The sequence below is a fragment of the Allobacillus sp. SKP2-8 genome, from assembly GCF_007559355.1.
GTDB classification, from domain to species: Bacteria; Bacillota; Bacilli; order Bacillales; family Alkalibacillaceae; genus Allobacillus; species Allobacillus halotolerans.
In genome coordinates, this window is sequence record NZ_VMHF01000010.1 from 1 (window position 1) to 57,671 (window position 57,671).

A 57,671-nucleotide genomic window follows, 5' to 3' on the forward strand; every position below is an offset into this window, starting at 1 on the left:
CGAAGAAAATTGCAGAAACGTCCTATAGGAGGGCTCTATACCCCCGAACGGTCGAAGAAAATTGTAGAAACGTCCTATAGAAAGGCTCTATACCCCTGAACGGTCGAAGAAAATTGCAGACATCCCTATTCAAACAATAGCTTGAATGATAAAAGGAAAAGATTTATACTATAATCAAACGAACATTAGAATGAGATAAAACATACAATATTTTAGCAACTAGTCACATAGAGGGAGGGTTTTTAATGGCTCAAAAAGATACATGTGAAGTTTTTTGTTATAACGAGGAAAAGGTTGAGCAAGTTCAACAAGATTTAAAAGAAGTAGATATTAAAGGCACAGCGATGATGTTAAAAGCAATTGCTGATGAAAAACGAGCTAAAATCGTTTATGCACTTTGCCAAGAGGAAGAGCTATGCGTTTGTGATTTGGCCAATATTATCGGTGCAACTGTAGCGACTACATCGCATCATTTACGGACACTTTATAAGCAAGGTGTTGTTCGCTATCGTAAAGAACACAAACTAGCGTTTTATTCGTTGGACGATGAGCATATTAAACAAATCATGCTCGTAGCAATAGAGCATCAGAAGGAAGTGATGATCAGTGGCTGAGCAATTGAAGGAACATGAAGATAAATCCACATACCGAGTACAAGGTTTTTCGTGTGCGAACTGCGCAGGAAAATTTGAAAACAACGTCAAAAAACTACCAAATGTTGAAGACGCAAAAGTAAACTTCGGCGCTTCTAAGATCTATGTTTATGGCGAAGCGACTATTGAAGAATTAGAAAAAGCGGGTTCATTTGAAAACCTAAAAGTTTCTCCAGATAAACCGCCTAAGCAGTCATCAACAGAAGAAGAGACGAAAGAAGAAAAAGTACCATTTTATAAAAAATATAGTACGGTTCTTTTTTCTGCATTGTTTATGGCGTTCGGGTTTTTATCAATGTACGTCAACGGCAGCGATAACATAGTTACTGCACTGCTCTTTATCGCTTCCATGTTAGTCGGTGGTGTGTCATTACTGAAAACCGGTTTACAAAACTTAGCTCGCTTTGAATTCGATATGCGAACGTTAATGACGATCGCTGTCATCGGTGGTGTCATCATTGGTGAATGGGCGGAAGTGTCCGTCGTCGTTATCTTATTTGCAATCAGTGAAGAATTGGAACGCTTCTCCATGGACCGGGCAAGAAAGTCGATTCAGTCATTGATGGACATTGCGCCGAATAAGGCAATTGTTAAACGGTTCGGTCAGGAAACGACTGTCCATGTCGATGAAATTGTTGTCGGAGATACGATGATTGTAAAACCGGGCCAAAAGATTGCCATGGATGGTGTCATTCTTTCCGGTTCGTCATCCATTAACCAAGCAGCCATTACAGGTGAATCCGTTCCGGTAGAAAAAACAGAAGCTGATGAAGTTTTCGCAGGTACTTTGAATGAGGAAGGGCACCTGGAAGTTAAAGTCACCAAGCTTGTTGATGATACGACTTTGGCAAAAATCATTCATCTCGTTGAAGAAGCACAAGCAGAACGGGCGCCCTCTCAAGCGTTTGTCGATCGTTTTGCGAAGTACTATACACCGATTATCATGGTCATCGCTGCATTGGTTGCCGTCTTGCCGCCGTTATTTTTTGGAGCAAGTTGGGACGCATGGGTCTATCAAGGCTTGGCCGTACTTGTTGTCGGTTGCCCGTGTGCGCTCGTCATCTCAACACCGATTTCCATCGTTTCAGCGATTGGGAATGCCGCAAAACAAGGTGTCCTTGTCAAAGGTGGCATCTACCTAGAAGAGATCGGTGGCTTGAAAGCGATGGCGTTTGATAAGACCGGAACATTGACGAAAGGTGTTCCAGTCGTCACAAACATTGAGCTAATTGACCAAGAAGCGGATGAGAAAGAAGTACTCAAAAAAGTTTCAGCACTTGAAAACCGCTCACAACACCCATTAGCTTCTGCGATTTTGAAAACAGCGGATGAGAAGTTGATTGATTATCAAACGACTGACATTAATGACTTTACATCCATTACCGGAAAAGGTATTCAAGGAGAAATTGACGGAAGTACGTACTATGTCGGTAGTCCAAATCTATTCAACGAGTTAACGATGAATAAATTAGATCCAACGGTAAAAGAAAAAGTGCAAGCACTTCAAAATGAAGGTAAAACCGTCTTGATTGCCGGAACAAAAGAAAAAGTTCAATTAATCTTAGCTGTAGCCGATGAAGTTCGAGAAGCGAGCCAAAGCGTAATCGAAAAACTTCACCGTGCAGGAATTGAAAAAACCGTTATGTTAACAGGTGATAATGCCAATACAGGTCAAGCGATCGGTAAACAAGTCGGTGTAACCGATGTCCGTGCAGAACTGTTGCCTCAAGATAAGTTGGAAGTCATTCGAAGCTTGAGAGATAGCCATAAACAAGTGGCTATGATTGGAGACGGTGTCAACGATGCTCCAGCATTAGCAGCATCAACAGTCGGGATTGCTATGGGAGGCGCAGGAACGGATACTGCACTTGAAACAGCGGATGTTGCGTTAATGGGAGATGACTTAGAAAAACTTCCATTTCTCGTTCGACTAAGTCGCAAAACATTGAACACCATTAAAGGAAACATTACCTTTGCGATCGCCATCAAAGTTGCAGCCCTGCTCCTCGTCATTCCAGGATGGTTAACCTTATGGATTGCTATTCTATCTGACATGGGTGCCACTGTACTGGTTGCATTGAACAGTATGCGCTTGATGCGCGTGAAAGAAAAAGAATAGAAATGCTCTATACCCTCGAGTGGTAGAGAAAAACAGCTGGAAAGTCTTATAGAAGCACTCTATACCCTCGAACGGTAGAGAAAAACTACTGGAAAGTCCTATAGAAGCGCTCTATACCCTCGAACGGTAGAGAAAAACTACTGGAAAGTCCTATAGAAGCGCTCTATACCCTCGAGCGGCTGAGAAAAACAACCAGAAAGTCTTATAGAAGCGCTCTATACCCCCGAGCGGCTGAGAAAAAGTGCCGGAAAGTCTTATAGAAGCGCTCTATACCCTCGAACGGTACAGAAAAACTACTGGAAAGTCCTATAGAAGCGCTCTATACCCCCGAGCGGCTGAGAAAAAGTGCCGGAAAGTCTTATAGAAGCGCTCTATACCCTCGAACGGTAGAGAAAAACTACTGGAAAGTCCTATAGAAGCGCTCTATACCCTCGAATGGCAGAGAAAAAATACTAGAATGTCTTATACAGCACAGAGTACGTCAAAAAAGGCGGCTCTGTGCTTATTTTTTCACTAAAAATACCCCCTATAGGTTTATGTTTTGTCATATGGGGAAATCAATTTATAAACAACTAGGAGGGGTAGAATGAATCCTTACGTAAGATTTGGTTTGATGATTGCAACTTCAACGTTTGTCATGTATTGGTTAATGTACTTAAACGTATTCCAAATCAATCATATATTTTTCAGTGAAATGCGTGTTTATATGGCATTAATCATGGGATCGAGTATGACGGTCATCATGATGCTATTTATGTGGAAGATGCACAAAAAGAAAATATTGAACGTTGTCATTATCGGTGTAGGTGTTCTTGTATTCGGTGTTTCCTTATGGCTCGTTCGTAGTCAGATGATTGTAGATGATACCGATTATATGGAAGCTATGATTCCACATCATTCCATTGCGATATTGACGAGTGAGCGGGCAGAGATTGAAGATCCACGCGTGAAAAAGCTAGCGGCAGAAATTTCACAAACGCAAAAAGAAGAGATTGCATTGATGGAGTCGTTGATCAAAGATATTGAAAAGCATGGTGTCGAAGGAGATAGCGACCAGGAAGAATCATCAGATAAAGATGACGAAGACGAAGACGAAACGAATAATAATTCCTAAAAATAAACTGAAACGTAATGTTTGTTATTTTACCTATGGGGGTATATAATAAAATAAAACTGTCGAATTCCGTGCTCGACCCGTCGAAAAAGCGGATGAAGACATCGAAATCAGTGTCCGACCCGTCGAAAAAGCAGGAGAAGCCGTCGAAAAAGCGGGAGAAGACATCGAATTCGGCGTTCGACCCGTCGAAAAAGCAGATGAAGACATCGAAATCGGCACACGAACCGCCGAAAAACAGGAGAAGACAAGCGTTAAATGTAAGGGTAAGGGGGGGAAACGAGATGGGAATTGTTGAATGGATTATTATTGCGATTGTAATCGCATTTTTGATTAACCGATTTATGCCAGTCAAAGGGATTTCAAATATTGATGTAAACGAAGCAAAGAAAAAAATAAAAGATAAAAAGGTCCAATTCATCGATGTGAGAACGCCGGGAGAATACAAAGCAAATCATGCAAAACCGTTTAAAAATTATCCGCTTTTCAGTTTGAAAAATGATTTATCTTCATTAGACCGAGAAAAAGAAGTTGTCGTCATTTGCCAAAGTGGAATGAGAAGTACAAAAGCGGCAAAGCTATTGAAGAAAAATGGATTTTCTCACGTCTATAATGTTCAAGGCGGAATGAGCAGATGGTAAATCAATAAAAGGAGCTGATCAAAATGTTTCATTATACAGTCGAAACGACAAAGTCAGTTGAAGAAGCAGCAAAAACATTAGAAGAGAGCTTGAAAGAAAAGCAGTTTGGTGTGTTATGGCAGTTTGATGTAAAAGGAACACTAGAGAGTAAAGGCCTCGATTATGAATATCCATTTTTAGTGTTGGAAGTTTGTAATCCAAAGGCAGCACAACAAGTATTGACGACTAATCAAATGGTTGGCTATATGCTTCCTTGTAAGATGGTCGTTTATCAAGATGATAAAGACGGTAAAACGAAAATCGGAATGCCGAAACCAACAGAATTAATGAAAATGGTCGGCGATGATACTATATATGAAACAGCAAAAGATATTGAAAACCAACTAATTGAAGCAATTGAACAAAGTAAATAAAATGAATGATAAGAAAATCACGCTCTATTCCACAACGACATGCCCGGTTTGTGCAATGGTCAGAGATTTGCTGTCGGGGTTATCCGTTGAATACGAAGAAATTTATGTTGATTTGCGTCCGATAACTCGGATGAAATTAGTGAAACAAACGCGTCGATTGACTGTCCCCCAATTAAGTATAGGTGGCGAATGGGTTTCTGGATTCGATCCGATTCGGACGTTGGAAATATTGGGTGTGCGATCAATAAATGATTCAAGATCTGACTGAAAACCGGTGATTCTTAAAAAAGAATTGCCGGTTTTTTAATGGTCTGGGCATAGCCCCCTAATTTTGTTATATTTAAATCACTGTTAATCATGGGGGTGAACGCTTGAACGCATTAAAAAATGTTAATTATATATTGGTCATTCTTGTGATTGTTCTTTTATTTTTCGTACTTGATTTTTTTGCGATCAATATTGGGTTTTATCTAAATACATTTATATTGATGATTTTACGTTTTGCGACAACAATGATCCTTCCTTGGATTGCATTGTATTGGTTGATACGTCTTGTGAAAGCAATTGAGAAACGAAATGATGAATCCAAAGAAGGGTGAGTAAAATGAAAAAAGCAAATCGTCCAATTGAAAGTCCAGACCTACCTCAACAACTGGAAACAACTGAGTTGAATACGCTTGAAGATGCTTCAGAGATTGAAATGGTGCAGATTGACATTATTGCACCAGGAATCGAAGCAGAGCATGTTCGATTTCAAGAATCATATATAAAAGGTGTTCATTTTGATGCAGCAAAACTTCCTCACTCATCTTGGGTTGATGTGATCTTTGAAAACTGTGACTTATCAAATGTGAAGTTGACAAACACGCAAATGAACCGAGTTGAATTCAGGAATTGCAAATTGGTCGGTACAGACTTTGATCGAGCTGACTTACGTGATGTCCGAATGATCGATTGCCAAGCTCCTTACACCTTATTTAATTTAACAAATATGCAAGATGTAGCATTCTCTGACTGCTTACTGAAAAGTGCCAACTTTATAGAATCAGAGTTTTTCAATGTACAATTCGGCTCATCTACGATTGATGACGTGCAATTTACAGGGACTTCATTGAAAGATGTAGACCTCAGCAACTGTGAACTAAGACAAATACATATTCAAAAGGAAGACATAGAAGGAGCAATCGTCTCTGCAGACCAAGCAATCTCATTAATTGAGTTATTTGGTGTGACGGTGAAGGATTAATCTTAAAATTAAAAAGGTAAAGCACTCAATCCAAGTGCTTTACCTTCTATTTTGATAATTACTTATAAATGTAAACTTATAGAAAGTTAGAAACAAGTTGTTCTAACTGTTTTTCGATATCGCTAAATTCATTATTTAAATCCAACGTTTTTATTCCAAAACGATTCCCACTCAAATAAAATTCGTTATCTGGTGTTATTTCTTCCCCAGTCTTTGCGTATAAAAGCATGCCACTTACTCTTCCCGTGTTATTTATGTCCATGTTTTTTACGTAGGTAAATATTTGATAAAGATTATGAGAATGATACTTATCATTACCGTAAAAATTTCTACTCATAGTGTTTTGGTAGTATTTTGTATCAATGATTAATGTTTTATTTCGGAAAGATAATGTGATATCAGTTTTCATTACAGGTAAAAATTCTATTGAGTTGCTACCCGTGTTCCATTGAATGTGCTTCGCTGATGGATTCAACTCAGGATAATGTTTTTGATAATATCCCAAAACAAATTTTTCAAACAAGCTATGCATTTTTTGGTCATCTATAAATTTAGCCAACCGTTGATTACCCTCTTGGTCAGTCATTAACATTCCTTCTATAATCAGATAGCAAATATTTATTAATAGTCTATAAGAGGAATTATTACGATGATATTTAACTTGAGACCAAGGGATATTTCGGTAGTTTATTTCGTCAACATTAGAAAGGTAAAATAATGTTTTCTTTAATTCTTTTTTTCTTTGGGTAGATACCTCTTTATCTCTTAATAAAAGTATTGAGGTAGTTTTTAAGATTCGATTTAAAAGAATGTTCTCAGTGTACTCATCAAATTCACAATTTAACTGTTTATTAAATATAGAGTTTTCTTTTATAGAAAGAGAGACATTTATTTTACCTTTGGGAGAATGAAGAGCTTCTACTTTATTGGTATAGTCTCTGCTTAATCCTTTTTTTATTTGATTGCCGATTCCTTTTGCTAAAATTGCTGCGAAGAGATCGGCTGCATTCTCAAACTCTTCAGTTTGGATTTTTTCATACTCTTCTTTTCTTAAAGACTTAAAAGCATATGCGAGCATATAATAAATATTCTTTACCTTAATCATTTAATGCACCACGTAATTGATTAGACCAATAGTTCACTTTTTCTGGTTCATCAAACCAATATTCATCTAATAGAGGAATTAACTCATGTTCTACGGTCGAATCTAAAGAATCACTAGAATAATTAGTTGAAAGTAAATAACTATGACCTATCTTGAATCCACTACCTAATGATTCATCTTGCGCAATAGCGCTATTTAGGGACTTCACCACTTCAATCAACGAGTTCAATTTATGATTATTTGCTTGTTCGACTATTTTCTTGAATCCATTAGATTCAAATGCAGGTTCTAATCGATAGAATGCAAATCTTCTTCTAAGTGCATAATCAATCATTGCTAAACTTCGGTCCGCAGTATTCATCATTCCGATAATATACAAGTTTTCTGGGACGGAAAATAATTCATTCTCGTAAAGAAGGAGAAGTTCCTCACCACGCTTATCATTCTCAATTAACATCATTAATTCACCAAATATTTTACTGAGGTTTCCACGGTTAATTTCATCAATTATAAAGAAATATTTACGTTCACTGTCAGTCTCTGCTTTTTTACACAAATTATAAAACGCACCCTTTGTTAATTCGAAACCTGTTTCTGTAGGTCGATAACCCATTATAAAGTCTTCATAACTATAACTTTGATGGAACTGAATCATTGATAATCTACTGTCGTCTTTTTCATTCATCATAGAATATGCCAATCGTTTTGCTGCGAAAGTTTTCCCAACACCTGGTGCACCTTGTAAAATAATATTTTTCTTTTCTTCAAGAAGTTTTACAAGCCTATCATAATTTTTTTCGTCTATAAAAACCTCATTAAGAAAATCATCTTTTGTATAAGGCGGATGATCTGTTGCTACTTCGTCTGAATCTCTATCATCTTCATTTATAAACAAATCTTCCAACTTTTGAACATAGTCAATGTAAGGGCTGATATTGGTTAGAGCCTTATTAACTGCTTGTCCTGGATGGTCCCAAACACCGTTATTTAACCATTCTATTTTCCGAATATGCTTAAAATCTTCACGGTCTGAGTCAAAAAAGTATTCCGATTTAACGATTCCACGGCCAATAACTTTAGATCTTCCTTTTTTAGCAAATACTATATCACCCGGTTCCATTTCGTTAGCGAATTGCCAAGTTGCATGGGCAGCATTTGTATAAGTAAATTCTGAACCGTATAGGCTTTTCATAGTTTTTTTCATATCTTCTTTAGATGAAAAATTCTTTAAGTCACCTAGTTTATCCCAACCAATACCTAGAATACCTTTGGAATAAAACTCTTCCCACTTTGAAGCGGCTTTACCAGGGGAATAAATCCAATATTTTCGTTTTGTCTTATTCGCGTAAGTATTCTTATAAGGTGCATTTTCACGTAGTAAGTCTGATGCATTTTGTTGCTCATTTTGAGAATCATTCCAAGCTTTCAAAGATAGTTCCGGAAAGCTTTTAAATGGTGAGTCTTCTTTATTAAATTCATCTTTTAAATAGGAGACTAGGTTTAGATATTGATTTGCATCCGGTACTTTTCGTAATCTCGAGATATTTCTAATCGAGTCACCAAAAATTTCGTTATCTAATAAAAATTGGCGATTTTTCCCATCAAGATTTAGATATGAATTAGGGCGAATCCAATATAAGCCCATAGTAATATTCCATTTAATTCTTAATTGATCTTTTACTTGGTCATACTTGAAAACAAATTTATTTAACTTTGATTCAGATTGATCTTCGGAAAATTGAATAGCAATTTCAAACAAATCCCATAGATTTGAAATATCATTGTTGCCGCGTTCTTTTTTATAAGCAAAAAACCATGACCTAAGATTATTTAATACAGGTATGCCATCAAAATTCTCAGGAGCAGGAGAACTTACGCCAATTTGTGAACCAATTTCATTTGCAATCTTGTAACGATTATTATCCGTTATTCCTTTGTTAAAACTCCCGAAAACAGTAAACGGGCACATATCGTCTATAGGTTCTCCTTTATCGGTAAAAGGATATTTTAAATTCAACTTATCATAAGAGTTTCTAAGTATTCTTAGTAACTCTTGTCTATTATTTTTATAATTTAATAGACGGTCAGCGAACTCCATGTAAAAAGTAATCCAAGGTAATTTGTTACTAGACATATTAACACCTCAATTATTAATTATTAGAAAAATCAGTTCTAACTGCATTATAATTCGTTTACTTCTAAATTTTAAGTATTGAAGATAACGATTTAAATTTTCAACACAATCCTGTCGAAATTCCTAACCGAATCTCAGAATAAAGAAGATATCCAAGGAGCAATCGTTTCTGCAGATCAAGCGATCTCATTGATTGAGTTATTTGGTGTGACGGTGAAGGATTAACTATTGAAAGTATGCTAAACGTTCAAGTCGTCGCTCCGAGTGTTCAAAGTTGGTCTCTGAGCGTTCAAAAAACTCGGCTAACTGTTCAAAGCTGCTCTCTAACTGTTCAAAACATACCGCTAACCGTTCAAAGCAGCGCCTTGACTGTTCAAACCATGCTCTTTACTGTTCAAAATTCCTTTCAGACCGTTCAAACAAGCGCTCTAACACTCAAAATCGAGGCGTATAACATTCATCCTACCAATACCGATTACCTAACATTTAATAATAAATTAATATTAATGTTCGGTTTTTATCCAAATTATCTAAGCTTAACAAAGATAATGTAAGCGTTTCACTCATTTTTTATAAAAAAATCTCGGAAATTACTTGTCAGCACACAGAATAATGTTATACTAAAACCAAACAATTTCATAAGCGTTTTTCATATAATCGCGGGGATATGGCCTGCAAGTTTCTACCGGTTTACCGTAAATAAACCGACTATGAAAAGCACGTACGGTAGCATCTTTTTATTAAGATGCGAGTTACTTTTCGACTTTTTAAGCTCGAAGTACATGCTTTTACATAGGCGTGTAGTTCGAGCTTTTTTAATGTTCGAAAACGTACTGTGTGTTCCAATTTCGTTTTTTCTAGAGATTGGATTATATGAAAAACGTCCAACAACCACTTGAGGGAGGACGTTAATCAATGGAAAGTGTTCAAAACGAAGTGAAAATTACCGAAACGGAACCTAGAAAGAAGGAAAAAGAGCCATCTCCCAACAATGAGAAAATATCAGTCAGTAAATCAGTTTTTGTTGGATTCCAGCACGTGTTAGCGATGGATTTATTTATCCCGCCAATCATCTTAGCTGGACTGCTGTCATTGACAGTTGGGGACACAGCATTGTTGATTCAAATGACGTTTATTGCGTGTGGTCTGGCAACATTAATTCAAGCTGGTTTTGCTATGAAACTTCCTGTGATGCAAGGCCCGTCATTCGTTCCGTTAACTGCACTCGCGGCCATCGGTACGACATCCGGATTAGGTGCAATGATTGGTAGTTTAATTCCAGGGGCAATTCTCATTACATTAATCGGTCGACTGAAGCTATTCAGTAAAGTCGTGAAAAAATTCATTCCACCTATTGTTGCTGGAACGGTTATTGTTGTCGTCGGAATTTCCTTAATGCCAAGTGCAATTAGTTCCGTGTATAATGCTCCAGGAAATGCCAATGTAAATATTATGATTGCCTTTATTTCTGCATCGATTCTGATCGGTTGTATGTATCTTGGTGAGAAAGCGACTGAACGTTTTCGTTTCGTGAAGCTGGCGTCCGTCATTATGGCGCTCGGAATCGGTACAATTATCGCGTCCTTTTATGGTCTCGTCGATTTTTCAACCGTAAAAGATAGTTCATGGTTTGCACTTCCAAGTATTTTTGCCTTTGGTATGCCAACGTTCGAATTAGATGCCGTTTTAATTATGTTGGCCATTTATATGATTATCGTAATTGAAACAACCGGTACGTGGTTCACAGTCGGTGAAGTAACGGATCAGAAACTGGATGACAAGCGATTGAATGGAGGCGCAGTTGGAGAAGGGTTAGGTTGTTTTGCCGGATCATTTTTTGGCGGGACACCTGTGACTGGATATTCCTCTAACGCAGGAATCATTGCCGTGACAGGTATAAAAAGTCGCCGTCCAATTATTGCAGGTGGAGCGATTTTAGTCATTCTTGGTATGATGCCTAAACTAACGAGTATTATTGCAAGTGTTCCTGGTGTTGTCATTAGCGGTGTGTTCGCTGTTCTTTGTGTTGTCATTATGATGAATGGCCTGAAAGTCATTAAAAACGAACCATTTACGGAAAGAAATATGATTGTGATTGGTGTACCGATTATGTTGGCGTTATTCGCAGCTCTAATTCCACAAGACGTGATGAACGGTTTGCCAAATCTGGCTACGTATTTTGTTGCTTCAGGAACAGCGGTCGGTGCCATTGGTGCATTAGTGTTGAATATATTACTACCAGAAAAGTTGGAAGATAAAAAGACAGTTACTGCAAAAGGAGAGATGGAATATGCAACAAGATAGATTATGGAATGATTGGCATCCCGTTTGTAAAGCTGAGGAACTCGGTGACGATCCAAAACAGGTGCACGTATTAGGTGAACGCGTCGTCATTTTCCGGAATGAAAAAGGAGTTCATGCATTCAAGGATTTATGTATTCACCGTGGAGCAGCGCTATCATTAGGAAAAGTCGTCGATGGAAAACTTGTCTGTGCTTATCATGCTTGGGAATACGATGAACAAGGAGCTTGTACAAAAATTCCAGCACTACCTTGCGAACGACCGATTCCGAAAAAAGCTCGTGCTGTAGTTTATCATTGTGAAGAATATATGGGATTGATTTGGGTCTGCCTCGGTGATGAACCAGAAGAACTCATCAACTATCCGGAAGGTGAAGCGGATGGTTACCGAACAATTATTTGTGGACCGTATGAAGTGAATGCCAATGCACCACGAATTATTGAAAACTTTATCGACGTTGCTCATCTTATGTTTGTACACGAAGGCATGTTAGGCGATGCAAATCATGCAGAAGTCGTTGATTACAGTGTAGATTTCGTGGATGGACATTTAACGACGAGTAAAATACCAGTCTATCAACCAAATGCGGACGGTCGCTCAAAAGGTGGCTACACCGACTATGTCTATCAAGTATTACGTCCAACAGTCGCACGATTTACAAAAACGACGGAAGGATCCGATGAAGAGTTTACGATTTTAACCGCAGTCAACCAAGAAGACAATGAAAAAAGTCGTGTATTCATGTTATTGACTCGAAACTATGAACTCGATCAACCAGATGAGCCTTACCGTGAATTTCAAGATACAATCTTCTATCAAGATCTTGATATCGTCGAAAGCCAAAAACCAGAATTGCTTCCATTGGATTTGCAAGCAGAAATGCACTTGAAATCAGACGCACTGACCATTGCTTACCGTCGTTGGTTGTCTGACTTGGGGATTGAGACAGGGACACTTCCATTGGATGAAGAAAAACAAAACCGATTGAAGAAAAAGGCTTCTGTAAAATAGTGGAAAGAAGCTTCCATTCACCTGAATCTGAATGGAAGCTTCTTTAATATTTATTCGACTGGTGCAAAATCTTCAAGAGAATCAATATCCATATAAGATGGAACAGCTAAACCTAGCTTACCACCTTCGATATTTTTGCCGACTTCGACAAATTGACCTTCATACTCTTCAGCCAATGCGCCATGTGTCGTCGGTAACCATGGAGCAAGCGTTACATCGACGTCACCTGATGCAATAGATTCGAATAAAATAGCCGGATCCAGTGATGTGAATTCGACATCGTAGCCATGTTGTTCTAAAACTAGCTTAGCTACGTTCCCTGTGAAAAGCACTTCGTCCCAGAGTGTCGCTCCGACCGTAACTTTTTCACCATTCCCTTTTTCAATTCCTTCTGTCCACTCTGCAACCGTTTCTTCGTTTTCTTCGACCCATTTTTCAGCAAGAACATCCATTTCTAATTCTTCTTCTTGTGAGCGTAAAAGGGTCTCTTCAATTTTATCAATGTCCCAATAGAAGTTCTTGATCACTTCTAGGGCAGCTGGATGGTCCCCTTCAAATCCTAATCTTGTCAGTGTAGCTGCGTAAATCTCTTCACCAAAAATTTCTTTAGGATCTTCTAAGTATTTGATATCCCATTTAGCAAACTTATAGTGTGGAGACCATGCTGTGATCATAATGGGTTCCTCATTCTGAATCGCCGTATCCAACGCGGTTAGCATCGCTCCTGTTGAGGATGTTTGTTGTTCCCATCCTGCTAGACTTTCGTACTCTTCGATCGCTTGGTTATTCAGCTCAGTTTGGCCAGCACCTGGCTCAAGGCCTGTAATCGTATAATCCATTTCTTCACTATATTTAGCACCGATATCCTCACTACCTTCCTCAGTGGAAGCATTCGTTTCATCTTCTCCACATGCAGCCATGAAAAGGACGAAGGATAGCACGGCGAAAATCATTAGTGATTTCATGTTGCTTTGTGACATTTCTTTCTCCCCTTTACTATTTCTTATTGGTAAACGGTTGTATTTTTAAAACAACACACAATTTAAAATTGTAGAACTCTTTGGCGGTTAACTCAAACAGCGAATAAAGCGATTACTATACAAATATAACGCCTAGCGCGTAAAAAGTGTTCCTCAGAACAAAAGAACGATAACTTACTTTATATAACTCGCTTAAATTATGTCAACTGATTATTTGGGGGATACCCTCAAGTGAAATGAAAGAAATCAATGAAAAGTAGTTTATAGTAGCGGTAATGATCGAAAATGTGCTAGACCTAGACATCTTATTTGAAAAAAGGAAGAAAAACTCCGTGAGCGCAATAGTACCTTTATTTTCTTAGCTATGTTAGATGTCATTGCTGATTTTTGTATCGTTGATTCGAACGAAAGGTGTAACACCTGCAAAGAGAAGCCGCCGAATAAACGTATGTAGCCGTTGAAAAAAGGAATGAAGCCGCCGAATAAACGTGAGCAGCCGCTGAAAAAAGGAATGAAGCCGCCGAATAAACGTGAGCAGCCGCTGAAAAAAGAAACTAAGCCGCCGAATAATCGGTCGAAGTCAAAAGGCGGTCGCAAATAGGCATAAGATATAGCTTGGAAAGCCGTTAATTGACCGATCATCTGAAAAAAGAACCTAATGCTTCAATATCTAATCCCGCCCCCTGAATAAATAAATCCAACACTCCAACATATGAGCCCACCAGTAAAATAAATGCTACCAACTCAAGCGTATATACGCCCAGGTCTCGAAAATATGGTTCCGACAACTGTTACGCACAAATAATTATCGAAGCATACCAGTCATCAATTTAATTGTTGTCAGCTGAAGCCGATTTCCGAGAAAAATGGACTAGCTTTCTATTAGAAGATACAATATATGTAACATCCCTAAAGTAGGTGATTTGCTTGTACAAACGTGTCAAAGAAGCTACATATTTAACTGCGGAAAAGGCGTGGAGTTACCGTGCGATTCTCCGTTATTTTTATATACAGCATGAAAAGATGAGGGAATTTCTCTTTCCTGAAGAAATTATGGATTATTTAAAGACTGATGAAGCTTTTTCGGATTATACGATGGAATCGCTGCATCAAGATCTGGATGCACTTGTCAAATGGGGTAATTTAAATGCCCGGCAAGAACATGGAAAATCACGTACGATTGAGGAGTTCAAAAAGAAACGTTTTCGCTACCAATGTACACCTTATACGGTCGAGTTCGAACGGATGTTAGTGAATTTGGAAGGATCAGGCGAGACATTTGGTGGTTCACTCGAACGGACTCAATTCGAACGTCTCTATCAATCCTTGCAAAAAATTGAATCAATCGCCAGCGGTAAAGTAAAAGAGTCGAACGAAGAATGTGCCCAATTGTGGAAAGACCTCACGACGTATTTTCGTCAAATTAACCAAAACACATCCGACTATATGGCGTACCTGAACAGTGAGGAAGTCGAGGAGCAAATGCAGTCGGAAGCATTTTTGGTTTATAAGGATCAGTTTACGATGTATTTGCGCGAATTCATCATTGCTCTGCAAGGAACGGCTTTGCAGATCCAAGATATTTTGACGAAATTATCGACCGACCAACTAAATAGCTTCTTCCATCAAGTCATCGAACATGAAAAGCGCATTTTCCGATTCGAAGAGCAGTCCACAGAACAATCGGAAAATGATCTGTCAGATACCTGGAAGAACATTCGCGCTTGGTTTCTCGGAAATGAGCATGGTGAAAGTGAATATAACATGCTTCAGGAACGGACGAGCGAATCGATCAGAAGAATTACCCGCGTTGTGCAGCGATTGGGCGAGCGTCACCAACACTTCCGAAGTCGCAGGAAAGATTATTTGCACTTGGCAAAGTGGTTCGATCGGCTGGATGACCTAGATGAAGCACACCAGTTATCCTCGGTTGTATTTGGCGTTTTTCATACAAGACATTTTTATATCGATGATCAGGCGACGGATGATATCTATGCGAGTGTCTGGGATGAGCCACCGATGGAGCACATCACAAAGCCCGCCGTCAGACATTACCGGGAACGAACAAAAGCGGGCGCGGTCACAAGCAATAAGGATAAAAAAGAAGCGATGATGCAAAAACATTTAGAACAACGACAACACGAACAACAATTGATCGAAAAATATATCCATTCCAATCAAATCATCGTGAAAGACTTGCCAATGGTAGAAACCCACGTCCGGAAAATTCTCCTTTCTTGGCTCGGAAAAGCAATGGCGAAGAAAAACCGCGTGATAAAAACGGAATTTGGTACACAGGTTCGCGTTGACGTTGGATCTAATCGTGTGATTTTACAATCGGAAGACGGCATATTGGAAATGCCTGAAGTGACATTTCAATTCCTGGAAGGAGCTTAAATGTAATGGATCAGAATCATTTTGATGAACAAACCCAAGAAGCATTAGGACAGCTATTCGAACAGTTCTGGATCCTACGGTCGAAAGAACCAAAGGCGTATCAGCGAATCCGGGAACGGGAAAAAGCGTTGAAGCGGTATGTGTCCGATAAATTTGGTTTCGATTTGATCGTCCACCAACATTTCATTAAATTGGAAAAACTACCAGTGGAAGCAAAAAAATGGATGGGCATTCAGGAGTTTTCTTCCCCGCTTGATTACTCGATTTTTTGTTGTGGATTAGCTTTTTGTGAAAGACGGTCGATTGATGAGCAATTCCTTCTATCCGATATGACAGAGGATATCCAGGATTTATACCCAGGAGAATTCCCACTCGATTGGACCAATTACCAGCACCGAAAATCACTCGTCAGAGCACTCAATAAAATGGTCGAATTAAGCTTGATCAAAACCGTCGATGGGGATATTGAGCTGTTCAAAAATCATGAAGATCACGAAGTATTATACGAGGTCACGGTCTATTCCCGTTATTTCATGCGGACATATCCGGATGAGCTTTTTCATTATGAGACGAAAGAAGAAATTTTGACCAGCGAGTGGAATCGGCATCATACCGATGAGCGTCGGAAGCGGGTCTATCGCAAACTGATGTTTTCACCCGTCGTCTACCGTGAGAGTGAAGAGGATTCGGATTTTGCCTATATACGAAACTACCGGAATCGATTGCAAGATGATTTGGAGTTTCACACACCCTTTACATTGGAAGTATTCAAAAATGCCGCATTTCTCGTATTAAATGAACGAAAACAAAAGTACACGTTATTCCCCGACCAAAAAACCATTATGAGCATTGCGCTGCATTTTCAAGCTTATGTCCGTGAAAACGTGACGGAAACATCCATTAATTCCTTTGGTGAATACAAGCTAACAAATGCGGAATATATCCAGCTGGTTGAAAAGGTCAAAGAAAAATACGGACACGGATGGAGTAAAAAATACCGGGAGATGGATCCAAAAGCTATCGCGCAAGATTTATGGCAAGTCTATAAAGAGTGGGAAATGATGGACCGAGAAAAAGATACGGATTTGTTGATCATGAAACCAGCGATGGCACGGTTAACGGGTTCGTATCCAGCAGACTTTGAGATGGAGGTGGAATGAAAATGAGCTCGAAATGGCAAATGAACCGAGCGGGCGTCTTGAATTTTTGGTACTACGATGACGAAGTTTTTGACTTCTCAGATGGAAAGTTACTATTAAGAGGAAGTAATGGTTCCGGTAAGTCCGTCACGATGCAAAGCTTTATTCCGGTATTATTGGATGGGAAGAAATCACCTGACCGCCTTGATCCATTTGGTTCCAGATCCAGACGAATGGAAGATTATTTATTAGGTGAAAAAGAAGTCGTTAACCGTGATGAGCGGACAGGTTATTTATATTTGGAATTCAAACGCACGGATATCGAACAGTACATAACAATCGGGATCGGGCTTCAGGCAAAAAGGAATAAACCGATGAAATTTTGGGGATTCGTCGTTACTGATAATCGCCGTGTCGGGCAGGACATCGATTTATTTAAATATGAACAAAATGCCGGTGAGAAGCAAAAGATTCCTTTATCTCGAATCGAATTGGAAAATTTGATCGCAGACGGCGGGCATGTTGTCCAAACCCAGACCGAATATATGGAACTCGTCAATAAGTACGTTTTTGGTTTTGAAACGATGGAAGCTTATGAAGATCTCATCAAATTACTGATCCAATTGAGAAGTCCAAAGCTATCCAAAGATTTTCGCCCGACCGTCATTTACGATATTTTGGAAGCTGCCTTACCGCCACTGACGGATGAAGACCTCCGTTACCTATCGGATACCATCGAACAGATGGATCAAACGAAACAACAAATCGAGCAACTGAAACGGGAAATGGACGCCATCCAGAAATTGAATCACGTTTACACAACGTATAACAAACGTGTGCTGGCTGAACAAGCGGATGGGATGGTCGCCGCCAATCAGCGGCTTCAACAGAATCAAATGCGTTATGATGAACTGACGGAGGAAAAAACAACCATCGATCAACAGATTGACGAGCTGACGCAATCCATCCGCGAACTTGAAATCGAACAGGAGACGTACCGGCAAAAAGAAGAGCGACTTTCTGCTCATGACGTCTGGAATATCGAAAAAGAGCGGCTGAATGAGCAAGAACGGTTGGAAAAAGAATCAGAAAATCTGCGGAAAAAGACCCAGCAATTGGAGCAGCGGGAGTCCAAGGAACATCAATTGCGTAATGAAAATCGTACATTGGAAGAAACCATCGGCGAAAAAGAAACCGAAGCAGAAGAAATGCTAGCTGAATTGGAACAAGATGCTTTAGATATTTCTTTCGATGAACAACACCAGATCAACGTGCAAGACTACGAGCGAAACCAACAGGCCGAATTCAATTTTTCGGTGTGGATCAAAGAAGCAAGAGACCATTTATCCTTTCTGGAAAAAGTCACAGACGAGTTACGCCGGTTTGAACAGTTGAAAGAAAAGATTCAAGAACGGAATAAAGAATTGGCGGATGAAGAAAAGAAATTGGACGATGTGAAAGAACAAGAGCGCCAGTGGTTTGAACTTTTCGAAGAGGACAAGTCAAAGAAATTAGCGGAAATCCATCAATGGGTTAATGACATCTCTTTGATTTCTGTTTCGGAAGAGGTGCTTCAACAGGTTTCACGTGCTGTACAGTCACTATACGAACCGACATCCTACGAACAAGTCAAAGACCCATTCAGGCAAGCCGTGTATCAAATGGAACAAAGGAAGCGGGAAGAACTCTCAAAGCTTGAATTCCAAAACAAGCAATTAACCGAGGAAATCCGTGAAAAAGAAAGTGAATTACACGAGTGGAAACTGAAAAAAGATCCGGATCCAGAAACAGATCAAATCACAAAAGAAGCAAGAAAACAGCTCACCGACCAAGGGATTCCTCACGTCCCCTTTTATACGGCTGTCGAATTTCAGGATCATGTTGAAATGGATACGCGGAAACGTCTGGAAGCGGCCTTGACGGATAGCGGTGTGCTGGATGCATTACTGATCGATGAAAGCATTAAGATTCGCCATGACCGCGTGCTGACCTCTTCACCACAGCTCATGGCGCACACACTAGCAGATTATTTGAAACCTGATTTAGAGGAATCGAGTTTGATTTCCAACCGTCAAGTCGATGAAGTGTTGCGAAGTATTGTCGTCGGTGAAGAAGCTGAAGCGGGTGTGCATTCACTGGATGAACGGGGAGGCTATCAAATCGGACTCGTGAAGGGTCATGCGGTTCCGATCGATGAAGTCCGTTTTATCGGACGGAATGCACGAAAACGATACCGCCAAGAACAAATCGACCAACTGCAACAGGAGATCAAGCAACGAATCGAGCAAAAAGCAAGACTCGACAAGCACATCGAGGAAATTCATTCGGACATTGCACAAGCCCATGAACAATTGACCCAGTTTCCGAATGATGACGATTTACACCATAATTTTAACCAAATCGCCAAACTACGCATGCAAATGGAACACCATCAATCAAGAATGAGCGATTTATCCGATCAACTGAAGGAAATTCATCAGGAATATTCCAAAGTAAAGCTCCTCGTTGATGAAAAAACGCGTACGATGAACATCGAACGAACCATGCCCGCATATCAAGAAGCCATTCGATATGCGAAAACGTATTTGGATAATTTAAATCATTTGGAGAAAGTTCACCTCAAAAAAATTCATCACCTGAGTCGAAAACAATACATCAGTGAGCAATTGGAAGAATTAATCGATGAGGTGGATGAACTAAAAGGCGAGATGAACAAAATTGATGACCGGATCAAAATGAGCGAAAAGAACCTGCAAGAAATCGAAAACCAATTGGCTCAAGCAGGTGTACAAGATATCCGCAATCAAATTGTGGAAGTGCAACAAAAATTAAAGGACATTGCAGAACAATCGACCGAATGCCAAACGACCAAGCCGAGAAAAGAAGAAGCGTTAAAATATTTAGAGGAAAAAATCAACACGGAAAAACATCAATTGCACTTTTCACAGAAAATGTTCAAAGCCTGGACTGTTACATTCGAAAAAGAATTGAACTTAGGCTTTGTCGAAGAACCAGCTGATGAAGTGGATGTTGCTTTAGCGAAGGAAATCAAAAAGCAATATGGACATTTGCTGAAAGAAAAAGATGGCAGCCATCTATTAGGTAGATTGACGGACGAATACTATAAACAACAAACAGATCTCATGGAATACCGGATGACGAGCTATGACCAGTATACAGAACCATTTGATTGGATGAAGTCGGTCAGCGATGAACAAGAGCTCCTATTCATTAATCACTGGAAGCGAGTGGCGACAAGACGGATTATTGAACTTGATTACCAAGGTAAACTCGTCAACACGTATGCGGTGCAATCACTGATTGAAGAAGACTACGCCAGACAAGAAAATCGATTGAATGAACAAGACAAACAACTCTATGAAGAAATTTTATTCAATTCCGTCGGTCAAAAATTGCGTGCCCGGATTCGCCGAGCCGAGCAGTGGGTCAAACAAATGAAGCAATTGATGGAAAACCGTAACACATCATCAGGCCTGACGTTTTCGATCAAATGGAAGCCAAGAACGGCAGAAACCGAAGAAGAATTGGATACGGTCGATTTGGTCGATCTGTTGAGGCAAGACCCACGATTGCTGAAAGATAGCGATTTAGAGAAAATCACGGTCCATTTCCGATCAAAAATTGATAAAGCAAAAGAAGAAGTCGAGAACAGTTCAGAAATGCAAACATTACTTCAAGTATTAAAAGAAGTTCTTGATTACCGAAAATGGTTTTCATTTGTTCTCTATTTCCAACGCGAAGGCGAAAACCGCCGCGAACTGACCAATCATCAGTTTTATAAATTCAGTGGTGGCGAAAAGGCGATGGCGATGTATATCCCGTTATTTACGGCCAGTTACTCCAGGTATTTGGAGGCCGCCGATCATGCGCCTTATATCATTTCGTTAGATGAGGCATTTGCCGGAGTCGATGAAAACAACATCCGAGAAATGTTCGAAATCGTTGAGACGCTTGGATTTGATTATATGATGAACTCGCAGGTATTATGGGGCGATTATGATACGATCAGTAAGTTATCCGTTTGTGAATTGGTCCGACCGAAAAATGCCGACTATGTCACCGTCATTCGTTACCAATGGGAGGGTGAAAAAATGGCACTACAAGTTGATGACGAGCAGATGAAGGTGGAAATATGATGGACGAAGCGATTGATTATTTTACCGGTGAACCGGGTTTCGCACGTCTATTTGTACGGTTCAAGGAAAAATATGAATCACTGGGCCGAATCGGTGGGACAGTGACGATTTCAGACTTCAGTGAACGTGAACTAGAGTCGGTTGCAAGATTCCTTGGCCGGACGATCAATGAGTTAAGACAAGCTGGTAAGGTTTCCCTGATTCAGTTCGAACGACAACTAGAACGAACAAGGTTTCACACGATTGATCTGTTTGATTTATTGGAAGCTTTTTTTGAGAAACCATTGCTGTCAAAAAAAGAGCAAAAACAAAGTCGGCTAGCTGAAACGGAAGCTGTGTTGTACCAGCTTCAGGAAGAATGGAAGGAACTATCCTTTTGGTTTGACTACCTTCGCCAGAAAAATGCTGATTCTTACTGGATCCATAAGTTCATTGAAGAAACGCCAAATGTTTTCCAACTCACGGTACATTGGTTAGGGAAAGCCTTTCACGAATTACCATCGAAGTACGAAAGGCTTCCGATTTTTAGCAATCGAATCACCCGGGATCCACATGCTTTTGATTTAAACACGACCGTTGGGAAACTGTGGCTCCATCTGTTGGCTGTCCATTCTGCAAAAGATTCAGAATCGGTCAACGTACCAACCGATAGCGAATCGATGAATGATTTATTATTATCGTACAATATTTTGCGCGATGATATAACGAACGCAGTGACCGTCGCAAATCTCATCGCGGAAACAAACGAAGGAATCCACCCCGTTTGGAAAGCGGCAGCTGAGACAAACAGCGTGTTAAACATTCCATTACGCGAAATGGTTCAAATGGATAGAGCGTATCCAAAAGTAGGGAATCAAGTTTGGGTGATCGAAAACTCAGGTGTCTATTCGAGTATTCTGGATGAATGCCCGAATGCTCCAATCATCTGTACGCAAGGCCAATTTAAACTGACAGCCTTGCTGCTAATGGATCTACTGGTCGATGCAAACTGCGAACTCGTATACTCCGGCGATTTGGATCCAGAGGGGGTTGGCATGGCAGCCAGATTGCTCGAACGGTACCCGAATCATTTAACGTTGTGGAAAATGGACGTTGACCAATATAGTGAAAATCAATCAGAGGTCTCACTTACAACCGAGCGACTCAACAAGCTGAATTCCATAACCGCACCAGCATTGCAGCCATTGATTGAGCGAATGAAACAGGACCAAAAAGCCAGCTATCAAGAAGCATTTATTGAAGAAATGATCGATGAGTTGAATGCCGTTTTGCCGGTTTAAGCGGGTGAATTGTCTTGTTGAAGGACTAATCAATTCAAAATCAACAAAATCATGAATGAGGTGAATCAATTGGTACCTATTTCAATGAAAGAATACTTAAGAAAAGTAGAAGGATCAAAAGCAAAAAAAGCAGAGGTAAAAGCTAGTATTCAAGCAGCTGTTAAGGACAAAAAGAAAGGTGTAACATGCATTATATGCGACCAACCCATTTGGGCGATTGGAGCAGGTACGATGGATCAAAACATGTGTTTTACTTGTATGACAGGTGAAGCAGATAGTCCGGAAGATTATGAAATAGATACAGTTTGTCCATAGGAAGTGTTTAAAATAAACTAAAAATAGATTCTTTTGCCAAAAGTTTTCCTTAATTAGTGATAAAATAAATTTATCAAGAAAAACCTTTTACAAAAAATAACTTATAATAAAATACATCACAAAAATTATTAAGAGGTGGTTTCACATGACTGCTGATGAGGTTATGAGAGAAATTGAAAGCATGGAGAACGCTGAGCGTATAAAATTGCTGAACAAACTATTTGATCAATACTTCGATAATAGACCTCCTAAAGAACAAATTATCAAAGAAAAAGATGAGTCTTTTTGGGGAAAAGATGATGAATAGGAAAGGAAAACGAGGAGAATTATGGATTGTCGAAGTCAATGGAAAAAGAAGACCAGTGGTAATTGTGACCAACGATCAGGTAGTAGCTGAGTTAGACCACGTAATTGCAACGGTAACAAGTAAATCTCCTAGAAATAACTATGATGTCGTCATAAAATATTGGGAAAAAGCTGGATTAGCTAAACCTTCTGTTGTAAGGTGCACCAAACTAAACACACTTCACTTCGAAGAGCTGTTATTTAAAATTGGAAAGTTAGAGAATAGTGATTTAGAAAATGTTTTATCCACTATTAGAAATTATTTTTAATAACTGTAAAGTAGCTCGTATTCCATTTATGGGTTGCGGGCTTATTTTTTTAACCTACAGATAAATAAAGGTAATTTTCCCTCTATTGTCGTATAAGTTAGGTATATATAATAAATTGTTTAGAAAACGACAAAGAGGGTGCGAGATGAAAATACTCATACGAGTTTCAGAGATTCTGTTAGGAATTATCTTTTTAGGAGCCGGCTTGAACGGATATGTTGTTTTGTTTGGATATGAAGAGATCATTCCAACCAGCCCTGCTGCCATGGAGTTTTTCAACGAACCGTATTTGCTGGCAATGGAGAAAGGTGTCGAAATCATCGCTGGATTCATGCTTCTCATTCGTAGGTTTGTCCCATTGGCGATCATTCTATTAGCAAGCCTTGTTGCAAACATACTGGCTTTTCATATTTTCGTTGATTCGGAGTTATTACCACTCGCCATTGTCGTTACTTTATTAGAAGGTGTTTTAGTATGGGGTTATTGGGAGCACTTCAGGGGACTGTTCGCTAGCAAGCCTACAATAAGATGATTCTACAAAACTTGAAAACCGTCCAACCGGGTTACTAGCTCAGCAGGACGGTTTTATAATCCCTACTCAAGTACCAATACCCAAACTATTATGATGACTAAGATAAGATGAAAACATATTGAAGTGAGGAAAGAGGGAGGAAACGGATTGAGTATACAATTTGAGGTGGATCGAACCATTCAAGCACCGAAAGAGGACGTTTTTGCTGGATTACTTGATTTAAAATCTGCAGAACAATGGATGCAGGGACTTGTTCGGATTGAACGATTGGATGAAGGTCCAATGCATGAAGGCAGTGCATGGTTGGAAACGAGGAAAATGTTCGGTACAGAAGCGACGGAGCATTTTAAGTGAAGAATTTGAACGAACCCGATAAAATCGTTCTCTATTGTGATGGCTCAAAAGGAACAACCGGTAAAGGTGAGTATATTTATACCTATTTACTAACTGAAACCGGCGATAAAACGGAAGTGAAATTGCATGGAGAAATCAAGGGGCTCACTGGATTCGCGAAGCTACTCGGTAAGTTAATGTCGGGGACATTTAAGAAAGCTACCGCAAAAGACATGGATGCGTTGAAGAATTACTTGGAGAACAGATCATAAGACAAGGTAGAGCGCATATGTGATTGAAACAATCGATTAATTAAAAGATAAAAGGATGTTTTGTATGAATAATATGGAATCAAATAAGGAGCAAGCGGTCTCTTTCTTGAAGCTTGTATCATCTGGATTAGTTGAGGAAGCCTATTCAAAGTATGTCAGTCCAGAATTTCGACATCATAATCCATATTTCCCGGGCAATATTGAGGCGTTGAAAGAGGGAATGGAAGATAGTGCGGTAAAGAGTCCTGATAAAATTCTTCAGGTACACCAGGCAATTGAAGAAAATAATCTTGTGATGGTTCACTCACACATCAAACAATCACCTGAAGACATTGGATCGGCAGTCGTTCATATCTTTCGTTTTGAAAAAGAACAGATTGTAGAGTTGTGGGACGTTGGACAAGCAGTACCGGAAGATTCACCGAACGAAAACGGTATGTTTTAATTTTTCAAAGGAGCGGATACACATGAAAAATGTTGAAATTGACTTCGTTGTTACGGAAAGTAGAAAGGCACTTGAGCTATATGAAAAAATCTTTGATGTAGAGCGAATCGAGGTAACCGATCTTCCAAAAGGAGAAAATGAAGTCATTTTTTCAATCTACGGCGTTCACTTTCATATGTTAGATGAGAACCCAGACTTTCATCTGAACGCCCCAAAACCAGGAGACCCCAAATCCACTTGGTTCAATATTACCGTCGAAGATATTAAGGAAACGTATGAAAAAGCAATGAATGCTGGTTGCGTAGAGATTCAGCCAGTCACGGAACTCCCTGATTACGGCGTTTCGAATGCCATGTTTGCGGATTCCTTCGGTTATATTTGGATGCTTCATCAAGTGCACCGGGAAGTGAGCTTGGATGAACGAGTGCGGTTGTGGGAAGAGAAAAAAGGTGATAAGTAAGAGAAAAAATAACAGGAACTATTGGGGTTAATATCCAAATGTTCTTGAGCCTTTTTTGGGGTTATCCTTTCAAACATATGATAAAATTATAGATAAGTTAACCAAAAATTCATACATGTTGGGGTGAGAACCTTGAGGCCACTCAGTGATGCGACAAAGAAGGAGCTTACAAAGGCATTAAATAATGAGGATTCTGCTATGTTCATTTCGGATGGAAAATTGGTTTCATTAGAAGTACACGAAAATACATCAAAATATCCCCAAATGAATAGCTTAACACATATAATTGAAAGCTATCCGGAGCTAAAAGAGTCACTTAATCGTTACAAAAATCAAACGAACATGAAGCGTTATACCGCTAAAGAGTTAAAGGAATACCGACATGACAAAAGATAACGAAAAATTTACTGTCTATTTTACTGAGGAGTTCAGCAGTAGCTTAGATAGAATACAAGCATTCTTTCTAGAACAGGGAGAAGAAGTTCTTCTATGGTGGTTTTCTATGGAAGATGTCATTATTAAAGACATCGATGAACTTCTCTCTTCTTTTCCCTACTCCGGGAAAAAAGTTGGAGTAGGTCCTTTTGAAGGATTGCGCTGTATTACATATGGAAGAAGCAGACATCGAATGTTAAATTATATAATTTTTTACGAAGTGGATGATGTTCTTAAGGAGATTAATGTTATCAATATCTTACCTGCTCGTTCCAAAAGAAGCCGTATAAGATAAATTTGTTTTGTACTTAGTGCGAGCCCATCTTTACAGATTAATGAATCACAACGCTGGTAAGGTTGTTTCATTTAATCATTAACGGTTTTAGTGTCAATCCAAATAGAAACGAACTAGTTGGATGAGAGTTTAGATAATCTAAAGGTTCTTAGCAAAGGTTTTTCGTAATACGGACTAACCTATTTGTATATCTTAGTTAGTTTTGCTTTTTATAACGCAGTCTGATGCCCTTAATATCATGATCAAACAAAGGGATCATCCCCCAAAGAATGTTCCAGATTCCGGCAAATAGATAAATAAACATGATGTCTGTTACGTCCGCTAGATAACCTCCTAAAATAGCCAATGGTGGCATCAATATCGAAGCAAATGCCGCTGTCGTTGTGAAAACCCTCCCACGATATTCGTCCTCGACCAACAAAATGATTAACGAGCTGAACAATATATTTACCACAATACTTCCTGAAGTTAATAGTAAAAAGAACAACAACGCCACATAGAATTGACTCGTCAACCCCATGCCTATAAACCCAATACCGCCAGCTACCAAGCAAAGGAAAAAGGTCATATTTATTCGGTACCGATGAACCAATTTTTCCGCAAACAATCCAATCAAAATCCCTGCTCCAGCCCCAACTGAATTCAAGAGGCCAAAATGAACAGGTCCGACACCATATTGATCATTGACAAGTACAACTAACAGCGAACCAGCAACGGTTGACATGGGGCACCGATCAAACCAGCGCCGGATGCTGTATTGACAATGCTTCCTTGTCCCTGTTTTTTCATGACTGGAACGACATATTTCAAGCCATAGAAAGATAAATTAGTTAAAAATAATAATTCGATTAATTTACAATATTCTGATGTAAAATGAAGCCAATTTTCAGACGAATGCGCCTGAATCCTTTACAATGATAATAGATCCAAAAAGGGGGAGTACCATGCTGCATAAATTAACGGAAGATCAATATACTGAACCATTCAAAAAGCCCGTTTCCATAACGAGAGTTCCACCGGGGAAAATTATAGACCGAGAAGCGGAAGATGCCGCACTTGGATCACTAGCTTTTATTGACCATGCTGTCTTGCAAAAAGGGATTACCATCAAAATGCATGAACATGTGAACGATGAAATCTTAAGCTATGTGTGGAAAGGGACGATGTATCACAAAGATTCGGTTGGCTATGAAGTGCCAATTACGCCAGGAAATTTAATGATGATGAATGCCGGTGAGAGTTTCTGGCATGAAGAAAAGGTCAAAGAAGGCGAAGTGGATATGCTTCAAATTTTTGTTCGGCCAAGGGAAACGGATATGGAGCCAGAGATCCAATTTCATCAAAAACCCGAAAGAAACGATGATTGGTATCTCATGGTTGGCCCAGAAAATAGCGAAGCACCGATGTTTGTTCGTAACCAGGTGTACATCTATGACATTCACCTGAAAGCAGGAGATCAAGTCAAGGCTCCGCAAATTAAAGGTTATCAGCCATTTTTATATGTCATGGATGGATCAATCGAAGTCGGCGACCAAACCCTACAACGAAGAGAAGCAGTGACAGACTCAGATGAGAAGTTGCCAACGATTTATGTGGAGAAGGATGCTAGTTTGGTATTGTTTCTGACGGATTTGGATACTGAAATGTCGATGGCTGGGACGATTAGTGGGGTGAAATCTGAATAGAGTTGGATATTTCAATCTCTTCTTGCAGTAGGGAAGAATCAAATGTAGGTTCTTTTACTACTGTTAGTCTCCACATCAAAAGTATGCTAATGAATCCCATGACAGAAATCATAGACGTCATGACAATAGCAGGGAGCCATGTGCTGATGATTAACAAGATGCCAGCTGTACTCACGCCCAAAATCGCAGCAATATTATAGATGGCCATATAGGAGCTTCGTTTATTATCTGGAATACTATTTGCGAGCATCGTTTGAATGATCGGCGCATACATAATTTCGCCAACGGAGGCAATCAACATCGCTCCTAAAACGACCCATGGAATTGTTTGATAACTGATGATTACATAGCCAATAAAAAAAGAGTGCTAATCCAGTCATTAATACGAATTTCTCATGATAATGGCTGACCATCCAAGCGATCACTAGCGTGCATGAAACCACGATCAGAGTATTGACCGTTTTCAGCATCCCAATTAAATTAACACCGTCTACTTCAAAAGAAAAGTAGGGTAGAAGTGGTGTGGGATCACTGATTTCATTGTCCATTCGTACTCCAATATAGTTGGTCAGTTGTTCCTCGACAGATACAAGTAAAAAACCAGCAATCGTCAAAATTAAAAAGAAACGGTTTGATACGACAGTTCGAAATGCTTTTGTCAGATGTCCGGACGGCTTTTGTTTGGTTATTGAAACTGTGTCGACCATTATCTCAGGCTACAATATTAGTAATGTAAAAATCAACACCAGAATGATTGACTTTCATTCTGGTGTTGATAAAAATTTATTTTAATTTTGTAGGAGCTTGTGATTTAGAGAGTGTTTTGATAGTTTGGTCAATCCGTTCAATTTCTGCTTGTGGATCATTCCACCAGTTTCTGCTCCAAATTCTTTCTATTGTCCAACCTTTCGATTCCAAGTATCTTTGTCGATAAATATCTCGCTCTCTTGCAGATGGAGCACTGTGATACATTGCACCATCACATTCAATTCCTAATACGTATTTACTTGAGTCATTGGGATCAACTACTGCCAAGTCGATTCGATAACCAGACATACCAATTTGTGTATTAACTTGATAACCTATGTTTCTTAGTTGATCATAAACTTGCTCTTCAAATGGTGAATCAAAATGTAGAGCAGTTTGCTGAGTCTTTGTATTTGTTTCTGTATTAATTTCTGAAATGACATATTCAATTTTTTCTTTATTCAGGTTGGAGACTTCATAAGCATATTTTAAATAATGCTTCAATAATTTTGGTCCTAAGTTTTTGGTATTGGTTACATCTAACTCATTTGGATTTATACTTGAAACGATGTGTATAGCTTCCTTGGCTCGAGTGACAGCAACATTCAGCCGATTTTCGCCGCCTTGTTGTCCTAGCGTTCCAAAGCGATTATACACTCGACCCTCAGCATTTTTTGCATAAGCAATTGAAAAAATGATAATATCTCGCTCATCACCTTGAACGTTTTCAATGTTTTTTACAAAAATTCGCTCATCCAAATCTCGACTCATCACCTCTTCGTAAATAACGCCAAATTCAGGATCATCTTCTGCATACTTATCAATTACATCCTCAATCGCTTCTTGTTGTTTCGCATTGAATGTGATGATTCCAATAGTTTTCTTATGGTCCTGAATTAATAGTTGTTTTAAAAGCTTTACAACATCTTCAGCTTCCACTGTATTTCTTTGATTAATCCAACGCCCGTCCGATGAATGCCACTGTATCGCAGCAGGATTCTGTAAGTGGTTCACATTTGGCGCGATTTGCATTGAGCCGTTGTAAAATGCGTGATTAGAGAAGTTAATTAGCTCTTCTGATTTAGAACGATAATGCCACTCTAACATTTGGTTTGGCAGAATCCGTTTCGCTAAGTTTAATAGACTCTCTGATTCTTCAAATTCATCCAACTCATCTTCATCCAGTTCATCATCAATATCAACAGTGCTCTTAAATAAGTTAGTTGGAGGAAGTTGTTGTTCATCACCTGCTACAACGACTTTGTGGCCTCTATATATTGCCGGGATTCCATTTTCAACGGTACATTGGGAAGCTTCATCAAAAATTACCAGATCAAAGAGGTTTTCTTCCAATGGAAAAATAGCTGATGAGACTTCAGGTGATACAAGCCAAACAGGCATGATATCGAGTAGTCCATCTAAAGAAAACTCATTGACAAATTTTCTGACTTTCCATAGTTTTCTTTTCTTGTTTGTTTGGTGACTCATATCTTTAAATGCCTTAACGTTCTGCCTTCTAACTTTCTCAATTTTTTGATTCAATTCATTTTGCAACAGTTTAATCGTAATATTTTTCTTTTCTTTTAAAAGAATTTCTAGTTTATTTTGAAGTTGCTGAAAGGAGCCATTGCCAATTTTAACTAACTCAGGGTGTTTAGCTTCGATTTCATCAATCCAATGAATGTAAATCGATTGCTTCGTAATATCTACCCAAGCCTCTTGTAATGAATGAGCTTTAGGAACCTTTTCAATCAATGCATTAATAATAAACTGAACGTGTTTTTCTCTGGATTGGTAAAATTGATCCATTTCTCGCAGTTTATCAAAGTATTCCTTGATATAATCTAATTTCTTTTGAAAATCTATTAAAGGTATATCTCCTTTAGAGATTCTTTTTTCAAATCTTTTAATTGATTCATCTTGAAAATACTTACTCAAATTTTGCATTTCTTCAAGTAATTCACTGCTTCCCTGAGATAGTTCATATAAAAAAGATAAATTTTCTCTTAATTTTGGCCATTCTTTTGAGTTTAAACCTCTAAATTTATCTCCATCTAACAAATCTTCAATAATTGTCTTTCCAGTGAAGCTGGTCCATAACCAAAGTCTTAGCTTTTGAAGCGTTCTTTGTTCATTTGTGTTTAAATCATCATAGATTTTCTCAACTTTCTTATCAATGCTCAGGCTATACGCTGGAGTTATTTCTTCGTCTTCAAAGTGATCTAAATAATTGGTAATTTCTTTAGAGTGATCGATCGATTTTTGGAGAATTTCAATTAAGGCCATTCGATCAGCCAAAGTTGTCTCGTGAAAAGGCTTTCTGTCACTGACAGGATTATTATTACCATCGAATGTTTCAAAATAATTGGCATAAGTTGCTACATCAGCTAAGATGTCGTCAATATTGCTCTTATTGATGGACTTTAGAATACTTTTCACATCGATGATTGTTTCTTGATCTTTATATGGTTTGCTAAATCCGTAAAGATCGTACGCTCGATAGCCGTGTTCCTGAGGTGTGAAAATTGCCTTAGTCACCTGATTCATTTCATCTTCTGTTCGAATAATTTGATCAGATAGACTTTCATGTTCATAATAAATGTCTTCTAACTGATTACTTTGATTCAAGTTGCTGTTGATCTTGCTGTATAAGCTTTTTCGATCATTTTTTTCATCATGTAACAGGGCCACATGGTTGGATAATTGTAATGCATCCAATCTTTCATAGACTACATCCAAGGCAGCTCGCTTTTGTGTGACAAGCATTACCCTTTCGCCTTTGGCCATTGCATTAGCAATCATATTAACTATGACCTGTGATTTTCCCGTGCCAGGGGGTCCATGAACGACCAATCCATCTTGTTCTTCCAAGATATCGATAATTTTCTCTTGGGATGCGTCGGTATCCAATACCAAAAACTTTGATTTTTCATGATTAACCTGTTCTATAAAAGGTTTATCGCTGGGTAGTTGGTCTGAGTTGAAATCTGTAGTCATCGCCTGTAAATTTAAAAAATCACTGACTTTTCCAAGGTCCTGATCTTCCTCAACCAAATCAATAAATTCATTGTAATCTTTTAATATTGCTGAATCTCCTTGAGGGAAATGACCTATGACTGCTTGGTTATTAAGACGGAAACTATTTCGATTGAATACTGGAATCTCATCTCGTTTATAATCTTCAATCTGCTCCAAATATTCTGTACGATTATCCGATATATTGAAATGATACCCCTGTAAAAATTCTAGTATTCCCTCAGGGTTATCTTCTTGAGCTAGTTCTTCCACTTGATCAAAAAAATCATCTGGAAAATAAATTTCATTAAGTTTTTGAAAAGCCAAGAAGAACGTTCTATTTACCTGTGGTTGTTGATCGTTAACAGGTAAGGCATCCCATTGAATATCTGCCTTTTTGACTCGCTTTAATTCAACAGGGTATAGAAAGAGTGGAGCTCTTATATAGGTTCCATCTGCCAAACATCCTTCGATGAAAGGGTAGCCCAAGTACAATTCATATAATCCAGTTTCTTCTTCAATTGATTTAATATTACGATACAGACTAGTTAGTTTTTTGGATTGTTGCATCGATACATCATCACTTGAACGAGCTGTGACGATTGTCTGACCTTGGTTAGAACGTAATTTTTCTAAAATTTCTAGTGGGTCTTGAGCATTTTTATGTAATTCGGATAAGTCAAACGTCCACTTATTATATTTTTTTAACAGACGGATCGAACGGTTGCTTTTACTGATATTATTTAATTTGTCACGTAATGAGACTAACTTTTTCTTCACATAAACCACCCTTAAGAAGAACATTAATTACCAAATATTATACATGAAATAGAACTACAAAAAAATACAATTGCTGAGCAAGTTTGACACCACTATCTATGTTATCAAGTAAATGTCTTAACCTATAGGAAATGAAGTAATCGATTCTATCTAATATGTACAAATTTTGTTATATTTATATGTAAGTAGGGGTTAAATTTGAGGAGGAAATAGAATGTCAAAACTGACGTTACAACAATTAGAATCCCACCTATGGGAATCAGCAAACATATTAAGAGGATCGATTGATTCATCTGATTATAAAAATTACATATTTGGATTGTTATTTTTGAAGCGGTTGAGTGATGTTTTCGTAGAACGTGCAAAAATGATTGAACATGAAGAGGGCGACGACTACGCTTGGTATGATCGTGATGAACACCAATTCTTTGTACCCGAACGAGCGCGTTGGGAGCATATTCAGGTGCAAACACACGACATCGGTAACACGATTAATAAAGCGTTTGAGGCATTAGAAGAAGAAAACCATTCTTTACATGGTGTCTTGGCTAGTATTGACTTTAATGATAAAGATAAATTACCTGATAAATTACTGATGCAATTAATCCAGCACTTTTCTTCCATTGATTTAAGTAATGGGAACTTATCCGAGCCGGACATGTTAGGTCGAGCGTATGAATATTTAATCAAACAATTTGCGGATGATGCAGGTAAAAAAGGTGGCGAATTCTATACACCTTCTAAAGTTGTTGAATTAATTGTTAATCTAATTAAACCAGAGGAAGGTATGCGAGTGTGCGATCCAACGGTTGGCTCTGGCGGTATGTTAGTTCAATCCGTAGATTACATAAAGTCACAAGGTGGGAACCCTAGAAATCTTACACTACATGGCCAAGAGCGTAACCTAGGTACTTGGTCAATTTGTAAGATGAACTTACTTTTACATGGGCTAAGTGACCATGAAATTATGCGAGGAGATACCATACGTGAGCCAAAACTTTTAGGTGATGATAAAGAGTTATTGCTATATGACCGAGTCATTGCCAATCCACCTTTTTCATTGAAAAACTGGGGTAGGGAAGAAGCTGAAGCGGACGAATATGGCCGTTTCCGTTTTGGTATTCCACCTAAAAACGCTGGCGATTATGCATTTGTTCAACATATGGTTTCTACCTTGAATCATCAAGGAAAAGCCGGAGTCGTGATGCCGCACGGTGTCCTTTTCCGTGGTGGAGCAGAAGGTAAAATACGAGAAGGTCTACTAAAAGAGGATCTAGTAGAAGCGATTATTGGTCTACCTTCTAATTTATTCTATGGTACAGGTATCCCTGCTTGTATCTTAATCTTAAACCGTAAAAAAGCTGATGAACATAAAGGGGAAGTATTTATTTTAGACGGTTCAAAGGATTACCAAGAAGGAAAAAACCAAAACGTTTTAAGAGATGAAGATATAGAGAAAATTGTCAAAGCCTATGACCAATGGGACGACCAAGAGAAATATTGTCGAGTGGTTGATCTCGAGGAAATTGAAGAAAACGACTACAACTTGAACATTGCCCGATACATTGATACGACTAAAGAGGAAGAAGAAATTGACGTTCAAGCAGCGTTGAATGATTTGAAAAAGCTAGAGCAAGAACGTGATGAAATAGAAGAGAAGATGTATGGGTACTTGAAGGAGTTGGGTTATAGTGAGTAATGCTGGGTGGATGGTTAAACCGTTTAAAGATTGTGTAGAAAAAATAATTGATCATAGAGGGAAAACACCAAAAAAATTAGAGATGTCTTGGGGTAATGGAGATATTCTTGCCTTATCTGCGAACAATGTGAAAAATGGGAAGATAGATACTGAGGTTGAAGCTTATTATGGTTCAGAAGAGTTATATAACAAATGGATGACAACGGGTGATCTTGAAAAAGGTGATGTTGTTATGACAATGGAGGCACCATTAGGTAATGTCACACAAATACCTGATAGTAACAAATATATTTTGAGTCAAAGAGTAGCCGCTTTTAAAACCATTCCTGAAATTGAAAGTGATTATTTAAGGTATTATTTATCCTCTAATGTTTTTCAAAATTTATTGGATCGATTCTCCACCGGTACAACGGCTAAGGGTATTAGTCAGAAGAATTTACGAACATTGCATATATCGTATCCATCTTCTCTTAAAGAACAACAAAAAATCGCAGCAATCCTCTCATCCGTCGATGAAGCAATTGAAAAAACAGAACAAATCATCGAACAAACAGAGACGGTGAAAAAAGGATTAATGCAACAGTTGTTGATGAAAGGGATTGAGCATACAGATTTTAAGAATTCACCATTTGGTCAGATTCCAACTAATTGGGAATTGTTAAAAGTTAATGATTTTGCCGTAGTTGATTATGGTATCTCTGAAGCAGTTTCTAATAATACAGACCCAAGCATAGGCATTCCGATTATCACGGGTGCAAACATAACGCTAGATGGTAAGTTGGACATGTCAAAGAAAGTATATATAAATAAGCGAGACCAGGAAAGATTTAAATTGAGAAATGGGGATTTGCTTTTTAATTGGCGTTCTGGAAGTCAGCATCATGTTGGAAAGACAGCAATTTTTAACTTAGATGAAGATTATACATTCGCTTCATTTATTCTAAAAATTAGAGTGAATAATGAGTGCAATAATAAATTTTATTATTACTTATTGAATTATTTGAAATCCATTCAATATTTTTCAAAAGATACCTCAGTTCAGGTTAACTTTAAGCTTAACGCTTCATCATTTAGAGAATTATTATTGATTAAACCACCACTAGAAGAGCAAAGAGAAATTTCTTTAAGAATTGATTCAATATATGAAAAAATTGAATTTGAGAAGGCAAAAGTCAATAAGTTAAATGAAATTAAAAAAGGCCTTATGCAACAACTTCTAACCGGAAAAGTCCGAGTACCATTAGACGATAAGGAGGAGGTTTCGTCATGAGTGAAGTCCAAGCTTGGAACGAAGCAACGTTAGTTGAAAATCGAATGATTGACCAACTGAAGAAGCTTGGCTACACGTATGTCGACGGAGCGGCTCTTGATCGAGAACGGACGTCGCAAAATGAAGTTGTGCTTAAGGAGCGCTTAACAAATTCTATTCAAAGACTTAATCCATGGATTAGCGAAAACAACCTAAATAAGGTTGTTCGCAAGATAACACATATGGAAGCTACTAGTTTGATGGAAGCTAATCAAGAATTCCATGAAATCCTGATCAATAAGTTATCTGTTCAACAAGATTTAGGAAGCGGAAGGAAGAGTCAGACGGTTCAGTTGATCGATTTTGATAACATCGATGAAAATGAATTTATTATTACCCGTCAATTGAGCTATACGAATGCGAATGAAACGATTCGTCCGGATATTATGCTTTATGTCAATGGTCTTCCGTTAGTTGTGATTGAGTGTAAAAGCCCGGCACTCCCTCCTGATGAACAAATTGGTCAAGGAGTAAAGCAGCTGAAACGGTACCAAACCGTCAATGAAAATTTGTTTTATTACAATCAGTTTATGATCTCAACAAGTAATGACCGAGCTAAGGTAGGAACGATTGGTGCCAGTGTCCAGCATTATTCAGCATGGAAAGAGCCTTATCCATTGTCTGTTGAAGAGGTAGGTCCAAATGCTACTCCGCAAGATATATTAACGCAAGGAATTTTAGACAGAGAGAGATTGTTTGATCTGATTTTGAATTTCATCGTTTATGAACCGGAAGATGGCCGTGTGATTAAGAAAATGGCACGATATCAACAATATCGAGCGGTGAATAAAGCTGTAGAACGAATCTTAACGGGTGAACACCCACAAGCTCGAGGAGGGGTTGTTTGGGCAACACAAGGTTCAGGAAAATCTTTATCAATGGTCTTTTTATCGATGAAATTAAGGCGACTAAAAGAACTAGAGAATCCTACAATCGTCGTCGTAACTGACCGTCAAGATTTAGACCGTCAAATTACGAACACATTTAAACGTTGTGGTTTCCCGAATCCGAAACAAGCTGAGTCCGTTGAGGAGTTAAAAAGTCTTCTCCAACAAGGCCCTGGAACAACGGTGATGACCTTGGTTCAAAAGTTCCAAACGGATGAAGGGGAAGAGTATCCATTATTGACTGACTCGGAGAATGTGATTGTTTTGGTCGATGAGTCGCACCGTTCCCAATATAGTTCACTGGCGATGAACATGCGGACAGGGTTACCGAATGCGACGTACATTGGTTTTACTGGAACACCAATCGATAAAGAAGATAAAAGTACCGTGCGAACATTTGGTACATACATCGATAAGTATCCAATCGAAAAAGCCGTTGAAGATGGGGCAACAGTACCTATTTTTTATGAAGCTCGGTTGATTGACTTGCATGTGCAAGGTGAGACGATCGATGAGTTGTTTGATCGCTTTTTCCGTAATTACTCGGATGAAGATCGAGAGCGGATTAAACAGAAGTATGTGACCGAAGAAGCGTTGACTTCATCACCGAAGCGGATAAGAGAAGTCGTTTTAGATATTGTCGAACACTACGAGGAGCATATTGAACCGAATGGATTTAAAGCACAAATCGTTACAGTTTCCCGTGAGGCGGCTGTTGCATATAAAGAGCTGCTTGATGAATTAAGTGATTATGAATCGGCCGTGATTATCTCCAGTGGTCATAATGACTCCGAGCGAATGAAGCAATATGGACTTTCTCAAACAGAAGAGAAAGAAGTTATTCAGCGATTCAAAAAGCCATTACATGAGGACCCGCTCGCTTTCTTAATTGTGTGTGATAAATTGCTGACAGGATTTGATGCTCCTGTGGAACAAGTCATGTATTTGGACAAGCCGCTAAAAGAACATAATCTCTTACAGGCAATTGCGAGAACGAACAGAACCTATGATAAAAAGTCTTATGGTTTAATTGTGGATTACTATGGTGTCTCTCGTTTCTTGGAAGAAGCTTTAGGAATCTTTCATGAAGAAGATATTAAGGGAGCGATGCATCATGTCGACGAAGAAATCCCTAGATTAGAGAGCCGCCACCGAAAAGCAATGCGATTTTTTGATCACGTAGACAAAAAAGATTCTGATGCCTGTCTGAAAGTGCTTGAACCTGAAGATATTCGGAATTCATTTGATATGGCATTTAAAAAGTTCTCGGAAAGTATGGATATGATCATGCCGAGTCCTAAAGCCCAGCCGTATTTAGAGGATTTAAAGTGGTTAGGGAAGATTCGAAAACTTGCGAAGTCACGATATCATATCGACGAAGGAATGGATATTTCCGACTGTGGGGGGAAGGTTCGTCAATTAATCGAAGAATATATTTACGCATCTGAGCCAGAGATTTTATTTGAGCCGGTTAATATTCTGACAAGCAGATTCGATGAAAAACTAGATGAGATTAAAACACCAGAGGCGAAAGCTGCCGAAATGGAACATGCTATCAAGCATGAGATTCGAATCAAGTTAGATGAGAACCCAGTGAAATATACTTCACTGAAAGAGCGATTGGAAGAACTCATCGAGCAACGGAAATCACGCCAGCTAACGATTGAAGAATTGTTAGAAGAATTTCAGTCAATCCGGCAAGAAATGATCAGCATGGAAGAAGAAAGCCAATCAATCGGACTCAAAGACCCAAGACAGTTGCCATTCTATCAAACGTTGGAACATTATGTACCTGGTTCTGAACACAATAGTATAAAAGATTTAACTGAGATTATCACCGAAATTATACAAGAAAATGCAGTTATAGATTGGACAGAAAAAGAAGACGTGAAGCGCGAAATGCGAAAGAAAGTCAAACGACAACTACGCGCAAGCTCCATACCCAATCACATGGTTGAAAACGTCGCTATAGAACTATTGGATTTAGGAGAAGTCCATTATAAATAACTTTATGTATGAAGAAGAGACATGACTTAAACTGAGTAAGTCATGTCTCTATTATTTTGCCCTTCTTTTAAACCGACACAATGCAACTCCACGCCATGCACTCTTAACCATTCTTTAGCTTCTTCATAATGAGGTAACGTTGCTTTAACTAATCGCCAAAACTTTTCATTGTGCTCAGGAATTTTTAAATGAACGAGTTCATGAACAACCACATAATCAATCACCCAAATAGGAGCCATCGTGATTCGCCAATTAATATAAATATCACCAATCGGTGTACATGTTCCCCAGCGTTTATGTTGCGTCCTCAGTTGGAGTGAATTTGGTTCTACACCGAGTATGTTTTGATAGTAATCAGCACGTTCTAGAATCTTTCTGTGACCGTGAAGTCTATACCATTGGATTAATTTCTGTTCAAGGATATGTTGAATTTGATCTTGATTCCATTGTTCTGGAACCCTCGCAATAAACCGCCCTTGTTTAAACTGAAAGTCGGCCCTTTGGACAGGTTGCTTCAAAACTTTCAAACGATAATTTCGTCCCAAGTATGGCAGCTTTTCACCACTGACGAACTCTTTCGGTTGAACGGCTGTCTTTACTTCATTAAGTTCTTGAAGTTTTTGAGTAATCCAAGGCGCTTTCTTGTAAAGAATTTCAGTAAGTTGATCGTCACTTATATCCTCTGGAGTATATACCTCAACACCATTGACTAATGTAACAGATACTTTGATATCTTTTCTGTTTTGCTTGTAAACGCAATAGTGAATAGTTGTGGTTCCGTATTTTAGACTAGGCATTTATTAATCTACCTTCTTTCTATACTTATCTTAAACTGAATTAAAGTAAGCGGCAAATGTTATTGACTTCCAGTGTAATTAATTAAGTCAGAAAAATAAGAAATTTGAATGAACATGTCAAATCAACTACTAATATATGGTATAATTTATGTAAATATATATTTAACTTTAATGGTTTTTGCGGGTGTTTCTTCAGTGATGGATAGAACTGATAGCTTTTCGGGTGCTATTACCAATAAAGTAGAGAAAACTTCATAAATAGTGAATTTGATTCTTATACATATTGTAATAACTACGTTTATAGCAATCGAATTGCTATAAACAGTGATTATAGAATCTGTAGATGGTGGAATCCAGCGGTTGAAAATCAGGCGACGGATCGTGTCTATCGTATAGGTCAAGAAAAGGAAGTCTATGTATACTACCCGATTGCTTCAGCTGATGGCAATGGAACATCTGTTGAAGAAGTATTACATAATCTCTTGGTAGAGAAAAAGAAATTGGCAGAACACGTTATCGTACCAAGTAAAGAAGAAGACTTTAAACGAGAAGTTTTAGCAAAGATAGGTTTATCAAATTAATTGATAAGGATTGGAGGTAGATTTTTATGGAGAATTATTTCTATGATTTCTTAAATCAAATTTCTGAAGAATTTACACGAACGCTAAGAGAATTGGAGAATGCCATTTATAATAGTCCGCGATCGATGTTAACACATAGCCGGACATTTATTGAGACGCTTCTCGAAAAAGTGATGATCCATGAAAATATGGAGAATGAACCTTATTTAACGATAATTGAGAGAATACAAGATTTAGATGAGAGTGGCTTATTAACAGACGAAGTGAAAAACTCACTACACGAAGTCAGGAAATTGGGGAATAAAGCAGCACATGATACACGACAATTTAGGTTTTCTGAATCATTAACTGCATGGGAACATATCTATATCATCGTAAAATGGTTTGTTGAAGTTTATGGCTCTCATGATATTGAGGTTCCAGAGTATGTGGATCCGGTAATGAGAAGAGATCACTCTTATGACTTAGAAGAGATGAATTTTCGCTTTCAAAAGATTGAGGAGCTGTTAAAGCAAGCGGTCCAAAACGAACAGCCAAAACAGGTATCAGTTGATTCGCATAATCTGAATGCAAAGAGTACAAATGATGCCGATAGTGAAACAGGAGGTCCTGTTGAGAAACAAGAAGTATCTCTTTCTGAAACCATGGATAAAGCGCCGGGTTTAATTCCTATAAGAACAATTTCTTATGGGAATGATGGCGTTGAGGTTCCTTATTTTCTTAGAGATACCTTCTTGTTGCCACAGAGATTTGAAAACTCAGAACGTTTCTTGGTCCGCTTAGGCGGTGTGGAAGAAGCAAGAATTATGAGCGAACTGCCTGAAAGACTAGATGGATTCCACAACCGAATCGTTCGTTATAATGAAACTCATTCAGAGGTATTTTTCTCAGAGTTAAGAAACTTCATAAATGAAGAAATTAGAAGAAGAAAACTAATGCAAAATCGACCAGGAGAATTGTTCTTATTCTACAAGTCAGAAGAAATAGTCGTAACAGAGGAACTAGGGAAGATTGAGATTAACAAAGAAAACTTTACAGGTATGCCAGGATTAATTGATCAACTCAATGAAGATGGGATTAAATTCGTGCGTGACTTACCGAAGGAACTTGTTATTCTGGGTAAGTATAAAGGCGTAGGAACAAGTAGAGTAGAAAGTTTCTTTAATCAATTAAAGGAGAAACAAGTTTCCAAAATAGAAGAACTGGTTTAATTACGAGGTAGGGAGAAAATCTCTGCCTCTTTCCTTATTGAAGTTATTACCCAAAACACTTAAACAAAAATAACCAGTTGTTTTAAGAACTTTTGTTCCTTGTTAGTTGAACTAATGCTAAAATAGTTATACCCCCTAACAACCCTGGTTGTTATCGGGAAGAAGATTCTTTCTTCTGGAAAGGGGGTGTGTAGATATGGAAGTGTTGGTGTTTGTTACTGCGGTGATCAACTTTGTAGTCGCAGCCATAGAGCTGTCGATTGCAATACGTCACTCTAGTAACAATAAAAGAGACTCCCGCTCGGCAAAGCGAAAGTCTCAGTAACCCAACCGGGAAGGGAGAAATCCCTTCCCACTCCATATTCTACTCTTATTATAACTGCCTTATTCGAAAAAAACAAGACATACGGTATTGGGCAATATTTGATTGCAATCCGACTCTAGTAACGAAAACGAGACCCCCGCTCTACCAAGCGAAAGTCTCGCTACCACCCGGGAAGGGAGAAATCCCTTCCCACCCATATCTTACTCTTATTATAGCTTCCTTTTCGAATAAAACAAGAAATGAGGTTGGAAATATGCTTTGGACAGCATTTGTTCTTTCCATTCTTGCTCTGATTATGTCAACGATTGCATTACTTCTAATGAAGAAACTATGAACTTACCACCTTGCTTTTTGAATTGACCTTCCCATATTCAACTGTATGAATGATTCATCCTTCTCAGATACTCACAGAATAGATTCCTATTATTGAATAAAGTTTTTCGGGTGACTATGTATGATTGTCGTGTAAACGAATGAGCATTCAATCAGGATAAGGAGGAACTCCAGTGAATATAACAGTAGGGGATAAAATCAAATTTAAGCGAACTTTTACAGAAGCGGATGTAGAGTTATTTACGAAAGTTTCAATGGATGAAGGTGATCACCATACGACACCGGATGAACTTGGTCGACTTGTTGTTCAAGGATTGCTTACGGCTACGCTGCCGACAAAAGTCGGTGGGGATTACAATGTGCTTGCTAGGACAATGAATTTCGAATTTTTGAGACCTGTTTTTACAGATGACACGGTTGAGTGCGTCGTAACAATCGAGGAGCTTGAAAGAAGAGATGAAAAGCGGATCTCGATGATGGCGTCATTTATTTGCACGAATCAAAAAGGTAAGCAAGTGCTAACCGGGAATTTTGCCGGGATTATTCTACAAGATGAAGAGGAGGCGGGAGATTAATGGAGAAAACAGTACCGATCAAAAATCAAATGAATGGAATCTTTGTTCACGTGACTGACTTGAAGAAGTCTGCGAGTTGGTACGCTGATTTGGTTGGTTTATCGATTGATGTGGAACAAATAAAGTCACCTGTATTCAATTTACCAGTGACTGGGACGACTTCGCTGACGTTGGATGACCACACATTTGACCCTCAATTTAAGCATCAAGTGACACCGAATCCGCTGTTTAACTTGTATGCACCCGATATCGATGCTGCGTATCAATATGTTCAGGATAAGGATATAAAAGTAGTGCGAGAAATTGAGTGGGTCGGTGAAACAGCTTGGTTTACTATTGAAGATCCTGATGGAAATGTGATCATGATTTGTAATTGTTAGTTTTTCTGCAAACTCCATTTCAGACAAGGATAATTCCTTGTCTTTTTTAGTTTAAAAACGCTCGCAAAGCCATTTTTAGAAAGTGTTAGAAAATTCATTCTTTTCCGCTTTAATTAGTTGATAAATCGAGAGTAAACGATTAAATGTGTCCAAAAATAAAAAGATTTAAAAGTATATGTTTAACTATTTACTCAAACGTTTATATTTGGTAGTATATCCTTGTAAACAAAGAAATTTGAAGATTTTTAAGAAAGGAAGGGTGTTCGTTATGAATTTATCACTAGTAATTATCACTTTAGTCGTATTAGCGACTTTTATGATTATGGCTGCGGTTACAGATGCTGTTCAACATTTCCAGAACAGAAAAAACCGTCATATGATCGACCCACAGATTTCCAACCAAATGGATATGGAAGTTGGTCATAGATAATGAAACCACTTTAATAACAAGATGCGTAGACAAAGAATAAAACGCATCTTGTTTTTTTATGTAAAAAAACTACACTAAGTTATAAAAAATGATCGACGCCAATAAATAAAAAACCGGACGAACAGCTCGCCCGGAGTAGTATTATGAAGCTCTTTCAATTTGAGGATTTTCTTTTCTAACTTTGTTGTGACTGAATTGATCCCACAAGAATCCGAGTAAACCACCGACGAATGCGGGTACAACCCACCCTAAATCAAGTGAGGCAAACGGTAATACGCTCATGAACGATGATAATGCTTCTACATGAAATCCGAGCATTTCAAGTCCGTTATAAATGCTGACGAATCCAGTGAACGCCATTGCACCTCGGTAAACTCCTCTCGAACCGCCAAAAAATCGGTCGATAAATGGTAGTGTGACTAGGACAATCGTTAATGGATACAACATGACTAGGAATGGAATCGTTACTTGGATAATTTGATTCAGTCCGAGATTCGCAATTAGGAAACTAGCAAGTGTGACCATAAAAACAACGACACGGTAGCTTAGCTTTTTCGATAATTTTGAGATGTATTGGCCACAAGCAATCGTCAAACCAACACATGTTGTGAAGCAAGCTAAGGTGAAAATGAATCCGAGCAAAATCTTTCCGTTATTACCTAATAAAAGAGTGACAGCTGTAGATAATACGGCCGATCCATTGTCATAGGAACCTTGAGCTGCTACTTGAGTTCCCATAAATCCAATGCCAGTATAGACTAAAGCAAGTGCTGTACCAGCGATTAGTGCAGCTTTCACTGTATAGCTTCTTAACTGTTTATGTTCGGTAACTCCTTTTTGTTTGATTGCCGTTAAAATAACAATTCCGAATGCCATTGCCGCTAATGCATCCATTGTCGCATATCCATCAATGACACCCTTGAAAAATGATGCCGTTTGATAGGTTTCATTCGGTGCTTCAAATGATTTATCCAATCGGAAAAATCCGATTAAAAATAATGTCACAATCGAAATTAGCAATGTTGGTGTGATAACTTTCCCCATTAAATCCACAACTTTAGATGGATACAAACTTAATAAGAAAACGAAGAAAAAGAATAATGCTGTAAATCCGAGTAACAATAATGATTGGCTAAAGGAGCTTCCTTCCATAAGTGGATTGAAGCCCATCTCAAATGCAACGTTTGCGTTACGTGGCACGCCAAAGAATGGTCCAATTGATAAATAGATTAATAACGTAAAAACAGCACCAAACCAAGGATGGACTCTGCTGCCAAGTTCATTCGCACCGTTTTTGACCAGTGCGATTGCAGATACGACTAGCAGAGGCAAGCCGACTCCTGTTACGATGAACCCAATCATTGCCGGCCAAAAGGAAGTGCCAGCCCCACTACCAAGAAATGGTGGAAATATTAAATTTCCAGCCCCAAAAAACATTGAAAATAACATAAGTCCTACAAAAAACGTTTCTCTCTTTTTCATTCCACTCGCTCCTTTTCTGATGTTGTTTAAAAATACTTCCATGCCTAAGTGCGTTTCGTTTGATGATCGATGTACTACGGAGTAGGTAGGATTGATTGGAATGCTTTTTCGCTAATGCTTGAATAAAAAAGGAAAGCAATTCAATCTGAAGGAATAAAAAAAGCTCGTCCCTATAAATAGGGACGAGCTTATACTCGCGTTACCACCCAAATTCCACAATCATTATAATTGTGGCACTCGATCAACGTACTATCATACGCGTCCTATTGTAACGGCAGGAATTCCGGCAAATGCTTACTAAATGATAATTTCAGCATTGCATCTCAGAGATGATTTTCACTTGATCCGCTGACGTCCGCTTTCACCAATTGCGGACTCTCTGTAGTCTTTAGATTAACAAGCTACTATTCTCTTCATCGATTTTTGTTTTTAAACTTTTAAATAATTGATTAAATTCATTATATTGCTTTTAAATAAAATATCAAGTGTTTTATTTGAAAATTTTAATTTTGATCATAAACATTGTAAACAAAATGATGAATTTTCTTCTTAAGTTGTGTGAGCTAGTCTATCTGAATGTTGTATACTATGATGGTGAGCACGTTGGATACATAAGAAAGGAACATTGCAATTGAAAGAGGATTTAACATCTGGTTCGATTTATCGGAAGTTATATATATTTGCCTTACCGCTTGTATTCACGAATTTACTACAAATGTCGATGCAGTTGACGGATAGTTTATGGGTTGGGAATCTACTTGGAAGTACGGCATTCGGAGCGATTACCATTGGTTTAACGGTCATGTCGATTGTCTTGGCTTTTGTCTTAGGAAGCAACAATGCCATACTGACAATTTTCGCTCAATTAAGTGGAAAAAACGACCCGAAAGAAATTAAATCTTATTTAAGTTCTTCGGTTATTTTGTTAATGGGTCTTACGTTCATTGTTGCACTCGTTGGTTCGTTCGTGGTTGATCCGTTACTAGGATGGTTAAATACACCCGATTCGATTAAACCGATTGCTAAAGAATATTTACTCATTAACTTTTTCGGGATGTTTTTTCTTGTTGGCTATAACTTCGTCGCAACAGTACTTCGTGCATTCGGTGATAGCAAAACACCGCTTTATTTTATTTTGGTCGGGGCATTGTTGAATGTTGTCCTCGATCCCATTTTCATTAAAGTGTTAAACCTTGGTTTGGCTGGTGTGGCTTATGCGACGGTGATTGTATATATCGTTATTTTTCTCGTCAGCTTGTATTATGTAGGTCGAAAATATCAGACATTTAAGTTTCGATTTCAAAAGCCTCGTTGGGTGGAAGTGCGGACGATTTTACAATTAAGTATACCGTCAATTACCCAAATGATTGTCATTCATGCGGGATCGAATGTCATTTTATCGATTGTGAACAGTTTTGGTGAATCGACGGTTGCTGGGTTCGGTGCGGCTCAACGGTTGAATCAACTGATTCTACTGCCAGCATCGGCTCTCGGAACAGCAGTCAATACGATGGCTGCTCAAAACATAGGGGCAAAACAATGGAATCGTGTTTTCAAAACGACAAAAGTTGGGTTGATCTATAATGCGATTTTGATGGCTCTCGTCACGATCACCTTTTACATTTGGGCAGAGCCGCTTGTCCGTTTGTTTATTCAAGAGGAGGCTAGTGTCGCTTTCGGTACGTTATATGTTAAAACAATCGCATTCTTCTATCTATTTATCGGATTAAATTTTATTTTGAATGGTGTCGTCCGCGGTTCAGGAGCAATGTTCCAAGTGTTGATGTTAAACATTATATCCCTATGGGTATTACGTGTTCCATTAACTTATTTCTTTTCATCCATTTATGGACAAATTGGGATCCCACTTGGAATGGGTTCGAGCTTCTTGCTTAGCTGTTTATTCTCGATTGCTTATTACAAATGGGGCAATTGGCGAGAAAAAGAATTGTTCCGATAGTTTGTTGAAGGCCATTTGGATAAAAAACATCTCACTGACAAAAAGGTGAGATGTTTTTGCGTTTTTCATTTTTTATAAAAATCAATCCAATTTTTTTGACCAACTCTGATCTGATGGACAAACGCGAGCAGCCGCCCGACAAACGCGTGCAGCCGCCCGACAAGCGCGAGCAACCGCCCAACAAGCGTGTGGAGCCGCCCAACAAGCGTGTGGAGCCGCCCGACAAGCGCGTGGAACCGCCCGACAAACGCGTGCAGCCGCCCGACAAGCGCGTGGAACCGCCCGACAAACGCGTGCAGCCGCCCGACAAGCGCGTGGAACCGCCCGACAAGCGCGTGGAACCGCCCAACAAGCGTGTGGAACCGCCCGACAAACGCGTGGAGCCGCCCGACAAGCGCGAGCAACCGCCCGACAAACGTGCGCAACCGCCCGACAAACACGTACAGCCGCTCGACAAGCGTGTGGAACCGCCCGACAAACGCGAGCAACCGCCCGACAAGCGTGTGCAGCCGCCCGACAAACGTGTGGAACCGCCCGACAAGCGTGTCGAACCGCCCGACAAGCGTGTGGAACCGCCCGACAAGCGTGTGCAGCCACCCGACAAACGCGAGCAACCGCCCGACAAACGCGTCAAGCCGCCCGACAAACGCGAGCAACCGCCCGACAAGCGTGTGGAACCGCCCGACAAGCGCGTGGAACCGCCCGACAAACGCGTGCAGCCGCCCGACAAGCGCGTGGAACCGCCCGACAAACGCGTGCAGCCGCCCGACAAGCGCGTGGAACCGCCCGACAAGCGCGTGGAACCGCCCGACAAACGTGTGCAACCGCCCGACGAACGTGCGAAACCGCCCGACGAAAACGTTTTAGAAAAATTCCCTCCGTCAAGATTGAAAGTTTTACGGTTTGTAATTAATATTGATTGAAAAGAAAATCATCAAGATCAGATGAACCACAAGAAAAATTCCGATTCCTAATCCCCATATTGCATACAAACGACTTTTTTTACTAAATAGGCCGACGATTCCTGAGAATACTGATGCCATTATAAAAAAGACGTATGGTGAGATTGACGTGTTCATTTTCGTTAAATACTCAACATTGAAATAGGCTAAACCGAGAAGCGCACTAATAATCGAAACCAACCCAGGTATACCAGCTACTTTCGATTTAATTTTCATCGCCAATTCCATAGTTTCACCTCGCCAACTTTAAGGCTTCTAACATACTCGTTGTCCTGAAGCTTTCGAATTTCAGATGCTGGTCCTGTAACAACAGCTCCATAAATATTTACACTATTTTCTTGAATGTAATCAATGCGTTCCTCAAGAGCTAATGTTTTTGTACGGGCAATTTTCGTCGCTTGCTCTTCGTGGTTCTCTAAATGGTTTAAAATCTCTTTAAAAACTTCGCTATTATCCTGCCTGTTATCAAAAGGCGTCCACGTTGGTGGATCTTTATAAATAGGGTATCCGATTGGTGTAACTGGTAGCCCTTGATCATCAACGACTTTCCTTTCGACACCTGTATCAACAGCTAACCATAAAAAATCGATATCTGGATCGCGACCGGGGTTAATGTCACGAATGTCATCTGGTTTCATTGGATTGCTGAAAGATATATAGGCTTCTACAACCGTTCCATCAGGGACGTTTTCAACAATTTCCCACTCTCTTTTAAATTGATAAGGTACATGGAGTGCCGGATGTATAAAGAAACTAGGTTCATCTCTTGGCGGTATATCTGGATGTGGCCGGTCAAGTAAAAATGTTCGATCAGGAAAATTAGGTTGATCTAACAGATAGTTGATGTCATATTCTCCCACTCGATATTCTTCTTTTCCGATCCGTTTATAAACATCAAAGTTCAAATCCATTGAAAAGAAATCAATTGTTTCTTCTAATTCCATTCGCTTTACATACATATTCGGCTCAGTCATTTCGATCACGTCACTAGCGACTTTGATTTGCGTGTTTGCCCGGCCGTCATGGCCACCGCTTCCATAATAAAAATAGGTAAGTAGTGTTAAAGTGGGTACAATCATCAAAAGAACTGCCAAACTAATTAAAATGTTTGTTGTCAAAGCTTTATGGCGACTTCTTTTAAGTATTTTATTAGAATCAATGTTTGTGTTTTGGTCGAATTGCTTTTTTGATTGGTCAATCATCTTCCAATAATTTTGATCATCACTCATCTTGATCCCTCCGTTCGTTCAATTTGTTCATCAATGCTTGCCTACCACGATACAAATTACTTTTAAATGAATTGATATTTAGTTCCATAATTTGTGCACCTTCTTCATATGTAAGTTCGTGTAGATCACAAAGGATGACAGCGTGTTGGTGTTTCGGTCGCAGTTGATGGATCATTTCAATAAGCTGTTGAAACCCTTCGTTTTGAAGTGTTTGCTCCTCGGGTGTCCAAGCACTGGACTCTTTGTCTTTTAATCGTTCGATCTCTTCATTAGGAATTTGTTTCTTATTTTTGCGCGTATCATCGATAAATGTATGATAGGCAACTTTAAACAACCAAGCTTTGATGTTCGTAATATTTTGTTCAGGTAAGCTTAAGTAAGTCCGGTAAAATGTTTCTTGTACTAAATCTTCAGCAGTATGGTGATTTTTTGAAAGGGAGAATAAATAACGATATAGATCGTACATGTAGTATTTATATATATCGTCTATTTCCATCTATAATCCCCCTTTCACTCAAACAACGGATGAGCGGTACAAAAAGTTGCATGTTTACTGACATTTTATCATGGTTACAATTTTATGTTTGACATCATACCATTAGGGGTATATAGTTTGATGCGGACCCCAATAATCATTAAGTGCTAAAGAAAACGAAACATTTAGTTTAATTGATGAAATCATCTGTGTTTGACAAAATACCTTTAGGGGTATATGATGTAAATATATCGGTTGAAATAACACATGATAAACTTGGGATTAATTAGTAGAGGGGGGAAGATGCAATGGAATACGATGATAAAATAAAGAATCGCATTAAACGATTGGAAGGCCAGCTAAGAGGCGCACTTCGAATGATGGAAGAAGGCTCGGATTGTCAAGATGTCATTACGCAGCTTTCCGCAAGTCGAACGGCGATTGACCGAGCAATTGGTGTAATCGTCAGCGAAAATTTAATTGAATGTGTGCGTGAAGCAGAAGAAAACGGCGAGAACACAGATGATAAAGTTAAGGAAGCTGTGAATTTATTGGTAAAAAGTCGATAAGTAAAAAAATAAATTTACTTGTTGACAATCATTCTTTTATTTTATAATATACCCCATAGGGTATTAAAATATAAAAAACAATTAACAGGAGGAATTTTATAATGAATATTGAGAAGACATTAGACGCTAAAGGACTTGCATGCCCAATGCCAGTTGTAAGAACAAAGAAAACGATTGATGACATTGAAAGTGGTCAAATTCTCGAAGTGGTAACAACTGATGCAGGATCTAAGAGTGATATTACCGCATGGGCAAAGTCTTCTGGACATGAGCTCGTTGATCTAAAAGAAGAAGACGGCGTATTCTATTTCTATATTAAAAAAGCATAAATTTTTTTAGATGATAATATACCTGTACGGGTATGTGTATGAGGGGGAGCGAAATACAACTTTCGTTCTCTCTTCAAATAACCATTTAGGAGGAAGTAAAATGTCCGAAAGAAAAAAGACGAATATCATCTTGTTTAGTGGTGATTACGATAAAGTGATGGCTGCCTATATTATTGCGAATGGTGCGGCAGCATACGATCATGATGTGACAATTTTTCACACGTTTTGGGGATTAAATACGTTGCGTAAAGATGAGAAATTACAACCGAAGAAATCATTTATGGAGAAAATGTTTGCAAAAATGATGCCTCGTGGGGCAGAAAATATGCCATTATCAAAAATGCAATTTCTAGGAATGGGTCCTAAGATGATCAAGAAAGTTATGAAGAAGCATAATGCCATGCCAGTTTCCGATTTGGTCGACTTGGCTAAAGAGCAGGATATTAAGTTGCTTGCTTGTACGATGACAATGGACCTTTTAGGTTTGAAAAAAGAAGAATTAATGGATGACATCGAATACGGTGGTGTCGCAGCTTATATCGCTGACGGTGAAGATGGCGCCATTAATTTATTCATTTAATAGTTGGAGGAATTTCGAATGAAAACAATTGATGCAAAGACAGTACAAGAAAAATTAGAAAATGGTGAGCAATTGAATCTAATTGATGTCCGTGAAGCGGAAGAAGTAGCTGCTGGGAAAATCCCTGGCGCGCTACACATGCCACTTGGTTTAGTTGAATTTCGCGAGCATGAATTAGATAAAAATGCAGCATATATTATGGTATGCCGCTCTGGTGGGCGTAGTGGCCAAGCGACGCAGTACCTTGAATCGAAAGGTTTTAACGTCACCAATATGACTGGCGGTATGTTGGATTGGCAAGGTCCAGTCGAATAACAATTGGAGGGATTTGTAATGACAGAAATTAAAGCAGATCACGTTTTAGATAGTAAAGGAATGGCTTGTCCGATGCCTGTTGTAAAAACGCGTAAGGAAATCGATCAGTTAGAGCCAGGAAAAGTATTATTAGTCGAAGCGACCGACCCTGGGTCCAAAGCAGATTTGAAAGCATGGTCTGAGCGTGGCGGACACCAATATTTAGGGGTTGTTGAAGAGGATGATGTCATTAAACATTATATCCGTAAAGCTTCATCAGACGAAGTGAGCGAAGAAACGACTCATGAAAATAAAGTGAATAATGAACAATTGAAACAGAAGTTGACAGCAGAAAACGTTACGTTAGTTGATGTGCGCGAACCGGCAGAATATGCTTTTGGTCACATTCCGACTGCTGTATCGATTCCATTTGGCGAATTGGAAGCTCGTTTAAACGAGATTAAAAAAGATCAAGCAGTTTATGTCGTATGCCGAACAGGAAATCGTAGTGATTTAGCTGCACAGTTATTGACTGAAAAAGGTTTCGATAACGTCTATAATGTTGTGCCGGGAATGAGTACTTGGGACGGAGATATAGACCGTAGTGAATAATTAACTCGTCTAAGGACGGGTTTTCATTATACAAATTTATATACCTTAGGGGGTAATTTAGGATGCCTATTCAAACAATGAATGTAAAAGAAGTAGCGAAAAAAGTTTTAAATAAAGATCAATTGTTTATTCTAGACGTCAGAAACGAAGATGATTTTAACGATTGGAAAATTGAAGGCGAACAATTTAGCTATGTGAATACACCATATTTTGACTTGATTGACGGTATTGATCCAATCAAAGACCAATTGCCAACAGACCAAGATATTTTGGTTGTTTGTGCAAAAGGCGGTTCGTCTGAGTTTGTTGGAGAAATGTTAGTTGAAGAAGGTTATGAAAATGTTTACTCATTAGAAGGCGGCATGAAAGCTTGGAGTGAACATTTAGAGCCTATTAAAGTTGCTGACTTAACCGATGGTGGCGAGCTATATCAATTTGTTCGTTTAGGTAAAGGTTGCTTATCGTATATGATTATTTCAGGAGATGAAGCGGCAACAATTGATGCAGTGCGGATGACGGATGTGTTTGTTGATTTCGCTAAAGAAAAAGGTGCTAATATCACACATGCGTTAGACACGCACTTACACGCCGATCACATTTCTGGCGGACGTCGCTTAGCTGAAGAAACAGGAGCAACGTACTGGTTACCACCAAAAGATGCAACAGAAGTTCAATTTGAATATAAGCCACTAAATGACGAGGATGTTATTCAAGTTGGTTCATCAAATATTGATGTCCATGCGTTATACTCACCAGGGCATACGATTGGGTCGACTTCATTTATCGTAGACGATCAATATCTATTGTCAGGCGATATCTTGTTTGTTAATTCCATCGGTCGTCCAGACTTAGCAGGCAAGGCAGAAGACTGGGTAGGAGATCTACGTGAAACACTATACAGTAGATATAAAGAAGTATCTTCTGAACTTTACGTTTTACCAGCTCACTTCATGACGAATGATGAGTTGAATGAAGATGGCTCAGTTGGTGAGAAGCTAGGAACGCTATATGAAAAGAACCACGGATTAAACGTTGAAGATGAGCGCGAATTCCGTAGCATGGTAACAGAAAACTTACCACCACAACCAAATTCACACCAAGAAATTCGCGAAACGAACATGGGTAAAATTTCACCAGATCATGATAGACAACGTGAAATGGAAATTGGACCAAACCGTTGTGCGATCCAGTAAATGAATAGAGGAGTGGAAGGATTGAGGCCCGTCCTTAATCCTTCCTTCTTATGAAGTGAGGGGATTTAATTGGAATATAGTATTCTGTTTCTATTACTGATTTTTGTCATTGGTTTTGTCGGCTCGTTCATTTCTGGCATGGTCGGAATTGGCGGCTCCATTATTAAGTATCCAATGCTTTTATATATACCATCAATATTAGGCTTTGCAGCTTTTTCAGCCCATGAAGTGTCAGGCATCAGCGCCATTCAAGTATTCTTTGCGACCATTGGCGGTGTCTGGGCCTATCGTAAAGGCGGATATTTAAATAAACAACTTATTATTTACATGGGTGTCAGCATTTTAATCGGTAGCTTTATCGGTGGTTTTGGTTCTCGTTTTCTTACAGAAGGATCCGTTAACTTCGTCTATGCCATCCTTGCGACAATCGCAGTCGTGATGATGTTTTTGCCGAAAAAAGGATTGGATGATCAATCGTTCGATGAAGTAACGTTTAACAAAATGTTAGCATCTAGTTTAGCGTTGGCAGTAGGTATCGGAGCCGGAATCGTAGGTGCAGCCGGGGCATTTATTTTAGTGCCGATTATGTTGATCGTCCTAAAAATTCCTACACGCATGACAATCGCATCATCACTGGCGATTACCTTTATATCATCGATCGGTTCGACAGCAGGTAAATTATTGACCGGTCAAATCCTTTTCGTACCGTCTGCAGTCATGATTGTAGCTAGCTTAATTGCAGCTCCACTCGGTGCGATGATGGGTAAGAAAATGGATACAAAAATCTTACAGTGGATTTTATCTGTATTGATTTTAGCATCCGCAATTAAAATATGGTTGGAATTCTTTTAATTGATTTTTGAATAAAACCATGAAAAAAGTGTTCTATATCCTTTGGTGGGTATAGAACACTTTTTTCATTTGAGTAGCTCATATTTTTAGTTAGCCCTCAAATTTTCTGGGATAGCTGGAAAGTGGGTTCAGGAGTAAAAGTATCAATTGCTACAACAACGATTACGATAGTCCACAGAATCAAAAAAATGATATTTCCGATTCTGATCAATTTAATTTGAATATCCGACAGCTCAGGAACTTCTTTATATCTCCACCGATTTAAAAAGAAAAAACTTTCTTCTGGTTCATAATAGCTCCATATCCCAACACCATAAACAGGTATTGATAATACGATGATGATGAATAACATTGCCCATCCCCCAATTGTAAAAACATATACGATACATCCTATTAATATCTCTTTTCTTAAACAACCCTGCTATTTATACTGATGATTATGATGATAATATGCCCTCCAACACTCAGTAATCAAAGCGTTTGAGCTGAAGAAGGGACTCCGCTTAGATGTCAGATTATTTAGAAGGTATTGACATATGTATGATAATATTAATATAGAGATATACAAATGTCTATTCAGCAATCGGACCATTTTACGGAAAAGTGCCTTGGATGGAAAGGAGTTATATACTTGATTATTTTTGTAGAAATTTTACGAGTCTTTGCTAGTGTTTTGCTTATTATAAGTTCTGGTTTCTATCTAAGGCATTTAGAAAAGACTAAAAAGCAAAGAAAACTTGCCTCAATTGAGTTAGTTATGTATTTCACGATACAGTTTGCATTTATTCTCTTTGCTATTAGTTTATTGATTGTAGTGTTTTTTAGATAAAAGTTGTTCAGCAATCGGGCGCGATTGCTTAGTAAGGATTACGTTTCAAATGGGCCACATAGCAGAATAAAAGGAAACTAATGTAAGGGGGATCCAATCATTAATGCTTATTATAGGTGCATTGATAATTCCATTTTTCATATATGCTCTTGTTATGTATATCAAATTTTCTAGAAGCGAGGATTCCAAAAACGAAAAAGAGAAAATAAATATTAGCCAAATCAGCTAAATACGCACTTCCTGTATTTCCTGTTGGCTGGCTTGTCTTGGAATTTTATCACCGTATTATAGCGAACATACCATATGAAACGTATAGAGACGCTATATGGGTATTAGTCTTGCTGTTATTTACAATCTATGGTTTTTCGATTCGCCATTATACAAGAAGACAGGTATTCGAAAATCAAGAAGTATTTGGTAAGTAGTATTCTGGAAACGGCCGCGATTGTCAAATAAGAACTGGCGCCTAATATTGGAAGGAATGGACCAAATTTATGCATAAATCCAATTGACTGAAATATCTACAGCATTCATCCATATATAATTAAAAAAAAGGTAACTAAAATAATATGATAAATGGATGGGATACAAATGATTATTATGCTATTAGTTATTGGACTATTTCTCGGATTAGGATTTGTATTTATCAACGGAAAAGGATCTTTTTTAATTGCAGGATTTAACACAATGCCCTCAGAAGAGAAAGAAAAGTATGACGTGATTGCACTCTGTAAGTTTATGGGGAAAAAGATGTTTGCTTTGTCATTTAGTATGATCTTCTGGTTACTCAGTGTAGCATACGATCTTAAGTGGTTGTTCTATATTGGTCTAGTTCTATTTTTAGCTGTGATTGTTTTTATGCTTATATACATAAATACTGGAGGTAGATTTAAAAAATAGAAAGTGTTTCAACTCAAACAGTTAAAAGTTGTAATATAGCAAATGGGCGCGATTATGAAGCAAAAAGATAATTGAAAACACTAGAAAAGGCTGAGATAACTCAGCCTTTTTTGCTTGCTAATTGTACTGTTAAAATATTGTTAATAAGGGTGCCAATTGGTGTGTGACTAACACTTTACTTTTCTATAACTGAACGTGTTACTATTTGGAAGTTTTAAAATAAAGTCTTCATGTTAAACAGGTCTTACAGTAATTTCATTTACGTTTACATAGTCAGGTTGAGTGACTGCATAAACGACTGCTCGGGCAATATCTTTCGTTTTCAATTTTTCTCGATCTTCAGGCCAAGGTGTTCTTCCGCCGAGTGTCGTATCAACCATTCCTGGAGATATATTGGTAACGCGTACTCCGGTCTTCGCCAGTTCCTTCTCCAAACCAGCAGAAATAGCGCGTACTGCGTATTTCGTTGCGCTATAGACCGTGCTTTTTTTCGTCACTTCAAAACCGGAGACGGAAGCGATGTTAACAATATGTCCCGTCGCACGTTCAACCATCGCTGGCAGCACACCATCAATGGCATACAACGTACCTTTTATGTTGGTGTCGATCATTTTTTCCCACTCATCGACTTTACCTGAACGGACAGGGCCAGAAAGGACTTGGCCGGCGTTATTGACCAAAATATCAACTTGACCAAACTTTTCTTCCGCTTTCTTAATGAGCTGCTCGACATCTTCTTGGTTTGAAATATCAGTTTGCACGGAAAGAACATTGTCATTTCCTTGTTTTTTAATTTGTTCCTTAACGGTTGCTAGTTTTTCAGTACGTCTAGCAGCCAAGATGACATTTGCACCTTCGCTTGCAAGTTCTACAGCGATTCCTTCACCGATTCCGCCGCTAGCACCCGTAACGATTGCTGTTTTTCCAGTTAATTGACTCATTTCCATGATTCCTCCTCGCCAAATTTCCAGTTATATACTCATCTAGCTGTAAGTTTAACATACTCTTTTTCTAAGCTCTTCTAAAAGGGGATAGATGCCGTTATTCGGAACGTTCTAATCGAGGGTAGCTTGCCGAAAACCGTCTCTACCTCCGAATAGAGGCGCTTTAATCGAGGATAGCTCGCCGAAAACTGCCACTACCCCCGAATAGAAGCGCTCTAATCGAGGGTAGCTCATCGAAAATCGTCATTACCCCCGAATAGAAGCGCTCTAATCGGGGCTAGCTCGCTGAAAAAGTGCCACTACCCCTGAATAGAAGGAGTGTTTAGAAACTCACACTAGCGGTCTCCACTACCTAAGCCCTAAACTGATCCAATCGCTCGAAATATTCATGCAAGAAATCATAAAATAATTGCTCAGTGGGCAGCAACGTTCGCTGAGTCGGAATGATAACGCCTACTGGTCGGTGGATGACGGGATCATTCACCCGTACGGTCGTCGCGGTGCGAGGAATATTATCAATCAATGTCATTTCGGGCATGAGTGCAACGCCGAGTCCTGCAGAAACCAATCCTTTGAGTGCATCGATATCGGTTCCTTCAAAGGCAATCTCAGGTTCAAAGCCCGCATTCTGGCAAGAGTCTAGCACAAGTTGGTGGAACATATAGCTTTCAGGCAGGATACAAAATGGGTCATCTTTTAACTCGAGTAAAGAAATCGATTTTTTCTTTGCCAATGGATGGTGAAGCGGTAGTAGAGCGACAATTTCTTCGCGGAATAGCGTTCGACTTTTGATTTGCGTATCTTGCTCATCATTAGGAATCGGTGCAGTAATGGCCATATTGTAATCGCCTTTTTTAACGCCACCGATTAAGTCATTGAACAATGCATTATTCATTTCAAACTTCGCATCAGGATATTTTTTTCTGAACGCATATATGATCGAAGGCAGTGTGTGTGCTGCCATGCTGATCGGAAAAGCAATTCTTACCGTACCTGAATAAGGATTTAACGATTCCTTCACTTCTCGTTTGGATTCTTCGGCTAAATTATAAATTTGCGTGGCTCGCTCGAGAAAAATTTGTCCTGTTGGCGTTAAACGGACATTTCTTCCCTCGCGTATGAATAATTTAACACCAAGCTCTTCTTCCAAATTATAAATAGAGCGACTGACAGAGGATTGTGAGACGTGCAATTCTTCTGCTGCATCAGTCATATGCTCGCGTTTGGCTACTTCCATAAAGTATTCCAGTTGTCTAAATTCCATCATTTACCTCCATTCATGCAATTAATGCATAGGTTTGATGTAAT

The 57,671-nt window shown here is 38.8% G+C and carries 57 protein-coding genes, 1 pseudogene, 1 riboswitch and 1 other annotated feature; of the genes and pseudogenes, 41 read left to right on the forward strand and 17 right to left on the reverse strand.

The genetic code is table 11. From position 1 onward, the window contains the following. Positions 1-245 precede the first annotated feature (245 nt). From FPQ10_RS08720 to FPQ10_RS08755, 8 genes are all read left to right on the forward strand, one after another. Positions 246-614 (forward strand): ArsR/SmtB family transcription factor, encoded by a 369-nt coding sequence (locus FPQ10_RS08720; protein WP_144163065.1) that lies wholly within the window; start codon positions 246-248, stop codon positions 612-614. After that, the gene (locus tag FPQ10_RS08725) at positions 607-2,772 is read left to right on the forward strand and encodes a heavy metal translocating P-type ATPase (protein WP_144163067.1); all 2,166 of its coding nucleotides are present in this window, start codon (positions 607-609) and stop codon (positions 2,770-2,772) included. Before FPQ10_RS08720 ends, FPQ10_RS08725 begins: the two co-directional genes overlap by 8 nt. 586 nt (positions 2,773-3,358) lie before the next feature. After that, positions 3,359-3,886 carry a DUF305 domain-containing protein gene (locus tag FPQ10_RS08730; RefSeq protein ID WP_144163069.1) on the forward strand — a complete coding sequence of 176 codons (528 nt, stop codon included), beginning with the start codon at positions 3,359-3,361 and terminating at the stop codon, positions 3,884-3,886. Positions 3,887-4,170: 284 nt separating this feature from the next. After that, complete coding sequence (locus FPQ10_RS08735; protein WP_144163071.1) at positions 4,171-4,527, forward strand: rhodanese-like domain-containing protein; 357 nt, start codon at positions 4,171-4,173, stop codon at positions 4,525-4,527. Positions 4,528-4,550: 23 nt separating this feature from the next. Beyond that, the gene (locus FPQ10_RS08740) at positions 4,551-4,940 is read left to right on the forward strand and encodes a DUF302 domain-containing protein (protein WP_144163073.1); all 390 of its coding nucleotides are present in this window, start codon (positions 4,551-4,553) and stop codon (positions 4,938-4,940) included. A gap of 1 nt (position 4,941) precedes the next feature. Continuing rightward, positions 4,942-5,208 (forward strand): glutaredoxin family protein, encoded by a 267-nt coding sequence (locus FPQ10_RS08745; protein WP_144163075.1) that lies wholly within the window; start codon positions 4,942-4,944, stop codon positions 5,206-5,208. A 103-nt stretch (positions 5,209-5,311) separates the two neighbouring features. Beyond that, entirely contained in the window at positions 5,312-5,539 is a 228-nt protein-coding gene (locus FPQ10_RS08750) for a hypothetical protein (RefSeq protein ID WP_255439837.1), read from the forward strand. A gap of 5 nt (positions 5,540-5,544) precedes the next feature. After that, positions 5,545-6,186, forward strand: coding sequence for a pentapeptide repeat-containing protein (locus FPQ10_RS08755; RefSeq protein WP_144163079.1), 642 nt, complete (start codon positions 5,545-5,547; stop codon positions 6,184-6,186). 76 nt (positions 6,187-6,262) lie between these two features. On the opposite strand, the gene mcrC is transcribed toward FPQ10_RS08755, so the two are convergent. Continuing rightward, on the reverse strand, positions 6,263-7,291 hold the full coding sequence (gene mcrC, locus FPQ10_RS08760; protein ID WP_144163081.1) for a 5-methylcytosine-specific restriction endonuclease system specificity protein McrC: 1,029 nt from the start codon (positions 7,289-7,291) through the stop codon (positions 6,263-6,265). Then, entirely contained in the window at positions 7,284-9,425 is a 2,142-nt protein-coding gene (locus FPQ10_RS08765) for an AAA family ATPase (protein ID WP_255439838.1), read from the reverse strand. Before FPQ10_RS08765 ends, mcrC begins: the two co-directional genes overlap by 8 nt. Before the next feature lie 629 nt (positions 9,426-10,054). Beyond that, positions 10,055-10,156: riboswitch (purine riboswitch) on the forward strand. 184 nt (positions 10,157-10,340) lie between these two features. Between FPQ10_RS08765 and FPQ10_RS08770 the strand changes: the two genes are divergently transcribed. Together FPQ10_RS08770 and FPQ10_RS08775 are read left to right on the forward strand one after the other, a co-directional pair. Next, the gene (locus tag FPQ10_RS08770) at positions 10,341-11,729 is read left to right on the forward strand and encodes a uracil-xanthine permease family protein (protein ID WP_144163083.1); all 1,389 of its coding nucleotides are present in this window, start codon (positions 10,341-10,343) and stop codon (positions 11,727-11,729) included. After that, a complete protein-coding gene (locus FPQ10_RS08775; protein WP_144163085.1) occupies positions 11,716-12,738 on the forward strand; it encodes an aromatic ring-hydroxylating dioxygenase subunit alpha in 1,023 nt (340 codons plus the stop codon). The genes FPQ10_RS08770 and FPQ10_RS08775 overlap by 14 nt, the downstream gene beginning before the upstream one ends. A gap of 50 nt (positions 12,739-12,788) precedes the next feature. On the opposite strand, the gene FPQ10_RS08780 is transcribed toward FPQ10_RS08775, so the two are convergent. Next, entirely contained in the window at positions 12,789-13,718 is a 930-nt protein-coding gene (locus FPQ10_RS08780; protein WP_255439839.1) for a glycine betaine ABC transporter substrate-binding protein, read from the reverse strand. Between the two features lie 457 nt (positions 13,719-14,175). On the opposite strand from FPQ10_RS08780, the gene FPQ10_RS13215 reads away from it, so the two are divergent. From FPQ10_RS13215 to FPQ10_RS08835, 14 genes are all read left to right on the forward strand, one after another. After that, positions 14,176-14,319, forward strand: coding sequence for a hypothetical protein (locus FPQ10_RS13215; protein WP_216687491.1), 144 nt, complete (start codon positions 14,176-14,178; stop codon positions 14,317-14,319). Between the two features lie 326 nt (positions 14,320-14,645). Continuing rightward, positions 14,646-16,115: a TIGR02677 family protein gene (locus FPQ10_RS08785; RefSeq protein ID WP_144163087.1), complete on the forward strand. Its 1,470-nt coding sequence runs from the start codon at positions 14,646-14,648 to the stop codon at positions 16,113-16,115. A 5-nt stretch (positions 16,116-16,120) separates the two neighbouring features. After that, the gene (locus FPQ10_RS08790; protein WP_144163090.1) at positions 16,121-17,275 is read left to right on the forward strand and encodes a TIGR02678 family protein; all 1,155 of its coding nucleotides are present in this window, start codon (positions 16,121-16,123) and stop codon (positions 17,273-17,275) included. A gap of 2 nt (positions 17,276-17,277) precedes the next feature. Beyond that, the gene (locus FPQ10_RS08795) at positions 17,278-21,411 is read left to right on the forward strand and encodes a TIGR02680 family protein (protein ID WP_186278622.1); all 4,134 of its coding nucleotides are present in this window, start codon (positions 17,278-17,280) and stop codon (positions 21,409-21,411) included. After that, the gene (locus FPQ10_RS08800) at positions 21,411-22,691 is read left to right on the forward strand and encodes a TIGR02679 family protein (protein WP_186278623.1); all 1,281 of its coding nucleotides are present in this window, start codon (positions 21,411-21,413) and stop codon (positions 22,689-22,691) included. The genes FPQ10_RS08795 and FPQ10_RS08800 overlap by 1 nt, the downstream gene beginning before the upstream one ends. Positions 22,692-22,760: 69 nt before the next feature. Then, positions 22,761-23,006, forward strand: a complete 246-nt coding sequence (locus FPQ10_RS08805) for a hypothetical protein (protein ID WP_144163097.1) — start codon at positions 22,761-22,763, stop codon at positions 23,004-23,006. Positions 23,007-23,151: 145 nt separating this feature from the next. After that, entirely contained in the window at positions 23,152-23,313 is a 162-nt protein-coding gene (locus tag FPQ10_RS13095) for a hypothetical protein (RefSeq protein WP_186278624.1), read from the forward strand. After that, positions 23,306-23,620 (forward strand): type II toxin-antitoxin system PemK/MazF family toxin, encoded by a 315-nt coding sequence (locus FPQ10_RS08810; protein WP_144163099.1) that lies wholly within the window; start codon positions 23,306-23,308, stop codon positions 23,618-23,620. Before FPQ10_RS13095 ends, FPQ10_RS08810 begins: the two co-directional genes overlap by 8 nt. A gap of 145 nt (positions 23,621-23,765) precedes the next feature. Then, positions 23,766-24,152 carry a hypothetical protein gene (locus tag FPQ10_RS08815; protein WP_144163101.1) on the forward strand — a complete coding sequence of 129 codons (387 nt, stop codon included), beginning with the start codon at positions 23,766-23,768 and terminating at the stop codon, positions 24,150-24,152. A 147-nt stretch (positions 24,153-24,299) separates the two neighbouring features. Continuing rightward, positions 24,300-24,506 carry an SRPBCC family protein gene (locus tag FPQ10_RS13345; RefSeq protein WP_246569275.1) on the forward strand — a complete coding sequence of 69 codons (207 nt, stop codon included), beginning with the start codon at positions 24,300-24,302 and terminating at the stop codon, positions 24,504-24,506. After that, positions 24,503-24,757, forward strand: coding sequence for an SRPBCC family protein (locus tag FPQ10_RS13350; RefSeq protein WP_246569276.1), 255 nt, complete (start codon positions 24,503-24,505; stop codon positions 24,755-24,757). The genes FPQ10_RS13345 and FPQ10_RS13350 overlap by 4 nt, the downstream gene beginning before the upstream one ends. A 64-nt stretch (positions 24,758-24,821) precedes the next feature. Further along, positions 24,822-25,202 (forward strand): nuclear transport factor 2 family protein, encoded by a 381-nt coding sequence (locus FPQ10_RS08825; protein ID WP_144163103.1) that lies wholly within the window; start codon positions 24,822-24,824, stop codon positions 25,200-25,202. A 22-nt stretch (positions 25,203-25,224) separates the two neighbouring features. Beyond that, the gene (locus FPQ10_RS08830; RefSeq protein WP_144163105.1) at positions 25,225-25,662 is read left to right on the forward strand and encodes a VOC family protein; all 438 of its coding nucleotides are present in this window, start codon (positions 25,225-25,227) and stop codon (positions 25,660-25,662) included. 382 nt (positions 25,663-26,044) lie between these two features. Further along, entirely contained in the window at positions 26,045-26,392 is a 348-nt protein-coding gene (locus tag FPQ10_RS08835; RefSeq protein ID WP_144163107.1) for a type II toxin-antitoxin system RelE/ParE family toxin, read from the forward strand. 196 nt (positions 26,393-26,588) lie between these two features. Here the strand turns inward: FPQ10_RS08835 and FPQ10_RS08840 are convergent, their stop codons facing one another. Together FPQ10_RS08840 and FPQ10_RS13355 are read right to left on the reverse strand one after the other, a co-directional pair. After that, positions 26,589-27,116 (reverse strand): MFS transporter, encoded by a 528-nt coding sequence (locus FPQ10_RS08840; protein WP_144163109.1) that lies wholly within the window; start codon positions 27,114-27,116, stop codon positions 26,589-26,591. Further along, positions 27,116-27,211 (reverse strand): annotated as a pseudogene (locus FPQ10_RS13355) (oxidoreductase); the annotation flags it as partial. The pseudogene FPQ10_RS13355 and the gene FPQ10_RS08840, both read right to left, overlap by 1 nt. Before the next feature lie 125 nt (positions 27,212-27,336). Here FPQ10_RS13355 and FPQ10_RS08850 point away from each other — a divergent pair. Further along, on the forward strand, positions 27,337-28,077 hold the full coding sequence (locus FPQ10_RS08850) for a pirin family protein (protein ID WP_186278625.1): 741 nt from the start codon (positions 27,337-27,339) through the stop codon (positions 28,075-28,077). On the opposite strand, the gene FPQ10_RS08855 is transcribed toward FPQ10_RS08850, so the two are convergent. The 3 genes from FPQ10_RS08855 to FPQ10_RS08865 all read right to left on the reverse strand — a co-directional run bounded on the left by FPQ10_RS08855 (position 28,055) and on the right by FPQ10_RS08865 (position 32,619). Next, positions 28,055-28,378 carry an MFS transporter gene (locus FPQ10_RS08855; protein WP_216687495.1) on the reverse strand — a complete coding sequence of 108 codons (324 nt, stop codon included), beginning with the start codon at positions 28,376-28,378 and terminating at the stop codon, positions 28,055-28,057. The genes FPQ10_RS08850 and FPQ10_RS08855 overlap by 23 nt on opposite strands. Continuing rightward, positions 28,314-28,784: an MFS transporter gene (locus tag FPQ10_RS08860; RefSeq protein WP_144163115.1), complete on the reverse strand. Its 471-nt coding sequence runs from the start codon at positions 28,782-28,784 to the stop codon at positions 28,314-28,316. The genes FPQ10_RS08855 and FPQ10_RS08860 overlap by 65 nt, the downstream gene beginning before the upstream one ends. A gap of 76 nt (positions 28,785-28,860) precedes the next feature. Further along, entirely contained in the window at positions 28,861-32,619 is a 3,759-nt protein-coding gene (locus FPQ10_RS08865) for an AAA domain-containing protein (protein WP_186278627.1), read from the reverse strand. Positions 32,620-32,833: 214 nt separating this feature from the next. Here FPQ10_RS08865 and FPQ10_RS08870 point away from each other — a divergent pair, with 214 nt between their 5' ends. The 3 genes from FPQ10_RS08870 to FPQ10_RS08880 are packed head-to-tail and all read left to right on the forward strand — an operon-like array spanning position 32,834 to position 38,521. Beyond that, entirely contained in the window at positions 32,834-34,318 is a 1,485-nt protein-coding gene (locus FPQ10_RS08870) for a type I restriction-modification system subunit M (protein WP_144163119.1), read from the forward strand. Continuing rightward, positions 34,311-35,588 (forward strand): restriction endonuclease subunit S, encoded by a 1,278-nt coding sequence (locus FPQ10_RS08875; protein ID WP_144163121.1) that lies wholly within the window; start codon positions 34,311-34,313, stop codon positions 35,586-35,588. Before FPQ10_RS08870 ends, FPQ10_RS08875 begins: the two co-directional genes overlap by 8 nt. After that, positions 35,585-38,521, forward strand: coding sequence for a type I restriction endonuclease subunit R (locus FPQ10_RS08880; protein ID WP_144163123.1), 2,937 nt, complete (start codon positions 35,585-35,587; stop codon positions 38,519-38,521). Before FPQ10_RS08875 ends, FPQ10_RS08880 begins: the two co-directional genes overlap by 4 nt. A 26-nt stretch (positions 38,522-38,547) precedes the next feature. On the opposite strand, the gene FPQ10_RS08885 is transcribed toward FPQ10_RS08880, so the two are convergent. Then, positions 38,548-39,318: a M48 family metallopeptidase gene (locus FPQ10_RS08885; RefSeq protein ID WP_144163125.1), complete on the reverse strand. Its 771-nt coding sequence runs from the start codon at positions 39,316-39,318 to the stop codon at positions 38,548-38,550. A 607-nt stretch (positions 39,319-39,925) separates the two neighbouring features. Between FPQ10_RS08885 and FPQ10_RS08890 the strand changes: the two genes are divergently transcribed. From FPQ10_RS08890 to FPQ10_RS13100, 4 genes are all read left to right on the forward strand, one after another. After that, a complete protein-coding gene (locus tag FPQ10_RS08890; protein ID WP_144163127.1) occupies positions 39,926-41,110 on the forward strand; it encodes a DUF4145 domain-containing protein in 1,185 nt (394 codons plus the stop codon). An 831-nt stretch (positions 41,111-41,941) separates the two neighbouring features. Continuing rightward, a complete protein-coding gene (locus FPQ10_RS08895; RefSeq protein ID WP_144163129.1) occupies positions 41,942-42,343 on the forward strand; it encodes a hotdog domain-containing protein in 402 nt (133 codons plus the stop codon). Then, positions 42,343-42,723 (forward strand): VOC family protein, encoded by a 381-nt coding sequence (locus tag FPQ10_RS08900; RefSeq protein WP_144163131.1) that lies wholly within the window; start codon positions 42,343-42,345, stop codon positions 42,721-42,723. Before FPQ10_RS08895 ends, FPQ10_RS08900 begins: the two co-directional genes overlap by 1 nt. Positions 42,724-42,991: 268 nt before the next feature. Beyond that, positions 42,992-43,153, forward strand: a complete 162-nt coding sequence (locus FPQ10_RS13100; RefSeq protein WP_186278628.1) for a hypothetical protein — start codon at positions 42,992-42,994, stop codon at positions 43,151-43,153. Positions 43,154-43,294: 141 nt separating this feature from the next. Here FPQ10_RS13100 and brnQ read toward each other — a convergent pair whose 3' ends face one another. Beyond that, positions 43,295-44,635: a branched-chain amino acid transport system II carrier protein gene (gene brnQ / locus FPQ10_RS08905; protein ID WP_144163133.1), complete on the reverse strand. Its 1,341-nt coding sequence runs from the start codon at positions 44,633-44,635 to the stop codon at positions 43,295-43,297. 175 nt (positions 44,636-44,810) lie between these two features. Beyond that, positions 44,811-45,061 (reverse strand) — a binding site (T-box leader). A gap of 205 nt (positions 45,062-45,266) precedes the next feature. Between brnQ and FPQ10_RS08910 the strand changes: the two genes are divergently transcribed. Then, entirely contained in the window at positions 45,267-46,595 is a 1,329-nt protein-coding gene (locus tag FPQ10_RS08910) for an MATE family efflux transporter (RefSeq protein ID WP_370512033.1), read from the forward strand. Positions 46,596-46,660: 65 nt separating this feature from the next. Here FPQ10_RS08910 and FPQ10_RS08915 read toward each other — a convergent pair whose 3' ends face one another. From FPQ10_RS08915 to FPQ10_RS08930, 4 genes are all read right to left on the reverse strand, one after another. Continuing rightward, positions 46,661-47,209: a hypothetical protein gene (locus FPQ10_RS08915; RefSeq protein WP_222103062.1), complete on the reverse strand. Its 549-nt coding sequence runs from the start codon at positions 47,207-47,209 to the stop codon at positions 46,661-46,663. A 282-nt stretch (positions 47,210-47,491) separates the two neighbouring features. Next, complete coding sequence (locus FPQ10_RS08920) at positions 47,492-47,785, reverse strand: hypothetical protein (protein WP_144163139.1); 294 nt, start codon at positions 47,783-47,785, stop codon at positions 47,492-47,494. Then, positions 47,770-48,786 carry an anti-sigma factor gene (locus FPQ10_RS08925; RefSeq protein WP_144163141.1) on the reverse strand — a complete coding sequence of 339 codons (1,017 nt, stop codon included), beginning with the start codon at positions 48,784-48,786 and terminating at the stop codon, positions 47,770-47,772. The genes FPQ10_RS08920 and FPQ10_RS08925 overlap by 16 nt, the downstream gene beginning before the upstream one ends. Then, positions 48,779-49,282: a sigma-70 family RNA polymerase sigma factor gene (locus FPQ10_RS08930; RefSeq protein ID WP_144163143.1), complete on the reverse strand. Its 504-nt coding sequence runs from the start codon at positions 49,280-49,282 to the stop codon at positions 48,779-48,781. Before FPQ10_RS08930 ends, FPQ10_RS08925 begins: the two co-directional genes overlap by 8 nt. Positions 49,283-49,569: 287 nt before the next feature. Between FPQ10_RS08930 and FPQ10_RS08935 the strand changes: the two genes are divergently transcribed. The 7 genes from FPQ10_RS08935 to FPQ10_RS08965 all read left to right on the forward strand — a co-directional run bounded on the left by FPQ10_RS08935 (position 49,570) and on the right by FPQ10_RS08965 (position 53,690). Further along, positions 49,570-49,830 carry a metal-sensitive transcriptional regulator gene (locus FPQ10_RS08935; RefSeq protein WP_144163145.1) on the forward strand — a complete coding sequence of 87 codons (261 nt, stop codon included), beginning with the start codon at positions 49,570-49,572 and terminating at the stop codon, positions 49,828-49,830. A 101-nt stretch (positions 49,831-49,931) separates the two neighbouring features. Further along, the gene (locus FPQ10_RS08940; protein ID WP_144163147.1) at positions 49,932-50,159 is read left to right on the forward strand and encodes a sulfurtransferase TusA family protein; all 228 of its coding nucleotides are present in this window, start codon (positions 49,932-49,934) and stop codon (positions 50,157-50,159) included. A 100-nt stretch (positions 50,160-50,259) separates the two neighbouring features. Then, positions 50,260-50,739, forward strand: a complete 480-nt coding sequence (locus FPQ10_RS08945) for a DsrE/DsrF/DrsH-like family protein (RefSeq protein ID WP_144089519.1) — start codon at positions 50,260-50,262, stop codon at positions 50,737-50,739. 18 nt (positions 50,740-50,757) lie between these two features. Then, positions 50,758-51,054, forward strand: coding sequence for a rhodanese-like domain-containing protein (locus FPQ10_RS08950; RefSeq protein WP_144163149.1), 297 nt, complete (start codon positions 50,758-50,760; stop codon positions 51,052-51,054). Between the two features lie 18 nt (positions 51,055-51,072). Then, entirely contained in the window at positions 51,073-51,645 is a 573-nt protein-coding gene (locus FPQ10_RS08955) for a sulfurtransferase TusA family protein (protein ID WP_144163151.1), read from the forward strand. Between the two features lie 62 nt (positions 51,646-51,707). Then, complete coding sequence (locus tag FPQ10_RS08960) at positions 51,708-52,838, forward strand: MBL fold metallo-hydrolase (protein WP_144163153.1); 1,131 nt, start codon at positions 51,708-51,710, stop codon at positions 52,836-52,838. 69 nt (positions 52,839-52,907) lie between these two features. Beyond that, positions 52,908-53,690 carry a sulfite exporter TauE/SafE family protein gene (locus FPQ10_RS08965; protein ID WP_144163155.1) on the forward strand — a complete coding sequence of 261 codons (783 nt, stop codon included), beginning with the start codon at positions 52,908-52,910 and terminating at the stop codon, positions 53,688-53,690. A 97-nt stretch (positions 53,691-53,787) separates the two neighbouring features. On the opposite strand, the gene FPQ10_RS08970 is transcribed toward FPQ10_RS08965, so the two are convergent. Further along, complete coding sequence (locus FPQ10_RS08970) at positions 53,788-54,042, reverse strand: DUF6199 family natural product biosynthesis protein (protein ID WP_144163157.1); 255 nt, start codon at positions 54,040-54,042, stop codon at positions 53,788-53,790. Positions 54,043-55,110: 1,068 nt separating this feature from the next. Here FPQ10_RS08970 and FPQ10_RS08980 point away from each other — a divergent pair. Then, positions 55,111-55,419 carry a DUF3784 domain-containing protein gene (locus tag FPQ10_RS08980; protein ID WP_144163162.1) on the forward strand — a complete coding sequence of 103 codons (309 nt, stop codon included), beginning with the start codon at positions 55,111-55,113 and terminating at the stop codon, positions 55,417-55,419. A gap of 233 nt (positions 55,420-55,652) precedes the next feature. Here FPQ10_RS08980 and FPQ10_RS08985 read toward each other — a convergent pair whose 3' ends face one another. Together FPQ10_RS08985 and gltC are read right to left on the reverse strand one after the other, a co-directional pair. After that, positions 55,653-56,360: an SDR family oxidoreductase gene (locus FPQ10_RS08985; protein WP_144163164.1), complete on the reverse strand. Its 708-nt coding sequence runs from the start codon at positions 56,358-56,360 to the stop codon at positions 55,653-55,655. Positions 56,361-56,715: 355 nt separating this feature from the next. Then, on the reverse strand, positions 56,716-57,627 hold the full coding sequence (gene gltC / locus FPQ10_RS08990) for a glutamate biosynthesis transcriptional regulator GltC (protein WP_144163166.1): 912 nt from the start codon (positions 57,625-57,627) through the stop codon (positions 56,716-56,718). Between the last annotated feature and the right edge of the window lie 44 nt (positions 57,628-57,671).

Excerpts from the sequence above, each read along its gene's own strand:
- FPQ10_RS08920 (WP_144163139.1), bottom strand. The coding sequence starts at position 47,785 with ATGGAATTGGCGATGAAAATTAAATCGAAAGTAGCTGGTATACCTGGG.
- FPQ10_RS08825 (WP_144163103.1), top strand. The coding sequence starts at position 24,822 with ATGAATAATATGGAATCAAATAAGGAGCAAGCGGTCTCTTTCTTGAAG.
- FPQ10_RS08945 (WP_144089519.1), top strand. The coding sequence starts at position 50,260 with ATGTCCGAAAGAAAAAAGACGAATATCATCTTGTTTAGTGGTGATTAC.
- FPQ10_RS08855 (WP_216687495.1), bottom strand. The coding sequence starts at position 28,378 with ATGTTGATTGCCTCCGTTGGCGAAATTATGTATGCGCCGATCATTCAA.
- mcrC (WP_144163081.1), bottom strand. The coding sequence starts at position 7,291 with ATGATTAAGGTAAAGAATATTTATTATATGCTCGCATATGCTTTTAAG.
- FPQ10_RS08860 (WP_144163115.1), bottom strand. The coding sequence starts at position 28,784 with ATGGTCGACACAGTTTCAATAACCAAACAAAAGCCGTCCGGACATCTG.
- FPQ10_RS08985 (WP_144163164.1), bottom strand. The coding sequence starts at position 56,360 with ATGAGTCAATTAACTGGAAAAACAGCAATCGTTACGGGTGCTAGCGGC.
- FPQ10_RS08780 (WP_255439839.1), bottom strand. The coding sequence starts at position 13,718 with ATGTCACAAAGCAACATGAAATCACTAATGATTTTCGCCGTGCTATCC.
- FPQ10_RS08840 (WP_144163109.1), bottom strand. The coding sequence starts at position 27,116 with ATGTCAACCGTTGCTGGTTCGCTGTTAGTTGTACTTGTCAATGATCAA.
- FPQ10_RS08830 (WP_144163105.1), top strand. The coding sequence starts at position 25,225 with ATGAAAAATGTTGAAATTGACTTCGTTGTTACGGAAAGTAGAAAGGCA.
- FPQ10_RS08950 (WP_144163149.1), top strand. The coding sequence starts at position 50,758 with ATGAAAACAATTGATGCAAAGACAGTACAAGAAAAATTAGAAAATGGT.
- FPQ10_RS08810 (WP_144163099.1), top strand. The coding sequence starts at position 23,306 with ATGAATAGGAAAGGAAAACGAGGAGAATTATGGATTGTCGAAGTCAAT.
- FPQ10_RS08795 (WP_186278622.1), top strand. The coding sequence starts at position 17,278 with ATGAGCTCGAAATGGCAAATGAACCGAGCGGGCGTCTTGAATTTTTGG.
- FPQ10_RS08930 (WP_144163143.1), bottom strand. The coding sequence starts at position 49,282 with ATGGAAATAGACGATATATATAAATACTACATGTACGATCTATATCGT.
- FPQ10_RS08890 (WP_144163127.1), top strand. The coding sequence starts at position 39,926 with ATGGAGAATTATTTCTATGATTTCTTAAATCAAATTTCTGAAGAATTT.
- FPQ10_RS13100 (WP_186278628.1), top strand. The coding sequence starts at position 42,992 with ATGAATTTATCACTAGTAATTATCACTTTAGTCGTATTAGCGACTTTT.
- FPQ10_RS08925 (WP_144163141.1), bottom strand. The coding sequence starts at position 48,786 with ATGAGTGATGATCAAAATTATTGGAAGATGATTGACCAATCAAAAAAG.
- FPQ10_RS08960 (WP_144163153.1), top strand. The coding sequence starts at position 51,708 with ATGCCTATTCAAACAATGAATGTAAAAGAAGTAGCGAAAAAAGTTTTA.
- FPQ10_RS08980 (WP_144163162.1), top strand. The coding sequence starts at position 55,111 with ATGATTATTATGCTATTAGTTATTGGACTATTTCTCGGATTAGGATTT.
- FPQ10_RS08755 (WP_144163079.1), top strand. The coding sequence starts at position 5,545 with ATGAAAAAAGCAAATCGTCCAATTGAAAGTCCAGACCTACCTCAACAA.
- FPQ10_RS08800 (WP_186278623.1), top strand. The coding sequence starts at position 21,411 with ATGGACGAAGCGATTGATTATTTTACCGGTGAACCGGGTTTCGCACGT.
- FPQ10_RS08745 (WP_144163075.1), top strand. The coding sequence starts at position 4,942 with ATGAATGATAAGAAAATCACGCTCTATTCCACAACGACATGCCCGGTT.
- gltC (WP_144163166.1), bottom strand. The coding sequence starts at position 57,627 with ATGGAATTTAGACAACTGGAATACTTTATGGAAGTAGCCAAACGCGAG.
- FPQ10_RS08765 (WP_255439838.1), bottom strand. The coding sequence starts at position 9,425 with ATGTCTAGTAACAAATTACCTTGGATTACTTTTTACATGGAGTTCGCT.
- FPQ10_RS08835 (WP_144163107.1), top strand. The coding sequence starts at position 26,045 with ATGACAAAAGATAACGAAAAATTTACTGTCTATTTTACTGAGGAGTTC.
- brnQ (WP_144163133.1), bottom strand. The coding sequence starts at position 44,635 with ATGAAAAAGAGAGAAACGTTTTTTGTAGGACTTATGTTATTTTCAATG.
- FPQ10_RS08730 (WP_144163069.1), top strand. The coding sequence starts at position 3,359 with ATGAATCCTTACGTAAGATTTGGTTTGATGATTGCAACTTCAACGTTT.
- FPQ10_RS08790 (WP_144163090.1), top strand. The coding sequence starts at position 16,121 with ATGGATCAGAATCATTTTGATGAACAAACCCAAGAAGCATTAGGACAG.
- FPQ10_RS08880 (WP_144163123.1), top strand. The coding sequence starts at position 35,585 with ATGAGTGAAGTCCAAGCTTGGAACGAAGCAACGTTAGTTGAAAATCGA.
- FPQ10_RS08815 (WP_144163101.1), top strand. The coding sequence starts at position 23,766 with ATGAAAATACTCATACGAGTTTCAGAGATTCTGTTAGGAATTATCTTT.
- FPQ10_RS08900 (WP_144163131.1), top strand. The coding sequence starts at position 42,343 with ATGGAGAAAACAGTACCGATCAAAAATCAAATGAATGGAATCTTTGTT.
- FPQ10_RS13095 (WP_186278624.1), top strand. The coding sequence starts at position 23,152 with ATGACTGCTGATGAGGTTATGAGAGAAATTGAAAGCATGGAGAACGCT.
- FPQ10_RS08870 (WP_144163119.1), top strand. The coding sequence starts at position 32,834 with ATGTCAAAACTGACGTTACAACAATTAGAATCCCACCTATGGGAATCA.
- FPQ10_RS08940 (WP_144163147.1), top strand. The coding sequence starts at position 49,932 with ATGAATATTGAGAAGACATTAGACGCTAAAGGACTTGCATGCCCAATG.
- FPQ10_RS08775 (WP_144163085.1), top strand. The coding sequence starts at position 11,716 with ATGCAACAAGATAGATTATGGAATGATTGGCATCCCGTTTGTAAAGCT.
- FPQ10_RS08850 (WP_186278625.1), top strand. The coding sequence starts at position 27,337 with ATGCTGCATAAATTAACGGAAGATCAATATACTGAACCATTCAAAAAG.
- FPQ10_RS08935 (WP_144163145.1), top strand. The coding sequence starts at position 49,570 with ATGGAATACGATGATAAAATAAAGAATCGCATTAAACGATTGGAAGGC.
- FPQ10_RS08955 (WP_144163151.1), top strand. The coding sequence starts at position 51,073 with ATGACAGAAATTAAAGCAGATCACGTTTTAGATAGTAAAGGAATGGCT.
- FPQ10_RS08735 (WP_144163071.1), top strand. The coding sequence starts at position 4,171 with ATGGGAATTGTTGAATGGATTATTATTGCGATTGTAATCGCATTTTTG.
- FPQ10_RS08885 (WP_144163125.1), bottom strand. The coding sequence starts at position 39,318 with ATGCCTAGTCTAAAATACGGAACCACAACTATTCACTATTGCGTTTAC.
- FPQ10_RS08720 (WP_144163065.1), top strand. The coding sequence starts at position 246 with ATGGCTCAAAAAGATACATGTGAAGTTTTTTGTTATAACGAGGAAAAG.
- FPQ10_RS08740 (WP_144163073.1), top strand. The coding sequence starts at position 4,551 with ATGTTTCATTATACAGTCGAAACGACAAAGTCAGTTGAAGAAGCAGCA.
- FPQ10_RS08770 (WP_144163083.1), top strand. The coding sequence starts at position 10,341 with ATGGAAAGTGTTCAAAACGAAGTGAAAATTACCGAAACGGAACCTAGA.
- FPQ10_RS08970 (WP_144163157.1), bottom strand. The coding sequence starts at position 54,042 with ATGTTATTCATCATCATCGTATTATCAATACCTGTTTATGGTGTTGGG.